This is a genomic window from endosymbiont of Ridgeia piscesae, assembly GCF_001443665.1.
GTDB classification, from domain to species: domain Bacteria; phylum Pseudomonadota; class Gammaproteobacteria; order Chromatiales; family Chromatiaceae; genus Endoriftia; species Endoriftia persephonae.
Window position 1 is genome coordinate 1 of record NZ_KQ557120.1, and the last position, 57,671, is coordinate 57,671.

General features: G+C 60.3%; 50 protein-coding genes, 1 tRNA gene, 2 pseudogenes and 1 CRISPR repeat array (1 of these 54 running past the window's edge). Of the genes and pseudogenes, 26 read left to right on the forward strand and 27 right to left on the reverse strand.

Annotation, left to right across the window (positions count from 1 at the left end; genetic code table 11):
- Positions 1-87: 87 nt before the first annotated feature.
- On the reverse strand, positions 88-537 hold the full coding sequence (locus tag Ga0074115_RS16445; protein WP_198295037.1) for a hypothetical protein: 450 nt from the start codon (positions 535-537) through the stop codon (positions 88-90).
- Here Ga0074115_RS16445 and Ga0074115_RS04185 point away from each other — a divergent pair.
- From Ga0074115_RS04185 to Ga0074115_RS04200, 4 genes are all read left to right on the forward strand, one after another.
- Positions 515-2,734 (forward strand): putative bifunctional diguanylate cyclase/phosphodiesterase, encoded by a 2,220-nt coding sequence (locus Ga0074115_RS04185; protein ID WP_057956711.1) that lies wholly within the window; start codon positions 515-517, stop codon positions 2,732-2,734. The two genes, Ga0074115_RS16445 and Ga0074115_RS04185, sit on opposite strands and share 23 nt — an antisense overlap.
- A gap of 304 nt (positions 2,735-3,038) precedes the next feature.
- Positions 3,039-3,125: transfer RNA gene (locus Ga0074115_RS04190), tRNA-Leu, on the forward strand.
- A gap of 567 nt (positions 3,126-3,692) precedes the next feature.
- Positions 3,693-5,417 (forward strand): autotransporter assembly complex protein TamA, encoded by a 1,725-nt coding sequence (locus tag Ga0074115_RS04195; RefSeq protein ID WP_057956710.1) that lies wholly within the window; start codon positions 3,693-3,695, stop codon positions 5,415-5,417.
- Positions 5,414-9,175 (forward strand): translocation/assembly module TamB domain-containing protein, encoded by a 3,762-nt coding sequence (locus Ga0074115_RS04200; protein ID WP_060528244.1) that lies wholly within the window; start codon positions 5,414-5,416, stop codon positions 9,173-9,175. Before Ga0074115_RS04195 ends, Ga0074115_RS04200 begins: the two co-directional genes overlap by 4 nt.
- A gap of 230 nt (positions 9,176-9,405) precedes the next feature.
- Here the strand turns inward: Ga0074115_RS04200 and Ga0074115_RS17045 are convergent, their stop codons facing one another.
- Together Ga0074115_RS17045 and Ga0074115_RS15675 are read right to left on the reverse strand one after the other, a co-directional pair.
- Complete coding sequence (locus Ga0074115_RS17045; RefSeq protein WP_269747025.1) at positions 9,406-10,074, reverse strand: sulfur globule family protein; 669 nt, start codon at positions 10,072-10,074, stop codon at positions 9,406-9,408.
- Between the two features lie 86 nt (positions 10,075-10,160).
- Positions 10,161-10,538, reverse strand: a complete 378-nt coding sequence (locus Ga0074115_RS15675; protein ID WP_082626878.1) for a sulfur globule family protein — start codon at positions 10,536-10,538, stop codon at positions 10,161-10,163.
- Positions 10,539-10,692: 154 nt separating this feature from the next.
- On the opposite strand from Ga0074115_RS15675, the gene pyrC reads away from it, so the two are divergent.
- Complete coding sequence (pyrC, locus tag Ga0074115_RS04215) at positions 10,693-11,727, forward strand: dihydroorotase (protein ID WP_057956706.1); 1,035 nt, start codon at positions 10,693-10,695, stop codon at positions 11,725-11,727.
- Positions 11,728-11,730: 3 nt separating this feature from the next.
- On the opposite strand, the gene Ga0074115_RS04220 is transcribed toward pyrC, so the two are convergent.
- A complete protein-coding gene (locus Ga0074115_RS04220; RefSeq protein ID WP_232432900.1) occupies positions 11,731-12,492 on the reverse strand; it encodes an MlaA family lipoprotein in 762 nt (253 codons plus the stop codon).
- A 118-nt stretch (positions 12,493-12,610) separates the two neighbouring features.
- Between Ga0074115_RS04220 and rnt the strand changes: the two genes are divergently transcribed.
- On the forward strand, positions 12,611-13,294 hold the full coding sequence (gene rnt, locus Ga0074115_RS04225; RefSeq protein ID WP_060528245.1) for a ribonuclease T: 684 nt from the start codon (positions 12,611-12,613) through the stop codon (positions 13,292-13,294).
- Positions 13,295-13,351: 57 nt separating this feature from the next.
- Here rnt and grxD read toward each other — a convergent pair whose 3' ends face one another.
- From grxD to Ga0074115_RS04240, 3 genes are all read right to left on the reverse strand, one after another.
- Positions 13,352-13,693 (reverse strand): Grx4 family monothiol glutaredoxin, encoded by a 342-nt coding sequence (gene grxD, locus Ga0074115_RS04230; RefSeq protein ID WP_005965905.1) that lies wholly within the window; start codon positions 13,691-13,693, stop codon positions 13,352-13,354.
- A gap of 304 nt (positions 13,694-13,997) precedes the next feature.
- Positions 13,998-15,773 carry an N-acetylglutaminylglutamine amidotransferase gene (locus Ga0074115_RS04235; RefSeq protein ID WP_057956619.1) on the reverse strand — a complete coding sequence of 592 codons (1,776 nt, stop codon included), beginning with the start codon at positions 15,771-15,773 and terminating at the stop codon, positions 13,998-14,000.
- An 11-nt stretch (positions 15,774-15,784) separates the two neighbouring features.
- Positions 15,785-17,332, reverse strand: a complete 1,548-nt coding sequence (locus Ga0074115_RS04240; protein ID WP_060528246.1) for a hydantoinase B/oxoprolinase family protein — start codon at positions 17,330-17,332, stop codon at positions 15,785-15,787.
- Between the two features lie 160 nt (positions 17,333-17,492).
- Here Ga0074115_RS04240 and Ga0074115_RS04245 point away from each other — a divergent pair, with 160 nt between their 5' ends.
- On the forward strand, positions 17,493-18,074 hold the full coding sequence (locus Ga0074115_RS04245; RefSeq protein WP_057956617.1) for a superoxide dismutase: 582 nt from the start codon (positions 17,493-17,495) through the stop codon (positions 18,072-18,074).
- Between the two features lie 97 nt (positions 18,075-18,171).
- On the opposite strand, the gene Ga0074115_RS04250 is transcribed toward Ga0074115_RS04245, so the two are convergent.
- From Ga0074115_RS04250 to Ga0074115_RS17310, 5 genes and pseudogenes are all read right to left on the reverse strand, one after another.
- Positions 18,172-18,975 carry a hypothetical protein gene (locus Ga0074115_RS04250; RefSeq protein WP_057956616.1) on the reverse strand — a complete coding sequence of 268 codons (804 nt, stop codon included), beginning with the start codon at positions 18,973-18,975 and terminating at the stop codon, positions 18,172-18,174.
- A 55-nt stretch (positions 18,976-19,030) separates the two neighbouring features.
- On the reverse strand, positions 19,031-20,020 hold the full coding sequence (locus Ga0074115_RS04255; protein WP_060528247.1) for a TIGR00266 family protein: 990 nt from the start codon (positions 20,018-20,020) through the stop codon (positions 19,031-19,033).
- Positions 20,021-20,040: 20 nt separating this feature from the next.
- Positions 20,041-20,709 (reverse strand): tellurite resistance TerB family protein, encoded by a 669-nt coding sequence (locus Ga0074115_RS15680; RefSeq protein WP_232432901.1) that lies wholly within the window; start codon positions 20,707-20,709, stop codon positions 20,041-20,043.
- Positions 20,710-20,755: 46 nt separating this feature from the next.
- Complete coding sequence (locus Ga0074115_RS16585; protein ID WP_456300624.1) at positions 20,756-20,944, reverse strand: hypothetical protein; 189 nt, start codon at positions 20,942-20,944, stop codon at positions 20,756-20,758.
- Positions 20,945-20,986: 42 nt separating this feature from the next.
- Positions 20,987-21,064, reverse strand: a pseudogene (locus Ga0074115_RS17310) (DUF3592 domain-containing protein); the annotation flags it as partial.
- A gap of 404 nt (positions 21,065-21,468) precedes the next feature.
- Here Ga0074115_RS17310 and Ga0074115_RS04270 point away from each other — a divergent pair.
- Positions 21,469-23,373, forward strand: coding sequence for a thrombospondin type 3 repeat-containing protein (locus Ga0074115_RS04270; RefSeq protein WP_057956615.1), 1,905 nt, complete (start codon positions 21,469-21,471; stop codon positions 23,371-23,373).
- Between the two features lie 49 nt (positions 23,374-23,422).
- On the opposite strand, the gene Ga0074115_RS04275 is transcribed toward Ga0074115_RS04270, so the two are convergent.
- On the reverse strand, positions 23,423-24,571 hold the full coding sequence (locus Ga0074115_RS04275; RefSeq protein WP_232432902.1) for a methyl-accepting chemotaxis protein: 1,149 nt from the start codon (positions 24,569-24,571) through the stop codon (positions 23,423-23,425).
- A 69-nt stretch (positions 24,572-24,640) separates the two neighbouring features.
- Positions 24,641-25,096 carry a hypothetical protein gene (locus Ga0074115_RS04280; RefSeq protein WP_057956613.1) on the reverse strand — a complete coding sequence of 152 codons (456 nt, stop codon included), beginning with the start codon at positions 25,094-25,096 and terminating at the stop codon, positions 24,641-24,643.
- A gap of 202 nt (positions 25,097-25,298) precedes the next feature.
- On the opposite strand from Ga0074115_RS04280, the gene Ga0074115_RS04285 reads away from it, so the two are divergent.
- The 3 genes from Ga0074115_RS04285 to Ga0074115_RS04295 all read left to right on the forward strand — a co-directional run bounded on the left by Ga0074115_RS04285 (position 25,299) and on the right by Ga0074115_RS04295 (position 28,203).
- Positions 25,299-26,468 carry an aspartate aminotransferase family protein gene (locus tag Ga0074115_RS04285; RefSeq protein WP_057956612.1) on the forward strand — a complete coding sequence of 390 codons (1,170 nt, stop codon included), beginning with the start codon at positions 25,299-25,301 and terminating at the stop codon, positions 26,466-26,468.
- Between the two features lie 22 nt (positions 26,469-26,490).
- Positions 26,491-27,414 carry an ornithine carbamoyltransferase gene (argF, locus tag Ga0074115_RS04290; protein ID WP_057956611.1) on the forward strand — a complete coding sequence of 308 codons (924 nt, stop codon included), beginning with the start codon at positions 26,491-26,493 and terminating at the stop codon, positions 27,412-27,414.
- 111 nt (positions 27,415-27,525) lie between these two features.
- Positions 27,526-28,203, forward strand: a complete 678-nt coding sequence (locus Ga0074115_RS04295; RefSeq protein ID WP_057956610.1) for a TIGR04211 family SH3 domain-containing protein — start codon at positions 27,526-27,528, stop codon at positions 28,201-28,203.
- Between the two features lie 69 nt (positions 28,204-28,272).
- Here the strand turns inward: Ga0074115_RS04295 and imuA are convergent, their stop codons facing one another.
- Together imuA and lexA are read right to left on the reverse strand one after the other, a co-directional pair.
- Positions 28,273-28,878 carry a translesion DNA synthesis-associated protein ImuA gene (imuA, locus tag Ga0074115_RS04300; protein ID WP_057956609.1) on the reverse strand — a complete coding sequence of 202 codons (606 nt, stop codon included), beginning with the start codon at positions 28,876-28,878 and terminating at the stop codon, positions 28,273-28,275.
- An 8-nt stretch (positions 28,879-28,886) separates the two neighbouring features.
- Complete coding sequence (lexA, locus tag Ga0074115_RS04305; protein ID WP_057956608.1) at positions 28,887-29,522, reverse strand: transcriptional repressor LexA; 636 nt, start codon at positions 29,520-29,522, stop codon at positions 28,887-28,889.
- Positions 29,523-29,769: 247 nt separating this feature from the next.
- Between lexA and Ga0074115_RS04310 the strand changes: the two genes are divergently transcribed.
- Complete coding sequence (locus Ga0074115_RS04310) at positions 29,770-31,089, forward strand: MltF family protein (RefSeq protein ID WP_232432903.1); 1,320 nt, start codon at positions 29,770-29,772, stop codon at positions 31,087-31,089.
- Positions 31,090-31,113: 24 nt separating this feature from the next.
- Here Ga0074115_RS04310 and Ga0074115_RS04315 read toward each other — a convergent pair whose 3' ends face one another.
- A complete protein-coding gene (locus Ga0074115_RS04315) occupies positions 31,114-31,776 on the reverse strand; it encodes a fumarylacetoacetate hydrolase family protein (RefSeq protein ID WP_060528248.1) in 663 nt (220 codons plus the stop codon).
- A 250-nt stretch (positions 31,777-32,026) separates the two neighbouring features.
- Here Ga0074115_RS04315 and Ga0074115_RS04320 point away from each other — a divergent pair, with 250 nt between their 5' ends.
- Complete coding sequence (locus tag Ga0074115_RS04320) at positions 32,027-33,823, forward strand: Na/Pi cotransporter family protein (protein WP_057956479.1); 1,797 nt, start codon at positions 32,027-32,029, stop codon at positions 33,821-33,823.
- Between the two features lie 7 nt (positions 33,824-33,830).
- Here Ga0074115_RS04320 and ptsP read toward each other — a convergent pair whose 3' ends face one another.
- A complete protein-coding gene (gene ptsP, locus Ga0074115_RS04325; RefSeq protein ID WP_057956480.1) occupies positions 33,831-36,092 on the reverse strand; it encodes a phosphoenolpyruvate--protein phosphotransferase in 2,262 nt (753 codons plus the stop codon).
- A gap of 58 nt (positions 36,093-36,150) precedes the next feature.
- A complete protein-coding gene (locus tag Ga0074115_RS04330; RefSeq protein ID WP_006475737.1) occupies positions 36,151-36,675 on the reverse strand; it encodes an RNA pyrophosphohydrolase in 525 nt (174 codons plus the stop codon).
- A 143-nt stretch (positions 36,676-36,818) separates the two neighbouring features.
- On the opposite strand from Ga0074115_RS04330, the gene Ga0074115_RS04335 reads away from it, so the two are divergent.
- Positions 36,819-37,475: a histidinol-phosphatase gene (locus Ga0074115_RS04335; protein WP_057956481.1), complete on the forward strand. Its 657-nt coding sequence runs from the start codon at positions 36,819-36,821 to the stop codon at positions 37,473-37,475.
- Between the two features lie 87 nt (positions 37,476-37,562).
- Positions 37,563-37,832 (forward strand): hypothetical protein, encoded by a 270-nt coding sequence (locus Ga0074115_RS04340; protein ID WP_057956482.1) that lies wholly within the window; start codon positions 37,563-37,565, stop codon positions 37,830-37,832.
- Here the strand turns inward: Ga0074115_RS04340 and Ga0074115_RS04345 are convergent.
- Positions 37,823-38,224 carry a hypothetical protein gene (locus Ga0074115_RS04345; protein WP_005965094.1) on the reverse strand — a complete coding sequence of 134 codons (402 nt, stop codon included), beginning with the start codon at positions 38,222-38,224 and terminating at the stop codon, positions 37,823-37,825. The two genes, Ga0074115_RS04340 and Ga0074115_RS04345, sit on opposite strands and share 10 nt — an antisense overlap.
- A gap of 67 nt (positions 38,225-38,291) precedes the next feature.
- Between Ga0074115_RS04345 and Ga0074115_RS04350 the strand changes: the two genes are divergently transcribed.
- The 11 genes and pseudogenes from Ga0074115_RS04350 (at position 38,292) to cas2e (ending at position 48,103) form a co-directional block, all read left to right on the forward strand.
- Positions 38,292-38,921: a YbhB/YbcL family Raf kinase inhibitor-like protein gene (locus tag Ga0074115_RS04350; RefSeq protein ID WP_057956483.1), complete on the forward strand. Its 630-nt coding sequence runs from the start codon at positions 38,292-38,294 to the stop codon at positions 38,919-38,921.
- A 20-nt stretch (positions 38,922-38,941) separates the two neighbouring features.
- Entirely contained in the window at positions 38,942-41,665 is a 2,724-nt protein-coding gene (locus Ga0074115_RS04355) for a CRISPR-associated helicase/endonuclease Cas3 (protein WP_057956484.1), read from the forward strand.
- Positions 41,662-43,250: pseudogene (casA, locus tag Ga0074115_RS04360) on the forward strand (type I-E CRISPR-associated protein Cse1/CasA). Before Ga0074115_RS04355 ends, casA begins: the two are co-directional and overlap by 4 nt.
- Entirely contained in the window at positions 43,247-43,723 is a 477-nt protein-coding gene (gene casB / locus Ga0074115_RS04365) for a type I-E CRISPR-associated protein Cse2/CasB (RefSeq protein ID WP_057956485.1), read from the forward strand. The pseudogene casA and the gene casB overlap by 4 nt, the downstream one beginning before the upstream one ends.
- 107 nt (positions 43,724-43,830) lie before the next feature.
- Positions 43,831-44,934 carry a type I-E CRISPR-associated protein Cas7/Cse4/CasC gene (gene cas7e, locus Ga0074115_RS04370; protein ID WP_057956486.1) on the forward strand — a complete coding sequence of 368 codons (1,104 nt, stop codon included), beginning with the start codon at positions 43,831-43,833 and terminating at the stop codon, positions 44,932-44,934.
- A 3-nt stretch (positions 44,935-44,937) separates the two neighbouring features.
- A complete protein-coding gene (gene cas5e, locus Ga0074115_RS04375) occupies positions 44,938-45,699 on the forward strand; it encodes a type I-E CRISPR-associated protein Cas5/CasD (protein WP_057956487.1) in 762 nt (253 codons plus the stop codon).
- Positions 45,699-46,376, forward strand: coding sequence for a type I-E CRISPR-associated protein Cas6/Cse3/CasE (cas6e, locus tag Ga0074115_RS04380; protein ID WP_057956488.1), 678 nt, complete (start codon positions 45,699-45,701; stop codon positions 46,374-46,376). The genes cas5e and cas6e overlap by 1 nt, the downstream gene beginning before the upstream one ends.
- Positions 46,377-46,399: 23 nt before the next feature.
- Positions 46,400-46,624 carry an addiction module protein gene (locus Ga0074115_RS04385; protein WP_005966013.1) on the forward strand — a complete coding sequence of 75 codons (225 nt, stop codon included), beginning with the start codon at positions 46,400-46,402 and terminating at the stop codon, positions 46,622-46,624.
- A gap of 68 nt (positions 46,625-46,692) precedes the next feature.
- Positions 46,693-46,908, forward strand: coding sequence for a type II toxin-antitoxin system RelE/ParE family toxin (locus Ga0074115_RS17225; protein ID WP_157292658.1), 216 nt, complete (start codon positions 46,693-46,695; stop codon positions 46,906-46,908).
- A gap of 3 nt (positions 46,909-46,911) precedes the next feature.
- Positions 46,912-47,823, forward strand: coding sequence for a type I-E CRISPR-associated endonuclease Cas1e (gene cas1e, locus Ga0074115_RS04390; protein WP_057956489.1), 912 nt, complete (start codon positions 46,912-46,914; stop codon positions 47,821-47,823).
- Complete coding sequence (gene cas2e / locus Ga0074115_RS04395; protein ID WP_057956490.1) at positions 47,804-48,103, forward strand: type I-E CRISPR-associated endoribonuclease Cas2e; 300 nt, start codon at positions 47,804-47,806, stop codon at positions 48,101-48,103. The genes cas1e and cas2e overlap by 20 nt, the downstream gene beginning before the upstream one ends.
- Positions 48,104-48,217: 114 nt before the next feature.
- A CRISPR array of direct repeats spans positions 48,218-48,917; the repeat unit is 29 nt; unit sequence GTGTTCCCCGCACCCGCGGGGATGAACCG.
- A gap of 423 nt (positions 48,918-49,340) precedes the next feature.
- On the opposite strand, the gene purT is transcribed toward cas2e, so the two are convergent.
- From purT to Ga0074115_RS04430, 7 genes are all read right to left on the reverse strand, one after another.
- A complete protein-coding gene (gene purT / locus Ga0074115_RS04400; RefSeq protein WP_060528249.1) occupies positions 49,341-50,543 on the reverse strand; it encodes a formate-dependent phosphoribosylglycinamide formyltransferase in 1,203 nt (400 codons plus the stop codon).
- A gap of 326 nt (positions 50,544-50,869) precedes the next feature.
- Entirely contained in the window at positions 50,870-53,248 is a 2,379-nt protein-coding gene (locus tag Ga0074115_RS04405) for a serine/threonine protein kinase (protein ID WP_057955366.1), read from the reverse strand.
- A 175-nt stretch (positions 53,249-53,423) separates the two neighbouring features.
- A complete protein-coding gene (locus Ga0074115_RS04410) occupies positions 53,424-53,840 on the reverse strand; it encodes a hydrogenase maturation protease (RefSeq protein ID WP_232432904.1) in 417 nt (138 codons plus the stop codon).
- A complete protein-coding gene (locus Ga0074115_RS04415) occupies positions 53,840-55,138 on the reverse strand; it encodes a Ni/Fe hydrogenase subunit alpha (protein ID WP_057955365.1) in 1,299 nt (432 codons plus the stop codon). Before Ga0074115_RS04415 ends, Ga0074115_RS04410 begins: the two co-directional genes overlap by 1 nt.
- Positions 55,139-55,143: 5 nt before the next feature.
- A complete protein-coding gene (locus Ga0074115_RS04420; protein ID WP_087959728.1) occupies positions 55,144-55,941 on the reverse strand; it encodes an NADH-quinone oxidoreductase subunit B family protein in 798 nt (265 codons plus the stop codon).
- Positions 55,941-56,774 carry an FAD/NAD(P)-binding protein gene (locus tag Ga0074115_RS04425; protein WP_060528250.1) on the reverse strand — a complete coding sequence of 278 codons (834 nt, stop codon included), beginning with the start codon at positions 56,772-56,774 and terminating at the stop codon, positions 55,941-55,943. Before Ga0074115_RS04425 ends, Ga0074115_RS04420 begins: the two co-directional genes overlap by 1 nt.
- On the reverse strand, positions 56,767-57,671 hold the 3' portion of the coding sequence (locus Ga0074115_RS04430; RefSeq protein WP_057955363.1) for a 4Fe-4S dicluster domain-containing protein. It continues 235 nt past the right edge of the window; 905 of the gene's 1,140 nt are visible here — the last part of the coding sequence; its start codon lies beyond the right edge, outside the window; its stop codon occupies positions 56,767-56,769. Before Ga0074115_RS04430 ends, Ga0074115_RS04425 begins: the two co-directional genes overlap by 8 nt.

Consider the following 57,671-nt stretch of genomic DNA (forward strand, 5'->3'; position numbering starts at 1 on the left):
TTCGCTGATTAAGAGTTTCTTCCGCATGTCAGATACAAAGTATATTTTGGCAAGTTCAAAAATAGACTGCCAATACTTTCGGAACGATTAATATCTGCCGCGATTCTGATCAGTCTCACCCATTTCGGCCAGGGTCCAGCTGCCAATGAAACGCTGGCAGACATCCAACGCGCCAAACACGCGCTCAAGGCTGGCCAGGGGCAGAGGCTCGACAACTTTGGCCTGGCATTTTGTAAGCTTTACCCGACCACCCCCTCCGCCTATCTCTCCTATGTCAGTTGGTCCAGACAGAAAATCCTGTCGAAGATGGCAACCATCCAGACCACGACCACGGTTATCATCGGTGGCTCCGATCAGCGCATCACTCCGCAATGGAGCCGACAACTGCAAGATAGGCGGGTTAAACTGATCAAAGTGGAGGGAGCCAACCATTTCTTCGATCACGAACACGAATTCGATCTGGTAGAAGCCGTGGAAGCGGCCCTGGAAAACAACAACAGGAAATAGGCCAAAAATGGCGAAAAAAGCCCCATCCATCAAGGCCTATCTCGCCCTTTTCATCTTTGCCGCCCTGGCTATGCTGGGGCTCCTCAGCATCATTACCCTGCAACAGATAGACCATCTGAGACAGGAGTTCCAGACCACCTCGCTCACTCAAGCAGATGTCGAACTAAGCAGGGCCATCAATGCCGCCTATCGAGAAATTCTTGACCGCACCAAAGCATATGCCCGCTGGCAGGAAGTGCGGCAGCAGATCCAAAATCCAAACTTCTACGCTTACTGGCATAAACACCGAGCACTCAGCTCAGAAGTATTGCCGGACTACACCCAGGATGCTGCCATCTATAACGCCAAAGGCAAGGTACTGGGCAAACTCGACACCTCACTGCTGCCAGCACGGGTGCCAGAGAAGTCCGACACGGCAACACTGATCTTTGACGGCAACAAACCCTCGCTACTGCTGTACACCCCAGTCACCAACAAGGAGGGCTCAACACTGGGTTATGTCGCCACCCTGATTCGGTTCTTGCCGGAGCTTTTCAGAACCGGCGGCTTCAGCCAGATCGACGCAGAATCGATCCATATTGAACGGCCAGCCGCGGCCCCGATTCCACTGCATGAATTGCAGGGCCTGATCGAGTTTGATCTGCGCACAGACCCTTTTTCCGATGCCTTGTTGAAGATCATGACATCAGCCTTCGTCCATTTTGGATTACTCATGGGGCTGGTCACCCTGCTCTTCTACCCTTTCGTAATCTGGCTGCTCAGCCAACCGATCCAGCGAGTCTCCCGACACATCGATCTGTTGCGCGAAAACCCTGGTGAATCTGTCCCGAATTCGCTCAGTAAACCATTCCAGATCGCAGAACTGGAGAAGATCCGGCAATCACTCAACGCCTACCACATGCGGCTCAACGACGTTAACCGGAGCCTTGACCAGAAAAATCGTGAACTGTGGAAAATGGCCCACCACGACCCACTCACCGGCGCACACAATCGGCGAGCATTCGAGAAATACTGGCAGGAACTCAATGACATCTTTGCCGACAGCCGAACCCCGATCTGCCTAGCGCTATTCGACATCAACCATTTCAAGGCGATAAACGACAGCTACGGCCACCAGGCTGGCGATCAGGTACTGAAAGTGATCGCCAAAACTATCCAAGGAGTGCTGCGCAAGAATGAACGCCTGTTTCGTCTCGGCGGTGATGAATTTGCCACCTTCCTCATCAACTGCACACCCCAAACCGCACTGAGCATTGCCGAACGCTGTGAACAGGCAACCGCCCAAAGCAATTTCCAAAAGTTTGGGGTACGCGAACCGGTGCGCATCAGTATTGGACTGACCCACACCGACCGGCTCGAAAACGATCCACTGCAATCCCTGCAGTGGAAGGCGGATGTGGCGATGTACTCCGCCAAGCGGCCCAGCTCATCCTCCATCGCCCTGTTCACCCCGGCGATGGAGAAAAGCACCCAGGGGCTCTTCTCCAGCTGGACCCGCCTCGCCGTCTACGAGGCGGTGACCAGTGGAAAAGATTTGCGCATCTACTACCAACCGATCGTCGATCTGGAGAGCGGACAGACCCACTACTATGAAGCCTTGGTGCGTATTCAGCATGGTGATGAGCTGATCATGCCCTCCCATATCTTCCCGCTGGTGGAAGCACGCCGACTCGAACCCGATCTTGACCGCTCGATCATCGAGGCAATCTTTCGCGATTTGGAGAGCAATCGCATCCCACCCGGCAGCGGGGTTTCGATCAACCTCTCTCCCCCCTCGGTGGTGGACGAAGGCATCATCGACTGGCTGGAGGATTTCCAGCCCTACGTAAGGAGCCACAAACTGGTGCTGGAAGTCACAGAGACGGCGCTGATCACCCAGCTTCACTTGGCGACCAAGAACCTCAAGCGATTGCGAAACATCGGCTTCGAGATCGCTCTCGACGACTTTGGCAGCGGCTACTCCTCCTTTAAATATCTCGCCACCATGCCAGTGGACATCGTCAAATTCGACATCACCCTGGTCCAGCTGCTCAACGACAAGGAGCAACAGCGGATCCTGATCTATCTCGCCAAAATGATTATTGACGCTGGCCATCGCCTGGTGGCTGAAGGTATCGAGGATAAGCTGACGGCAAAACGTCTCAGGCGCATCGGTTTCAAATATGGCCAGGGGTACCTATTCGGCAAACCCGCCCCCGAACTCAACAAACCAGCTAAAACCGGCTAAGGAGTCTCTGATTAAGTCTGGACGAAGTGGATTGTGAATCTGAACATTCAGACTCAAGGCGCAGATCGCACGTAAAGCTCCCGCTTCCTGCTCACGCGCCTCCCCGACAGGGATATCGGGGATAGCTGACTCTTGCGAACGACTGCATGGATGCAGAAGGTAAAGTCACACATGGAGCCGGTGCCGAGATTTGCAACGCAGAAGCTGGATACTCTAGGCGCAAGATACGCGTTCATGACGTGATCAGAGGCTCCCTAACCCCTTTCAGCCGCTCCACAACACGTTTATAATCATCACCTACCACGCCGGGGTGGTGGAATTGGTAGACACAGGGGATTCAAAATCCCCCGGCTTCACGGCCTTGACGGTTCGAGTCCGTCCCTCGGTACCAGCTTAGGCCTGACTGTAGTCAGGCGACATTAAAGGCCTGCAAATGCAGGCCTTTGTTATTCTTGGGCAACACAGCTGGACATATCAGATCACCTATACTCAATTCTCCGCACGCAGCCCCGACACCCGCTTGGGTTCTTTCATGTTGTTGGTCACAAGGAGTGCGGCCTTCTCTTTACCCCGTCGCTCCATCATCATCCGATAAAGCCCCATCGACGCCAGGAATTTTTGCTTGGAAGCCTCTGATTAAGTCTGGACGAAGTCGATTGTGATTCAGAATATTCAGATTCAAGGCGCAAATCGCACGTAAGGCTATCGCTCCCTGCTCACGCTCCTCCCCGACATCCCTGTCGGGGATAACTGGCTATTGCGAACGACTGCATGGATGCAGGAGGTAGGGCAACACATGGAGTCGTTGCCGAGATTTGCCACGCAGAAGCTGGATATTCTGGGCACAAGATACGCGTTCATGACTTGACCAGAGGCCTCCTTGTATATGAATTCGCTTCCGTACCGGGCGGAACTGGTAAAATTCCTACATCTTTATTTCCGAATTGTATGGAGGCCAATGCAGCAATTTTTTGTTGCCACCTGGCTGCTGCTGGCCGCCGCAGCCGCGCATGCCCTAGAGATTGAGGTGCAGATCGAAGGCCTGGACAGGGAGCAGGAGGCGAATGTACGCGCTTTCCTCTCTCTCGAGCGGGAGAAGGAGCGAGAAGCTCTGACCAAGGGTCGCATGCGCCTGCTGCACCGACAGGCACCGGCGGAGATCCGTCGGGCACTGCAACCCTTTGGCCACTTCAAGCCGGCAATCGGCTCCCGCCTGGAGCAAACCAACACCGGCTACCATGCCCGCTACCAGATCGAGCCAGGCCCCCGGGTCCAACTGGCGAAGGTCGAGTTCAACACCACCGGCCCGGGCAGAAATGACACCCTATTTGCATTCGGCCTCGACCTGCAGCCAGGCACCTTCCTGAACCAGGCTCGCTATGAGAAGCTCAAGCAGCAGCTACTGAGCGATGCCATCGAGGCCGGCTACCTGGACGCCCGCTACACTATCCACCAGGTTCGGGTAGATCTGGACAGCTACCAGGCCTCCATTCGCCTGCAACTGGAGACCGGCCCGCACTACCACTTCGGCGAGGTACGCTTCATACAAGACAAGCTGGACCCCGGATTCCTGGCCCGCTACCTGCGCTTCCAACCGGGCGACCCGTTCAGCCACGAGCAGCTGTTGACGCTGCAATCCAACCTGATCGACAGCGAATACTTCAACCATGTAGAAGTGCGCACCCTGCGCGATCAGGCAGTGGCAGATCAGGTACCCATCGAGCTGCTGCTATCGCCCAACAAACCGAACCGCTACCGCGCCGGCATCGGCTTCTCCACCGACACCGGACCGCGCATCACCCTGGACTGGAAACGCCGACTGATCAACAGTGAAGGCCACCGCATGCTCAGCGAGCTGCGTCTGTCGGCGCCACGCAGCTCACTGAAGACGGAATACACCATCCCTCTGGAGCGACCATCACAAGACTCCCTATCGTTCTCGGCTCAGGGTGACCACTACGATACCGACAGCCGTCTTGGCGTGCGCCTGCTGCTCAACAGCGCCCACTCAATCGGCCTGGACAACGACTGGCGACGCACCATCGGCATCGACTACTCCTACGAGAATTTCGAAGTGGGCGCGCAGGACGACAACGCCTTCCTGCTGGTGCCCTACCTCAGCTGGTCGCAGTTGCACAGCGACAGCCTGGACTACATCCAGCGCGGCCATCGGATCGACTTCCGCCTCGAGGGCGCCACCCAGCAACTGCTATCCAGCACCAGCTACATCCAGGCCCACACCAACAACAAGCTCATCCGCGGTCTGGGCGACGGCCACTGGCGCATCCTCGCCCGGGCGGAGCTAGGCGCCACCTTGGCGGAGGGGCTGACCGATCTGCCCGCCTCCAAGCGCTTCTTCGCCGGTGGTGACAACAGCGTACGCGGCTTCGGCCTGGATGAGATTGGCCCGCGGGATGCATCCGGCGAGGTGATCGGCGGTCGCTTTCTCGCCGTGGGCAGCATCGAGCTGGAACGTCTGCTGACTGGCAAGTGGAGCGCTGCCATGTTCATCGATGCCGGCAACGCCTTCGACCCCGACTACGATGCCGAGATCCACTACAGCGCCGGCATCGGTCTGCGCTGGCACTCTCCAGTGGGGCCGGTCCGCATCGATCTGGCCAGGACTCTGAGCACGGATGAAGCCGCGCTGCGCTTGCACATCGTAGTCGGCCCCGAGCTATGAGCTGGCGCAGAAAAGCGCTGCATGTTTTGGTGACCCTGCTCAACACCGCCCTGCTGGCCCTGATCGGCCTCCTCCTGGGACTAGGCCTTGTAGTGCATAGTGAAAACGGCACCCGCTGGCTGTTCGACCTGGCCCGGGATCTGGCCCCCGGCGAGCTGTCCGCGGAGAGCCTCAAGGGCCGCCTCACCGGCCCGCTGGACCTCACCGGGCTCAGCTATCACGATGGCGATCTGCTACTGGAGCTGGACCGGCTACACCTGGACTGGCGGCCCACCGCCTTGTTGCAGCGGCGCCTGCAGATCATCTCCCTGGAACTGGATCGGGGCCGCCTGGCATTGCCGCCAACCGAGTCGGACGCCGCCCCGACCAAACCCTTCCCCGGCCTCAGCCTGCCCCTGGAGCTGGTGCTGGAATCGCTCCAGCTGACCGACATCCACATCATCCCACCCACGACAGCCGAACCCATCGTCATCGAACAAGTCGGCCTGGCTGCCCGGGCCGTCGACGATGTGGTGCAGATCGAACATCTGGAGGCTGCTGGCTTTGGCGCCCGGGTGGAGCTGGCCGGCGAGCTGCAATTGGCTCCGTTATTGCCACTGAACCTGGAGTTGGGCTGGCACTACCAGTTACCCGAAGGCCCAGAGCTCTCCGGCCAGGGCCAGATTACCGGCGATCTGGCCGAACTCAAACTCGAACAGACCCTATCTGCCCCCCTCGCCGCCGTTTTGAACGCCAGCCTGTACGAACTGCAGCAGGCACCCCGGTGGGATGCGAAGCTGACCCTGAACGACACCGATCTCGGCGCCTTTGCCGCCGACTTTCCTATCCGGGTCAGCGGACGACTGCACAGCAGCGGCACTCCGGAGGTAGTCAAGGTCGACGGCAGACTGAGGCTGACCGAGCCCACCCTGGGCGAGCTGAATATGGACCTGGCCGGGACCTATGAAGACGGCACGGTGACCGCCGAACGGCTGCTCATCACCACTCCCGCTGGCTCTAAACTCGAAGGCTCCGGTCGATACACTGCCGACGACGCCTTGGGCGTATTCGGTGCCGAGCTCGCCTGGAGCGCTCTGCGCTGGCCCCTGATCGGGGAGAGAGTCCAGGTACGCAGCAACCAGGGCCGGTTGAAAATCAAGGGCCAACCGGCAGACTACCGCTACCAACTGACCCTGGACGCGATCCTGCCGGATCAGCCGGCGCTCACGCTGGAGGCATCCGGCAGCGGCAATACCGATGGCGTGGACTTCGAGGCCCTGCGCATCCGCCTGCCAGAGGGGCAGATCGACGGCTCCGGCCGCGCCGACTGGGCGCCGCAGCCGGCCTGGCAGCTGAGCCTGACCGGCACCAGCATTAACCCCGGTCTGTTCCACCCCGACTTTCCCGGCAAACTGGCGCTGCAGCTGGCCACCCGAGGCCGGGTGGCGGAAGGCACGCCGCAAGCCGAGGTAGAGCTGACCCAGCTTGAGGGCGTGCTGCGCGATTATCCGCTCAAGGCCGAGGGCGAACTGAAACTGACCGGCGAGACGCTGCACATCAAGCAACTGGCGCTGACCTCCGGCAGCAGTGTGATTCGCATCGGGGGCAGCGCCGGCAACATCCTCGACCTGGGCTGGAAGCTACAGGCAGATAATCTGGCCAGCCTGTGGCCAGGCCTGTCCGGCTCCTTGCACAGCGAGGGCCGGCTGGCTGGCAGCCGTGAAGCACCACAGCTCAAGGCCAACATCGATGGCAAGGCCATCGGTTTCGAGGAGCACGCGGTTGCAGATCTCCAGGTACAGGCGGAGCTGGAGCTGGGCGGTAAGCAGAATATCGACCTGGAGCTGGCAGCCCGAGGGCTGAAATCCGGCGCCATGCAGTGGCACCAACTGACGCTGGACGCCAAGGGCACGCGCAATGCGCACCAGATCGAGTTGAAACTAGAGAGCGAGCAGGCACCGGCCGCGCAACTGCTCATCGACGCCGGCCTGGATGAGAAAAACAGCTGGAGCGGAACCTTGCAGGCTCTGGCTCTCACTCTGCCTGAGATCGGCCGCTGGGATCTGGAGCACCCCACCCTCTTCACCCTGGCGACCGAGACCCAGCGGGTGCGGGAACTCTGTCTGGCCGCCGACGGCGGGCGTCTGTGCGCGGCATTCGACGGCAGCGACGCCAAGGGCTGGAAAGCGAAGCTGAGCGCCCCCGCCTTTCCCCTGGCCTTCTTCCAGCACTGGCTGCCCCCGGAATTGAAGCTCACTGGTCGCAGTGACCTGGCGGCGGACTTTTATGCCGACCCAGATGGGGATATCCGTGGCCGAGCCGAGCTGGAGCTGCCCGAGGGCCAGCTAGCCTTCGTGCTGCAGGGCGAACCACACCAACTGGACTTCTCCGGTGGCAGCCTGCAGGCGAAGCTGGATGCCACGGGTGCCCATGCCGAAATCGGCATACCCCTGGCCGACCTGGGGGAGATCGACGGAGAAATACGCCTGCCCGGGCTGAAACTGTCGGCGCTTGCCCCGGACAAGCAACCCCTGTCCGGCCAGCTTAAAGCACGCATCAACGACCTGAGCCTGGCCTCGGCGATGGCACCACAGTTGCAGAATGTAGCGGGCTACATCGATCTGGATTTCACCTTGGCCGGGCGCCTGACCAGACCCGAACTCAAGGGAAAAGCAGAGCTGAAGGAGGGAGCCCTGGATATCCCGGAACTCGGGCTGGAGCTGCGCGAACTGGGCCTGAGCCTGAAGGCACCGACTCTGGAACGGCTGGAGATAAAGGGCAGGGTACGCTCCGGCGGAGGAACCCTGGCCCTGGAGGGTGAGACCCGCATCGAACCGGCCGAGGGTTATCCCACCCAACTCAAGCTGCAGGGTAAAAACTGGATGGCGCTGAACATCCCCGAGGCGGAGGTGCATGTATCGCCGGATCTGCTGATCCGGCACACCAAGGAAAAAACCGAGCTGGACGGCGAGATCCGCATCCCCTACGGCCGCATCCGGCCACGGGAACTGCCAGAAACCGTTGTCACCGACACCCCGGATCTGGTGGTGGTGGGCCGCGATGCACCACAACAGGAACAGGCCGATCCGAACTTCCATTCCAGGCTGCGCATCGTCTTCGGCGACAGAGTCAGCTTCGAGGGCTTCGGCCTGCGCGCCAACCTCACCGGCAACCTGCTGGTGATCGACGAACCGGGTCGGCCGGTCATCGGTCGCGGTCGGTTGGGTGTGACGGACGGCAGCTACCGCGCCTACGGCCAGGACCTCAAAATAGAACGCGGCTACGCCCTGTTCGCCGACAGCCCGGTGGACAATCCGGGGCTAGACGTGCAGGCGGTACGCGAGGTTGGCGAGGTGACCGCCGGGCTGCGCGTGAGCGGTACCCTGAAGGCGCCCAAGCTGACACTCTACTCCACCCCGTCCATGACCCAGAGTGAGGTCGTCTCCTATCTGCTCACCGGGCATCCGCCGGGTGAATCCGGCGCCAATGTGGGCGTGGCCACGGCGCTACAGGCCACCGGTGTGGGTAGCCTCACCACCGAGGTGGGTCGTCAGTTAGGTTTGGAGGAACTGCGGGTGGAGACCGGTAACAGCCTGGCCGAGGCATCGGTGGTGGCCGGCACCTATCTGTCACCGCGCCTCTACGTGCAATACGTCAACGAACTGGCCTCGCGCGAAACCAAGCTGCGGCTGCGCTACGACCTCACCGACAGGCTGCAAATCCAGACCGAGACCGGTCGCTCCCAGGGGGTGGACCTGTTCTACACCATCGAGCGTTGAGCCGGGAGCGGTTAAGCCTCCCAAGCAGAACCATCAGGGAATCAAAGGAGAAACACTTGGGACGAGTTACCGCATCATCGCAAGCGTCAGGGATGCGTACTACAGATGGGGTTGGAGTTCAGCAAACCCCATAAAAAACAAAGCCCCCGCCAGACAGCGAGGGCTTTGTCAGCAGTGCGACGCGTCCGATTACTCGAACGCGCCTTTTTCGGCATCAAACCCGCAAGAGTTTAGATGTCCTTGTGCGGTGCGAAGGCCGGGCGCTCAAAAGGCTTGCGCTCCATAGCAACCTTGCGACGCTCTTCCATCTGCTTGCGAGCTTCGGCGCGGCGCGCCTCCATCTCTTTCATAGATGCTTCACGGCGAGCCTTGGGCTCTTCCATGCGCTTGGCAACGTCAGCAGGCATGGCGCGGTTAGCGGGAGCAAAGTTGGCGAAGCGCTGTTCCATCTGCTTGCGCTCTGCAGCCATACGCTCCTGCATGGCCTTCCTCTCCTGCTCCATGGACGCAAAAGGATCAACGTTCTGGAAGTTCTTGGCGTACTCGCGCTGGGCGGCAATCGCCTGCTCGAAGGCCTTGCGCTGTTGCTCAGCGAAGGTCTTCTGCTGTTCGGTCAGGGCAGCCTGCTGCTCAGCGGTCGGAGCAACCGGCGCTGCATAGGGGGCACCATAGTAGGGGTAACCGTAAGGGCCGTAGTAATCATTGTAACGGTTGTAGCCGTAGCCATTGCCGCGACCCTGGCCACGCATGCTGAAGTTCATGTCGAAAGCACCATCAGCAAAACCGTCACCAAGGAAATCATTCGCCCAGTTGTTGCCGTTGTTGCCCCACCAGGCACTTGCGGAAGCAGAAGCAGCAGCCAGTGCAACGGCAGCAGCGATAGTAGAAACCTTTTTCATGTCACTCACCCGGAAAATCTTTTGAAAACCACGCTTTGTCTTTTCAGCACGTCCCTGTGCTCTCAATCATCCTGATTCGTTCCTACTTATTTAGCAGGAGCAGCCGGAGCCTGAGGGGCAACCGGGGCACCGTAAGGAGCGCCATAGGGAGCACCGTAAGGAGCGCCATAGGGAGCACCGTAAGGAGCGCCATAGGGAGCACCGTAAGGAGCGCCATAAGGAGCACCGTAGCCGTAAGGACCGTAACCGTAGTAGTCGTTGTAACGGTTGTAGCCGCTACCGTAACCGTTGCCACGACCACGAGCGCTCATGTTGAAATCGAAAGCGCCGTCGCCGAAACCATCGCCCATCCAGTTGTTGTCATTCCAACCACGATTGCCCCAAGGACCGCCCCACCAAGCAGAAGCAGAAGCAGAAGCAACAACCAGAGCTGCAGCAGCAGCGGCTTTAACGATTTTGTTCATTGTTAACTCTCCAATAGATACAATGTGTCTTTAGCAGCGTTGTCGAAAGCAGATACAGCGTAGCCTTCGAGCGAAAGAATATTAGTATTTACTTAATCTAACAAATTTATTCTATTTATTATTAGATAATATTATTTTATAAGAATTACATTCTATGAAAATAACCATCCACCGTCCCGACGACTGGCACCTCCATCTGCGTGATGACGCGGCGATGACCTCTGTCCTGGCCCATTCGGCCAAACAGTTTGCCCGTGCCATCATCATGCCTAACCTCAAACTGCCAGTGGCCAATACCGATACCGCTCAGGCCTACCGACAACGAATCCTCTCCGCCCTGCCAGAGGGGAGCTGTTTCGAGCCGCTGATGACACTCTATATGACCGATAACCTCGGTCCCGATGAGGTCGCCCGCGCCAAGGCCTCCGATTTTGTGCATGCGATAAAGCTCTATCCGGCCGGCGCCACTACCAATTCGGACGCCGGTGTCACCAATATCGAACGTATCTATCCCACTCTAGAGGCGATGCAGCAGCACGATCTGCCGCTGCTGATTCATGGCGAGGCAACCCACCCGGAGGTCGACACCTTCGACCGTGAAGCCGTCTTTCTCGATCAACAGTTGGCGCCACTTGTGGAGAGGTTCCCTGAGCTACGTCTAGTGCTGGAGCACATCACAACCCAGGAGGGCGTGGAGTTTGTTAAACAGGCTTCCGGACGGGTTGCGGGCACCATCACCGCCCACCACCTGCTCTACAATCGCACAGCGATCTTCACTGGCGGCATCCGTCCTCACCTCTACTGCCTGCCGATCCTTAAAAGGGAGCGACACCGACAGGCACTGGTCGATGCTGCCACCAGCGGCGATCCTCGCTTCTTTCTGGGTACCGACAGCGCCCCCCATCCGGTTCACGCCAAAGAGTGCGCCTGCGGCTGCGCCGGTTGCTACACCGCCCACGCCGCCATCGAACTCTATGCAGAGGCCTTCGACCGCGCCGGCGCGCTGGACAAGCTAGAGGGATTTGCCAACCACTTCGGGCCGGACTTTTACGGACTGCCAAGGAACAGTGACAGCATCACGCTGGAGAAAAGCGCCTGGGATGTACCGACCAGTTACGCCTTTGGCAGTGACCGGGTAATCCCGCTACGTGCCGGGGAGAAGATTGAATGGCGAATCGTCAATGATTAACCGCTATGGAGTCTGATTAAGATCTTCATCGAAGAACTCATCGAACAGGTCGTCCTCCAACGGAGGATCGCCATCGAAGATATCGTAGCGGCGTTTCTGCAGATAGGACTCTCGCACAAAGACATAGCGGTCCAGCGCCGCCTCATCCACGGCTTCGACCGTTTCCAGCAGGTCTGCCCTGATGTCGATCAGCTTGACCACCAACAAGCTCCAACGCAGCCCTTCCTGCGTGAAGTAGAGCGGATTGATAAACAGATCCACCACTCGCCCTGCAGCATCCCGCACCGTACTCGGCCCAAGGATCGGAATGACAAAATAAGCGGACTCCTCGTAACCCCAATGACCAAGCGTCTGGCCGAAATCCTCCCGATAGCGCTGCAGCCCCATATCACTGGCTACATCGAAGAAACCGAGCAGACCGATGGTGGTGTTGACGCAGAACCGCCCCACATCAGAGGCCGCCTGTTTGGGTTTCGCCTGCAGCAGATTGTTGGCAGCTGAGTTGACGTCGGTCAGGTTCTCGAAGAAGTTGGTGAAACCCCGATCAAACGGATCGGGCAACACCCGACGGTACCCTTTGGCCACCGGCTTGCCGATAGCCTCATCAAAGTCCCTGTTGAAACGATCGCTGCCACGATTGAACGATTCAAGTGGATCGGACGGATGAGCCTGTTCAGCAGGCACACTGGCACAACCGGAGATCATCCCCAAGCAAACCAGCACCAACACACTCACAGCGCCACTCTGCAAAAAAAAACGACTCATCATAACGGCACCCTATCTCCCTCAGCATACCCGGCATCCTGCAGAACATTCATAAGAACTGCCCTGACCAACCCCAATGTAGGTCGTAAATCCACCACAGTTTCATTATCCTTGGCAGATGAACGAACCGATATACAACCCCATCATCGCCGACCGCTTCCGCGGCTACCTGCCGATTGTGGTCGACGTGGAGACCGGCGGTTTTGACGCCAAGCAGGATGCCCTGCTGGAGATCGCTGCAACCACCCTCCTGCTCGACGAGGCCGGCCTGTTACAACTGGGTGAGACCCATGCCTGCCATGTCGAACCCTTTCCCAATTCCAATATCGACCCCAAGGCGCTCGCCTTTAACGGCATCGATCCGTACCACCCGTTTCGCGATGCACTACCGGAGCGGGAGGCACTAAAAAAGATCTTTGAGCCAATTCGCAAGGCAGTGAAGGCGAGCGGCTGCAAGCGTGCCATTCTGGTCGGGCACAATGCCTCTTTTGACTTAGGTTTTATCAACGCCGCAGTGGAACGCAGCAACTACAAACGCAATCCATTCCACCCTTTCAGTACCTTTGACACAGTCAGCCTGGCCGGTCTCGCCTACGGACAGACGGTGCTGGCGCGGGCCGCCCAGTGCGCCGGGCTGGAGTGGGACAGCAACGAGGCCCACTCCGCGATCTACGATACTGAACAGACCGCGCGCCTATTCTGCACCATCGTCAACCGCTGGCAGGAGCTGAGCCCCGCCAATCCCTGGGATCAGCCAATGCAAAAAAGTGAGACCCCATTGCAGACCGACAACAGGGCCTGACAGGAAGAGAGACAGAGAAGCGGCAGGCAGAGGTGAGCGCCTGCCGCAGAGAATCGACTATTCGGACTTGCCGGCAGCCTCCGACTTCGCCACAGCCTTCTCCATCATGGTTTTCAGCTCGCCGCTGGCTTGCAGTTCCAGGGTGATATCGCAGCCGCCCACCAGTTCACCATCCACATAGATCTGGGGGAAGGTCGGCCAATCTGCGTAGCGTGGCAGGTTCTCAAAGATCTCCTGATCGGCCAGCACATTGACGTAGGAGAAAGGCGCGCCGCATGCCTTCAGCGCCTCCGCCGCACGGGAGGAGAAGCCGCACATGGGGAACTGGGGGGTGCCTTTCATGTAGATGACAACCGGATTGCCTTCCACCTGTTCACGAATTCGATCCAACACGTCCATCGGAATACCTCGGTAATGGGTTCAGTGACCGGCACTAGATGGTGGCAGACTGCCGCTTTTCAAGCGCCGCAATGATGCGCGGCAGTTTACCCCGCCAGACAGGGGAAGAACATCGTGTCTTTGTAGGGACTTGGCGAGGCTATTACTAGGTCCATTTGATTGCCGACATTTAAACATGACACATGTATAGGTCAGTCTGCGCCCAACATCATCCGTGATTTCAATATATGACAGACGGCGGCCACAGGCCGCCCTATATCTATGATTAACCGCCGATAGATCCTGCTTCGGCCAGATTAATAACCTACACGCCCTGCCGCTGCAGCCACAGCTCAAACACCGCCAGCTGCCAGATTTTGCTGCCCCAGAGGCGAGTGTGGTGCATCTGCGGCGCCGCCAGCAGCATCTCAACATATTTTCGCTGGAACAGACCGCGCTCGCACGCCACCGATGAATCAAGGATATCGCGCACAAACGTCAGAAACTCTCCCCGCACATACTTCAGCGCCGGCAGCGGGAAATAGCCCTTGGGACGATCGATGACAGAGTCGGGCAACCGCCCCCGGGCAACCGCCTTGAGCGGATACTTGCCAGCCTCACGCAGCTTCAGCTCCGCCGGGCAGGCCGCCACCAGCTCCAGCAGTTGCTGATCAAGAAACGGCACCCGCGCCTCCAGCCCCCAGGCCATGGTCATGTTGTCGACCCGCTTCAGTGGATCATCGACCAGCAGCATAGTCTGATCCATGCGCAGCACCGCCTGCATAAAGTCCTCATCAGCGACGTCTTGTAGATAGTCGCCAATCAGCGCCCGGCTGTGGTCGGCCCCGGCCAGCCACGGAGTGATCAGGCGCAAGTACTCCCCATGATCCCGATCGAAATAGTGGCGGGCAAAACGCGCCACTGGATCACCATGACTATCCGCCACCATCCGCGGATACCATGCATAGCCGCCGAATACCTCGTCTGCCCCCTGCCCCGACTGCACCACCTTGAACTGTTTGGCAACCTGCTCCGCCAGCAGATAGAAGGCCACAGCATCCTGGCCGAACATCGGCTCCGCCATCTGCTCCACTGCCTCCGGCAGACGCCGCAGCACCTCGGCATCAGAGACCAGAAATCGCTGATGGCGGGTGGCGTAGTGCTCCGCCACCGCATCGGAATACTCGAACTCGTTACCCTGCTCCTCCGGCTGATCCTCAAAGCCGATAGTAAAGGTATGCAGATCGCTGGCCCCCGCCTCCCCCAGCAACGCCACCAACAGACTCGAATCGAGGCCACCGGAGAGCAACACTGCCACCGGCACATCAGCCACCTGGCTGCGCCGGCGCACCGCCTGGCGCAGCGCCACCTCGATCACCTCCAGCCACTCGCCCTCACTGCGTGGCACGGCCGGACGATCCACAGGATAGGACCAATAGGCGTGCTGCGGACCGGCGCCCGCCTCACTCACCCGCATCACGTGGCCCGGCGCCAGCTTGCGGATGCCGTTGAAGATGGTGTGGGGCGCCGGCACCACCCCATGCAGGGTGAACTGATAGTGCAACGCCAGTGGATCGATGGAGGTGTCGACGCCACCTGCCACCAGCAGTGCCTGGGTATTGGAGGCGAAACGCAGACCGCGTTGATCGAGCGTATAATAGAACGGCTTGATACCGAGCCGGTCGCGCACCAGAGTCAGCCGGCGCTGCTGCTGATCCCAGATGGCGAAGGCGAACATCCCCTCCAGCCGCTCGATGCAGCCCTCGCCCCAGGCGTGCCACGCCTTTAGGATCACCTCCGTATCGCCAGTAGAGAAAAAGCGGTAGCCCTTGGCGATCAGCATCTCGCGCAGAGCCCGATAGTTGTAGATGGCGCCGTTGAAGACCAGCACCAGCCCGAGCTGCGGATCGAACATCGGCTGGTTGGCCTGCTCGGAGAGGTCGATAATGGCGAGGCGGCGATGGCCAAAGGCGAGCGGACCGTCGCTGAAACGACCGGCGTGGTCAGGACCGCGGCGCGCCAGTCGGACGCTCATGCGCTGGATCACGGCCAGCTCCGCCGGCTCACCATCAAAGCGCAATTCGCCGCAGATACCACACATCGCCGGTCGGCCTACTCGTCGGAACTGGGAGTGCCCCAGCCCCCACCGCCGGGGGTCTCGATGATGAGACGCTGCCCCGCCTCCAGTTTTAGACTGACCTTGCCCGGCAGCTCCTCCCCATCCAGCAGATTGCGCCCTGCCGCCCCAGCACCACCGCCATCGACACCCCAAGGCCCACGTCGGCGTCGCTCAGTGAGCAGTGAGACCTGGGCCGGGGCGAGGAATTCGAACTCCCGCCGCAGTCCGTCACCGCCGCCATGCCGTCCTGCACCACCGGAGCCACGGCGCAGCTCATAACGTCGGATGCGCAGTGGAAAGCGGCCCTCCACCACCTCGATGGGGGTGTTGAGAGTGTTGGTCATATGCGTCTGCATCCCACTCTGACCGGGGCTCCGGCAACCCGCTCCCATGCCACCGCCGATGGTCTCGTAGTAGTCCCAACGGCGGCCCGGCGCATCGCTGCCCATCGCCAGGTTGTTCATGCTGCCGTGGCTGGCGGCCGGGATCAGCTCCGGCACCACCTGGGCCAACGCCCCCAGCACCACATCCACCACCCGGGTGCTGGTCTCCACATTACCCGCCGCCACCGCCGCCGGGCGCTGCGCATTGAGCAGACAACCCATTGGGGCGTTGAGACTGATCGGCCGGAAGGCGCCGGCGCAGGCGGGGATCTGAGGCGGCATCAAGCAGCGGAAGGCGTAGAAGACCGCCGCCGCGGCCACCGAGAGCGGCGCGTTGATGTTACCGGCCACCTGCCCGGCGGTACCGTCGAAACCAACCATCACCCGCCCGCCACGCACCGTCAGACAGACCCGGATCGGGATATCGAGGCTACCCTGACCATCATCGTCCATCAGATCTTCAAAGCGGTAGGCGCCGTCGGGCAGCGCGGCGATGGCATTCAGCGCCAACTTCTCGGCGTAATCGTTGAGCGCCTGCAGGCCGCTCAGGAAGCCCGCTCGCCCCCACTCGCCGATCATCAGACTTAGTCGTTCCACACCACTGCGGTTGGCGCTGATCTGGGCGGCAAAATCACCGGCCGACTCCTGCGGGTTACGGTTCTCCTCGACCAGGCTGCGGTAGAGTCGCTGATTCAGCTCACCGCCGCGCAGCAGATAATCGGGGGGGATCACTCGCCCCTCCTGTTCCAGAGAGCTGGAGAGCGGCATCGAACCGGGGGAGTCGGCGCCGATATCCGCATGATGGGCGCGGTTCACCACAAAGGCAGTCAGCTCACCGTCGACAAAGAGCGGTGCGATCAGGGTCACATCCGGCAGATGGGTGCCGCCAAGATAGGGGTCGTTGAGGACCACCATATCGTCAGCCTGCCACTCCAGACTCGAGACGATTCCGGCCATCGCAAAGGCCATGCTACCGAGGTGGACCGGGATGTGGGCCGCCTGGGCGCAGAGCTCCCCCTGAGCGTCGAACACCGCACAGGAGTAGTCGAGACGGTCGCGGATGTTGGGCGAAAAGGCGGCATTGCGCAGCACCGCCCCCATCTCGTCACAGACCGCCTCCAGACGCGAGGCGAAAATATTCAGTTCAACCGGGTCCATCGACGTTCCCATATTTCCATTTAGAATCAGTATAAAAATAACCTTGCCAGACTCAACCCCTCTGGCTAGAATGGCCAAGTATTTTACTAGGTTTTACCAGTGGTGGGGTCGATCTGTGCCGCACCACGACTCTCAATAAGATCCAAGGAGTACCTGACTGATGGCACACGAACTGCCCGCGCTTCCCTTTGCAATCGACGCCCTTGAGCCTGTGATCTCCCAAGAGACCCTGGAGTTCCACCACGGCAAGCACCACAACACCTACGTCATCAACCTCAACAATCTGATCCCGGGCACCGAGTTCGAAAACGCCTCCCTGGAAGAGATCATCATGAAGTCCGAGGGCGGCGTGTTCAACAATGCCGCTCAGGTCTGGAACCACACCTTCTACTGGAACTGCCTGCGTTCGCCCGGCGATGAGAACGCCCCGACCGGCGCCCTGGCCGATGCAATCAACAGCACCTTCGGCTCCTTCGACGAATTCAAACAGAAGTTCGCCACCTCCGGCGCCACCAACTTCGGCTCCGGCTGGACCTGGCTGGTGCAGAACGAAGACGGCAGCCTGGAGATCTACAACACCTCCAACGCTGGCACCCCGATGACCGCCGGCAAGAAGGCTCTGCTCACCGCCGACGTCTGGGAGCACGCCTACTACATCGACTACCGCAACGCCCGCCCCGCCTACCTGGATGCGTTCTGGAAACTGGTCAACTGGGACTTCGTCGCCAGCAACATGGGCTGATCGACAGCGATCTGAGCCGTGAAGAAGGCCTCCTCACCTCGGTGGGGAGGCCTTTTTTATGGGTGATGATGACGGGCTGCGCTTCACAAAATCCACCCTATTGGGCTAAGGCAGCAACAGCATCCCCATCGATATTTTGCAACCGCGCAAGCTGCTCTCCTCGTCCTGCCAGATCCTTGAGCGCCTGTTTGTAGACCGGGCGCAGTGATTTTTTCAGGTGGCGGCTGACATCTTTGGCCGGGATCTCTTTCAGCACAGCAAAGATTGCCAGGGCGTAGGTTGTCTCTTCCTCTGAAAGAAAGGCGCTGCGCCCCGGGGCGCCACCGCCGCAGCTGCCACAACTGCTGCCTTTGAAGGCGTAGACACTGTTGGCAAACATCAACCCAAATCCCATGAACACCGCCAACAGTTCCGTGAGATGGGGCCACTGCTCTGGCCCGCCCGGCGGGGGCTCTTCAGCGGTGGTGCCAAGATAGTGGGCCAGGGTGTGGGCGAAGCTGGCGATCAGCGCCTCCGGATTGCTAACCTGGTTCGGCTGGTAGAGGACGATGAGTTTTTGATCCTCCGCCACCGCCTTGAGCGGAATACCCCGGGAGCCTCTGATCGCGCCGGCCAGACGCAGGCTGGGCGTTTCCAGTGTCATACAGGCCTGCTGATCCAGCAGTCGACAGGGCCAGTGGGCCATGCCAGCATAGACCTTGACCTGCTCGAAGATCAGCTCTGCCATGCCGTGCAGGCTGTTTTCGCGACCCGGAAAATGTTCATTGGAGGGCACCACCAGGATGCTCTCCTGATGGAAGACCCGCGCATCGAAGTTTCTCAGCGCCCAGGCGTAGGCATCAAACAGCCACTCCGCTGAGGGCTCATCGATAGGCGGGGTCGATTTCAACAGGCCAAACATCACATCGGTTTCCTAATGTTTTGCGACAGGGCAGAACCGACCGGCAAGCACCGGATCAATTATCCCCCATCAGCAGGTCACCCAATCCACCCAGCGCGGAACCTTCGCCTTGGTCTCGCCCACCACCTTGGGGCGCGGCCTCCAGCATCCGGCCAGCCAAGCGCGAGAATGGCAGCGACTGCAGCCAAACCTTGCCAGGCCCCTGCAGGTTGGCGAAGAAGAGGCCTTCGCCGCCAAACAGGGCGGTCTTCACGCCGCCCGCCTGCTGCAGATCGAACTGCACCGAGTCCTGCATCCCCACCAGGCAGCCGGTGTCCACATGCAGCTGTTCACCGGGGGCCAGCTCACGCTCCATTAGGGTGCCGCCGGCCTGGACGAAGACCAGCCCGTCGCCCTCCAGTTTCTGCATGATGAAACCCTCGCCACCGAACAGGCCAGTGAGGATCTTCTTCTGGAAGTGGATGCCGATGGAGACTCCCTTCGCAGCACACAGGAAGCTGTCCTTCTGGCAGATCAGCCGCCCCCCCATGTCGGCCAGGGAGATCGGGATGATAGTGCCGGGAAAGGGTGCGGCGAAGGCGACCTTTGCCTTGCCCGAACCATTGTGGGTGAAGACCGTGGTGAACAGACTCTCGCCGGTGAGCAGACGCTTGCCCGCCCCCAATAGCTTGTCCATGAAGCCACCGCCATCGCTGCCGGAACCGTCGCCAAACAGGGTGGTCATGCCGATGCTAGCGTCCTTGTACATCATCGCCCCCGCCTCGGCCACCGCGCTCTCGCCGGGATCGAGCTCGATCTCGACAAACTGGCTCTCGTGGCCGTGGATCTGATAGTCAATCTCGTCCGCCTTACCCGGCACCAGCGCGGAACCTGCCGGCGGCTGGCCGCTCATCAGCTCTGGGACCTGGTTGATCGGCAGCCACTCCGCCATGCCCTGACGCCAGGCGTGGCCGTTGGGATCGGCCTGGGCGCGGGCGGCGGCCTGCGCGAAATCCATCGGCCCTGTCTGCTGGCCGTTATAGCTGAGATACCACTCTTGAGACATCCTGATACTCCTTCTGTCGTTTAGATTGCAGGCGCCAACGGCGGCACACCCAGTGCCGCATGCACCGCGTTGATCGCATCATCTGTCAGCCCCAGCCGACCAGCCAGGGCGCGCAGATAGGCGGCCTCCTGCGGGGTATCGAGCTGAATCGCCAGCAGCGATGCCGAGTAGATCTGCTGGGCACTGTCAGCGGAGTCGCTCCAGCCAGCCAGCTGTGCGGCGCTCACCGGGTTGTCGATCTCGTGCTCCATGAAGGCCCGTTCTTCCGGATCGAGACCGCTCTGCTCAAGCCTGCCGAAGATGCGTTGGCGTTCATCGGCATCTACCTCACCATCGGCATGGGCGGCGGCGATCATGGCGCGGATCAACACCACCGCCAAGCTTGGCTGGCTCCCATCGGCAGCGGCCGGCGGAGCAGCGGGCGGGGGCGGCGGGGCAGCTGTGGTGGGGGCCACACCAGGCGGAGGGGGTGGCGGCGCAGCGGCCTGCCCAGGCGGGGGCGGCGGGGCTTGGGTCGTGCCGGGTTGGGCCGACGCCTGCCCGGCACCACTCTGGCTGGTAAAATGTTCATAGGCGGCCATCGCGACCCCCAGCACCCCCATCCCCACCGAAGGGATGGCGGACTTTCCGCTGTCACCACCGAGCACACCGCCCAGCAGTCCGCCCAACATCTTCTCTGCATCAAACATGGTTTGCTCTCCTTCCTTTCTGTTCAGACCAGGCAGGTCAGTCGTTTCAGCCTTTGGGTGGCGGTGGCGGCGTTGCTCTCTGCTTCCACCGCTGCAGCAGCGCACCGACGATGACTCCTCCCACCAGCAGCAGTTTGAGCAGCATGCCAACGCTGATCAACACCCCAATGGTAAAAAATGTCAGACCGATAAAGTAGGGCAGATAGCTATCCAGGGTGGTGCCGGGCTCGAGCACCGACTCTTCCGGTGCTTGCGGATTGTAGTGGACCTCAACCAGCTGCTGCGGCTGGTAACGATTGAGTACCCGCTTCGCCTCAGCGGCGCTGCTGGAGCTGGGGCCACCATCAAAGCGGATGCGCGAACCCCGGTAGTGCGCCCCGCCACTTGGTAGCTGTAGTCGATCTGGGCTCGGTAGAGGCGATTGCCGTCACTGTCACGCGCCTGCTCCAGTTCCGCGATCTCGATCCGCCCTGCAACCTGCGGCCAATTGACGCTTGCCTCAGCTTTGTCGAGGATCGGCTTGCCCCACTCAAAGGCGGCGAAATAGCCCGCCAAGGCGCAAATGACGCTGAACACCAGGGTGCCGATCACTCCAGCACGTTGTGTAGCCATAACTTCTCCATCGTTTGGCATAGAAATCGTCAACAATTGTGACGTTTCCTGCCATCACCAGGCATCCACCACCTCCACCTTGCAGGGCGGGCGCCCCTTACTGCAGAATCCGCCACACCGTCATCTGCCAAACGCTGGGATAGTATCATGGCTTCCATTCGCACCTTTATCTCCCTCTTCGGCCTGCTGGCAAGCGGCCTGCTCGCCTCCAGCGCCTATGCCGAGGTTACTTCCGAGAACATTATCTACCTGCAGACCGATGGCAGAAGCTCGCTGTTTCATCGCGCCCTGCGGGGGGATGCCTCAAAGCTCCTCTTTCACGTCACCAAATCGCTGGAGCTGAATGACTTCTACTACATCTACCCTAACAAGCGCGACTGGGACGGCACCTCAGACCCGGCAGTCAACACCCTGGTCTTCAACCAGGGGGAGTATGTGGTGGTCTATCCTGAGCAGTTGAGCGACCAGCTCAGCCTTTCTGACGATGGCATCTACACCTTCACCACCCGCGAGGAGAAACGTGCCGACGGCCACTTCGGCATGTGGTACAAGCCCGGTGATTTCGACAACTTCGTCTACGCCTGGGTGCTGCCCAAAGGCATCGAGCTGATCTCCTATGAAAGCAATCGCGACGGCGAGTGGGTGAAGCGGGAGAACACCATCACCTACTACGGCCACCAGGTGAATGATCTGGTCTTCACCATCCGCTACCGGCTCAGCGACAGCGACCAGGACGGCATTGTCGACAACCTGGACCACTGCCCCAAAACCGCCCCGGGCATCCTGGTCAACAATCTCGGTTGCGCCCTCGACACCGATGGCGACGGCATTGACGACAGCCACGACAAGTGCCGCAATACACCTCAGGGCGCGGTGGTGGACACCGACGGCTGCCGCCTCGACAACGATGGCGATCTGATCCCAGACACACTCGACCGCTGCCCGGCCACCCCCCAGGGCGCGCAAGTGAAGCCGAACGGTTGTGAGGTGGACAGCGACAACGACGGCGTGGTCAACAGCCAGGACGACTGCCCAGCCACCCCGAGCGAACTCAGCGTCGATCTCAGAGGTTGCGAGACCGATCGGGATCAGGATCAGGTGGTGGATCATCTCGATCAGTGCCCCAACACCCCTGCCAGCGCCCGGGTCGACAGCCACGGCTGCGAAACAGACCAGGATGGGGACAGCGTGATCGACCGCCTCGATCAATGCCCGAACACGGCCGCCGGCAGAGAGGTCACCCCCGACGGCTGTGAACGCATATTGCCGCCCCAGGTGCCGATCATGATTGACACCGACAAGGATGGCGTGGCCGACGAGCCTGACCAGTGTCCGGGCACCGGCGCCGGTTTTATGGTCGACAATAGAGGTTGCGAGCTGGATCAGGATAGTGACGCAGTTATCGACCGACTTGATCAGTGTCCGGGTACTCCCGCCGAGGCCAGGGTCGATAACAAAGGCTGCGAGACTGATCTGGATGGTGATCAGGTGGTCGACCGGCTCGATCAATGCCCCAACACACCGGCCGACAAAGAGGTCAGCCGCGACGGCTGTGAGATCGTTGTAGCGGACTGCCCCGAAATTGCAGAGCCGATCACTCCCATCCCAGCATCGACTCTCGACAGTGATCAGGATGGCATCTTCGATGACGCCGATCTCTGCCCCAACACGGCGGCAGGCAAGGAGGTGGACACCACCGGCTGCAGTCCAGCCGAGGTCATCACCCTGCACGGCGTCAACTTCAAGACCGATTCAGACCAGCTCACCCAGGGTTCGGTCTCCATCCTGGACAAGGTGGCCAGAACCCTGATTCACCATCAGGGGCTTCGATTGATGGTGGCGGGACACACCGACAGCCGCGGCGATGCGGCATACAACAAAGACCTCTCCCATCGTCGCGCTATCACTGTGATGCACTATCTCAGCGACAATGGGGTCGCCGCTGAGCGCCTCTCGGCGGAAGGGTTTGGTGAAGAACAGCCGATCTCCGACAACGAATCCCTCGAGGGACAAACCATGAACCGCCGCGTGGAACTGATCCGCATGAACTGAGACGACGCGACGCCGGCACAAATCGGCGTCGCCCGTTCACATCAACCACTCATCCTTGATGGTGACACAACAGCTCGGGCATGTTTTCACCGGACTTTGCCAAGTGCTCCAGGCTATCCAACACATCAAGGCTGGCCTGTTCCATCTGCTGCATCGCCTCGACGCATCGATCAAAATCCTGTGCATGGAAAGTGTTGACCGCCATCTTGCCTGCCTCATGCACCCGAATGTGAGGTTTCTCAATCTCCTTGTAACCATCCAGCTTGGAGAAGCAGCTGACCCCCTCGCCCTGGTAGTACCAGTGTCCCAGACGGCAATCCGTATGGCTGGAGAACGCCTCTGCCGGCTTCTCTAGCTGCCCCATCAGCACCATGTAGACCTGAACCTTGAAAACCAGATGGTCGATCTTCGCCACCTCAACAAAGCTGCGCAGCGATCCGGAAGAGACCGCCTGCTCCATCTGCCGCGAGAGGCCGATAATGCTATTCATACCATCGACCAAGGTGCCGCCGATCTGCGCCAGTTTCTGTGACTCATTGGCGATCTGGCGCATGCGCTTCTCCGCATCCGATGAGCTGCTCTGAATCTGACTCACCTCACTGGCGATCTCTTTGGTGGCCTCACCGGTCTTGTGCGACAGACTGCGCACCTCATCGGCAACCACCGCAAAACCACGCCCTTGATCCCCCGCCCGCGCCGCCTCGATCGCCGCATTCAACGCCAACAGATTGGTCTGCTCGGAGATTCCATTGATCAGGCCGACGATATTGCCGATGGCATCGGTGCGGCTATTGAGCTGCTCCATGTAGGAGACTGCATCACTCAACTCGCTGGAGATTGAACTGAGGTTATCAGCCATCTTCGAGGATTTATGCCGCGCCACCTCCGATTCAGTGGAAGAGACCACCGCCGTCTCCTTCTCACTGCTGAGCAGCTTGGCCATATCCCCCATTGTCTCCTGCATCAAGTCGAGGCTCTTGCCGAAGTGCTCAAAGCTGGCAAAGATGCTGGTCGCCAGCATCTGCTGCTGTTTAAGGCGCTGCACCTCTGCCTGGTAGTGGTCACGCTCCTGCTGCAGGGTATGCTGTTGTTCCGACAACTCGGCAAGCTGCTGTTCTAGCACTTCAATCCGCTGTTCAGCATCGCCCAATGCACGTTTTGTTTTGCCACATAGGAACATCGCAACCCCCTTAGACATCAAAAACAGATCCCCAAGCAAGCAATCGACAGTCGGGGGAAAAACATGAGGTTTCTGCCGTGTGGCCGATTAAAAACCGCTGTATTTGCCCATCACCGCCAACACGGTGACCAGCAGACCCAATATCAGATTGATACCGATCAGACGGCGGATCAGCGCCATCGCCCCCCCCGCTTTGGGTAACTCCCCCGCCGAAAGCGCCTGCCCCATCAGCTGGTAGGGCCGCGCATAGATAAAGATGAAGATCACCGCCATCAAGGTGCCGATCAGCGTCATCGCCCAAACAGAGGCCTTCGCCTCACCATTAAAAGGCACAAACAGCAGCCAGAAACCGCTGGCGAGAATCGATAACACAGCGCCCCACACCCAGGGGAAAAAACCGTCAAAGACCTGCTTCATCAACGGCAACCGCTGGGGTGGTTCAAGCAGCGCATTGGCCGCCGGACGCAGCGCCATATGGGCAAAAAACATACCGCCTACCCAGACAATCGCAGCAAGCAGATGGAGCGTCAGCGCAAGGGACATGGGTATCTCCTGATCAAATGATGAAAAAGCTGAACCTGCGGTGCATTCTGCCCAATGCGGCAGATAAATCTACACTGCCCGATGTGAGTTTGCGCCAAACGACATACATAGGTAAACTAATCGATTTTCCGGCCAAACAGCGGCGGATGTTGGTGAGAATGGCGTCCATCAGGATGCCTTTTTTATTTTACAGGATGGATTCATGGCTGACTCATTGATGGCAACCTACGCACGGCTACCGGTAACCTTCGAGCGGGGCGAAGGCGCCTGGCTGTGGGATACTGATGGCCGGCGCTATCTGGACGCGGTGAGCGGCATCGCCGTCTGCAATCTTGGCCACGCCCACCCGGCGGTGCGTCAGGCCCTGTGCGAACAGGCGGGCGAACTGATCCACACCTCGAACCTCTACGGCATCCAGCAGCAGCAGCGGCTGGGTGACCTGCTCACCCAGCTCTCTGGCATGCAGCGGGTATTCTTCGCCAACTCCGGCGCCGAAGCCAACGAGGCCGCGATCAAGATCGCCCGGCTTCACGGCCATAACAAAGACATCACCACACCACAGATCATCGTCGCCGAAGGCAGCTTCCACGGCCGCACCCTGGCAACTCTCTCCGCCACCGGCAACCGCAAGGTGCAGGCGGGTTTTGAGCCGCTGGTGCAGGGCTTCATCCGGGTCCCGTTTGGCGACGCCGCGGCAATCGCCCAGGTCGCCGCCAACAACCAGGACGTAGTGGCAGTTCTGTTGGAACCGGTACAGGGTGAAGGCGGCGTGAATATCCCCGCCCCCGACTACCTCAACCAAGTGCGCGAGATCTGCGACCAGCAGGGCTGGCTGATGATGCTCGACGAGATCCAGACCGGCATGGGCCGCACCGGCAAGCTGTTCGCACATCAACACAACGGCATCCTGCCCGACGTAATGACTCTTGCCAAAGGCCTCGGCAACGGCGTACCGATCGGCGCCTGCCTGGCACAGGGGATGGCTGCCGAGGTTCTCGGGCCGGGCACCCACGGCTCCACCTTCGGCGGCAACCCGCTCGCCTGCCGAGTAGCATGCTGCGTGGTAGAGACAATGCGGGCGGAAGCGATCCCGGAACGCGCCGCAGCTCTCAGCGAGCGCATGCTCGCCGCCTTCAAACAACAGCTGGACGACCTCGATGGCGTAATGGATATCCGCGCTGCCGGCCTGCTGCTGGGCATCGAGCTCGATCGGCCCTGTGGCGAACTGGTCAGCAAGGCCCTGCAACAGGGACTGCTGATCAACGTCGCGGCCGAGCGCGTGATCCGGCTGATCCCACCGCTGATCATCAGCGATGCGGAGGCGGACCAGATCATCTCAGGCGTTAGTGCACTGATTCACGATTTTCTCTGAGCATTCCCTTGAGGAAGCAGACATGAACGACACTCAACCCAGGCACTTCCTCTCCCTGCTTGATCTCAGCAGTCAGGAGCTGATCGACCTGATCGACCGCGCCATCGAGCTCAAACGCATGACTCATGCCAGCGAGATCTATGCCCCGTTAATACAAAAAAACCTGGGCATGGTGTTTGAGAAATCCTCCACCCGCACCCGCATCTCGTTTGAGGTCGGCATGGCCCAGCTCGGTGGACACGCACTGTTCCTCTCGCCCCGCGATACTCAACTGGGGCGCGGCGAACCAATCGAGGACAGCGCGCGGGTGATGTCTCGTATGGTCGATATCATCATGATCCGCACCTTCGAGCAGGAGAAAATTGAGCGTTTTGCCGAATACTCTCAGGTGCCGGTAATCAATGCGCTCACTGATCTCTATCACCCCTGCCAGCTGCTCGCGGATATGCAGACCTATGTGGAGCATCGCGGCTCGATCCAAGGCAAAACCGTGGCCTGGATCGGCGACGGCAATAATATGTGCCACTCCTACATCAACGCGGCGCGCCAGTTCGATTTTCAGCTCAGCATCGCCTGCCCGGAAGGCTATGACCCTGACAATCAGATCCTTACCGCAGCGGGCGATCGTTGCCAAGTGACTCGCGATCCGATGGCTGCAGCCAAGGCCGCCGACCTGGTCGTCACCGACGTCTGGGCCAGCATGGGTCAGGAGGAGGAACAGCAGCAGCGGGAGAAGGCCTTCTCCGATTTCAAGGTTGATGAGGCGATGATGGCCATCGCAAATCCGGACGCACTATTCATGCACTGCCTGCCAGCTCATCGCGGCGAAGAGGTTAGCGCTGCAGTCATCGATGCTCCCGACAGCGTCGTCTGGGATGAAGCAGAGAACCGCCTTCACTCGCAAAAGGCTTTACTCGAATTCCTGCTGCTTAGCAAACAAAAATAGCCACCTTTTTAGCGACTCGAAACAGAAAAACGTGGGAATGATCAGAAATTCTTCTGAGAAAAACTGCGACAATACATCTCTTTCAGGACCACCACTTAACGGAATACTGTGATGCGGCTCCCCTTCCAATTAAGCATTGCTCTGCTTCTGCTGGCCCTCCCCCTGCTGGCCCAGGCAAAGCCCGCCTATATCACCGACACTTTTAAGGTGACCATGCGTTCCGGCGAAAGCTCAACCCATCGCATTCTGCGCATGTTGAATAGTGGTGATCAGATCGATCTGCTCTCTACCAACTCAGAGAGCGGTTACTCCAAGATCCGCACCGCCAGCGGCTTGGAGGGATATGTACTGAGTCGCCAGCTGATGAGCCAGCCGAGCGCCCGCAACCAGCTCAAGACCTTGCAGCAACGCGTTCATGAGCTCGAATCTGCCCCCGCTGAATTGAGCGGCAAACTCGCCCGGTTGCAGCGACAACACGACAGCCTGCTGCAGGAACACAAGGCCCTGCAACAGACCAGAAATCAGCTCAATCAGGAGCTGCAGAGCATCCAGCGCACTGCCTCAAACGCCATCCGCATCTCCAACGAACGCAACGACCTGCGCAAGCAGGTTGCTGACCTGACCCGCAACGTCGCCGACCTGAGGCAGCAGAACCGGGATCTCAGCAACGAGTCGAACCGCGACTGGTTTCTTATCGGCGCAGCCGTCGTGATTGCTGGAATTCTGATCGGCCTGCTGCTGCCCCACCTCCGCTTCCAGCGCCGTCGCAACAACTGGGGCGCGCTTTAAACAGAGGCCGGTCGCCAGCAAATGCACAGCCATTGCTATAGTTTCCGGACGATCGATCAGATTGTGATACTAGAGTGTGATGTGGAGTGAGGCCGCCCCCCCGCCATCTGGCAGATTGAGAAGCTCCAGACGCATCCCGTCGGCACGCGGATGGACCTGCAGACGAAGTGCTGCGGCAGAAGAGTGGACAGCCCTTTGCTGTGACTGAAACAGTAGACCCACCGCATCACCTTGCTGTGCAGCCCGCCGCAGTTGCTGGCCCTGCAAAAGGCTCAGCGTCTCCGGCCAGGCAAGTACCGCGCTGCAGGTGCCCGATGCCAGCGCCTGCTCCAGCGCCCAAAGTTTCCCAGCAGAATCCGGTGGATGCACCAGCAAGACCCGTGACAGGTCTACGCCCCAGGCCTGCAACGCCAACGCATCGGGAATCGACGGCGGCGCGATCCAGGCGATCCAGCGCGACTCCACACTGAGGCGGGCTAGCAGCGGTATCACTAGGTTAAGACAAGCTAGCCCCTCCGCATCGCAGTGGATCTCGCTCAGATCACCTCGCGGCCAGCCTCCCACCAGTTCATCCAGCGCATCAAAGCCAGTGGCCAGCACCGCTGCCGAATCGTCTTTGCTCTGCCCTCCATGCCAGAAATCTTGTTGTTCGTATAACAGCTGCTCCAGTTCCATCCCCACCTCTAGCGAAACTTGAATGGAGCACCTAATCCCTGGCGCAAAACACCGACCCCAAGCCCCTCAATTGTCAGGGACTGCTCGCGCAGGTCGACCCGAATTGGTTCAAAATCATCATTCTCCGGCAGCAGTACCACCAAGTGACTACTGCGCTCATCGCGGAAGAAGCGTTTCACCGTCACCTCATCCTCAATCCTTGCCACCACGATCTGACCATTGCGTACATCCTGGGAGCAGTGCACTGCCAGCAGGTCACCATCCATGATGCCGATATCTTTCATACTCATGCCCTGCACCCGCAGCAGATAGTCCGCACGTGGCTGGAACAGATCAGGAGAAAAGTCATAGCGCTCTTCGATATGCTCCTGCGCCAGAATCGGTTGACCCGCAGCAACTTGCCCCACCACTGGCAGGCCCGCTTCAGGCTTTTCGCTCTCCAGCAGACGGATGCCGCGGGAGGTGCCCTTCAACAGCTCGATAGCACCCTTTTTCGCCAGCGCGCGCAGGTGTTCCTCTGCCGAATTTACCGAACGAAACCCCAGAGCTTCGGCAATCTCGGCACGAGTCGGGGGAAAGCCTGTGTCGGCCAGATGGCTGCGAATCAGTTCCAGAATCTGCGTTTGGCGAGGAGTCAGTTTCATCGGCTCGGTCCGGTCACATCACGAATACTGTAATTATATACAGTATCCATTGCTCTGCAAGCCGACTACCTCTGTGCCAGAATGATTCAAATCCCAGCGGATCTGTCCTGTGTCGATATTCAGCAAAACAGCGTCTCTTTTTCTGCCGCTTTTTTTACTCTGCGTTCCCCACCTGTCGGCCAGGGAGGCAAACGGACTTTCTGCCCTGCAGCCGGCCAACCAGCCTTTCACTGATGATCTGCCGGCGATGCAGCAACGCACCGCCATCCGCGTCCTAGTCAACCACAACCGCACTAATTTTTTCCTGCACGACGGACGCCACCAAGGCTTTGAATTCGAACTGATGGAGCAGTACCGCAAACACCTCAATCAGGAGAAGAAAAACAACCAGATCGCGACCAGCTTTATCTACATCCCACTCCCTTTCGAGCAGCTGCTGCCAGCGCTGATCGAGGGACGCGGTGATGTCGTTGCCGCCGGTATGACGATCACACCACAGCGCCGTCAACTGGTCGATTTCACCGCGCCCTACCTGCCCAATGTGCAGGAGATTCTGGTCGCTTCAGACAAGGCGAAACCGGTTGATAAGTTAGAGGATCTGGCCGGGCAGCGGGTTCACCTACTGCGAGGCAGCAGCTATGTCGATCATCTGCGAGCGCTAAACCAACATTTCAAACAGGCTCATATCGAACCGATCAAACTGGTTGAGGTTGACTCGCATCTGCAGACGGAAGACCTGCTCGAGATGCTCAGTGCCAAGGTGATCGACTACACGTTTGCCGACGACCACATCGCCACCATCTGGGCAAAACTGCTGCCCAACCTGGTGCTGCACCGCACGCTGCAGATCCACAGTGGCGGGAAGATCGCCTGGGCTGTACGCAAAGAAAACCCGAAACTGCGCGCCAGCCTGAACGATTTTATCGGCAAGATCAAAAAGGGCACCCTGCTCGGCAACATGCTGTTTCAACGGTACTATCGCAACACTCGCTGGATCAAAAACCCGCTGCAACCGGGCGAGCAGGACAAGCTGATGCGGGTGCGCGGTCTGATGGAGAAGTACGCCACACAGTACCACTTCGACTGGCTCACCATCGCCGCCCAGGCCTATCAGGAGTCAGGGCTCGAGCAGAGCAAACGCAACCCCTCGGGGGCGTTGGGCATCATGCAGATCCGACCGACCACCGCTGCCGACACGATGGTCGCAATCACAAGCATCGACCAGCTGGAGAACAATATCCATGCCGGCGTGAAGTACCTGGCCTGGATCCGGGATCGCTACTTCAGCGATGCCGAGATCCTGCCGCAGGATCGACTCTTCTTCAGTCTCGCCGCCTACAACGCCGGCCCAGCCAAGGTGCGACGCATGCGCGACAAAGCCAAGGCGATGGGTCTCGACCCGAACCGCTGGTTCGGCAACGTGGAGCAAGCAGCGTTGCACCTGGTCGGACAGGAAACGGTGCGATATGTGCGCAACATCCTCAAATACTACACCGCCTACCGGCTTGCATTTGCCCTGCAGGATGCCTCACAGGCAGCCATAAAAGAACAGACTTCTGTCAAATAACATTTGGCAACGCCAGCAGTGCTCCTACACCACCACCGAGTCAACCTGCAACAGCTCACCAATCGAGCAGGAGAAGCGATCCCCGGCCTTGAGCGGCCCTACCCCAGCCGGGGTGCCGGTGAGCACCAGATCCCCCGGGCGGAGGGTAAAAAACTCACTGATGTGGGCGATTAGGGTCTGAGTATCAAAGATCATGTCGGCGCTGTTTGCACTCTGCCGCTGTTCACCGTTGACCACCAGACTGAACTCGATGGAGCTCAGCGACGTCAGCTGCTCCATCGGCAGAAAACCGGAGAGCGGGCAGCTACCGTCAAACGCCTTCGACTTCTCCCAGGGATGGCCAGCACTTTTCAGCCGCGCCTGAATATCCCGCAGGGTCAGGTCGAGTGCCAGTCCAACTCCAACAATGGCGGATTTTACCCGCTCCTTTGAGACGTGAGTGAGCGTTTCACCAATCAGCATCGCCAGTTCCACCTCATGATGCACCGCACCCTTGTCAGTGGGGATCACAACAGGCTGCTGCATATCAACCAGGGTGGTGTCGGGTTTGACAAACAACAGCGGCTCGGTGGGGAGCGAGCTGTCGAACTCCTTGACGTGACCCACATAGTTGCGCCCCACACAGACCACCTTGCCGTTCGGCAGATCCAGCGCCTCACCATCTGTCCATCGATGCCTGTAGCCCATCCACTCCTCCCCTTTCTCGCTTCCACATATTGACAACACATTGCAAAATCAACTGGTTTGCATTGCCACTTTCAAGCCATACTGCTAATTATTTCATATGCCTCCAACACACCGCAGACGAGTCACTATATTTGCGCTCTCCCTCCATATTTCAAACAAGTGAATAATGCGAAGAGTCATCAATTGATAAACACCAAGCAAGCCCCGCAGCGCTTAAACAAACAACCGGGTCAACCCAGATAACCCGCCTATGGACTACGGCTTCAGCAACATCCTGACACTGCTCGGCTCACTCGGCCTGTTTCTCTATGGCATGACGGTGATGAGCGATGCCCTGCTGCATCTGGCTGGTAACCGGATGCGTTCGATACTGGCCACCACCACCTCCAACCGTATCTTTGCCGTGCTCACCGGCTTCTTCATCACCGCCGTGATCCAGTCATCCTCCGCCACTACCCTGATGGTGGTCAGCTTCGTCAATGCCAGCCTACTGACCCTGACCGAGGCGGTCGGCGTGATCATGGGAGCCAACATTGGCACCACCGTCACCGCCTGGCTGATCTCCATCCTCGGCTTCAAGGTAGAGATAAGCGCCATCGCTATCCCATTGATCGGCGCCGGCTTTCTGCTCAGCCTGTCACAACGTAAAACCAACAAAAACTGGGGCCGATTCATCATCGGCTTTGCCCTGCTGTTCATCGGCCTGCAGTTTCTTAAAGACTCGGTGCCCGACATCCGCAACCACCCCGAGGTCCTCGCCTTTCTCGTAGAGTACACCACGCTGGGCTACTTCTCGGTGCTGTTCTTCATGGTGGCTGGCACTCTGCTGACTCTGATCGTGCAATCATCCAGTGCCGCCATGGCCCTGACCTTGGTGATGTGTCATGAAGGCTGGCTCCCCTTCGACAGCGCCGCTGCGATGGTGTTGGGACAAAACCTCGGCACCACCATCACCGCCAATCTGGCAGCGCTGGTGGCCAACTATCATGCCAAGCGTGCAGCCCGGGCACACCTGCTGTTCAACCTCATTGGGGTCATCGGCATCCTGTTGCTGTTTTATCCATTCATCGATTGGGTCGGCGGGATAGCAGAAGAACTGGCGGGAGAGTCCCCTTTCCTAAACGCAACCGCCATCCCGGTAGCGCTCTCTCTGTTCCACACCAGCTTCAACATCCTCAACACTCTGTTCCTGCTCGGCTTTGTCCCCAGCATCGTCAAGATCGCCGAGGCCTGGGTGCCACCAGTGATTGAAAAAGAACGCGAGATCGACGAACCCAAATTCCTCACTGAAGCCTCCCTGAGGTTTCCCCAGACCGGCATCAAGGCACTCAAGGACGAATCACTACGACTGTTAGAAAACAGTGCCTACAAGATCCTTGCCCACGGTCTCAGCGTGCATCGCGGAGATATTGAATCAGAGCAGAAGCTGCGACAAATCCTGGAGAAATCCAACCAGGCCATCCCGATCGACATCGACCAGGTCTACGCCACCCGCATCAAGACCATCTACGGCCGCATCCTCGAGTACGCCACACAACTGCAGAGCAAACTCCCGCTACAGCAGCCGGAAATCGAGAGCATCCGCAATATTCTGATCGCCAACCGCATGCTGGTGCAGGTGGTGAAACAGATGAAACCGCTCAACCGCAACATCGAACGCTTCATCGGCTCAGACAACCAGGAGATTCGACGCGAGTACAACGTATTGCGCCGGCGCATCCTCAAGGTAGTGCGTGAAATTCACCGCATCGGCTCTTCTGAACACCTGGAGGAACATCTGCAGAAGATAAAACTTCAGCGCGCCAAGGCTGAAGAGCTGGACGTGCTGGAGAGCGGGCGGATCCAGAAACTGATCATGAAGGGTGAGATCAGCGATCGCATGGCCAGCTCCCTGATCAACGACAGCGCCAACGCCAGGCGCATCACCCAGATGCTGGTAGACATCTCCACGGTGCTCTATTCACCGACCGATACCCAGATCGCTGAGATCGACGCTCAGCAAACACCGGAGGAAAAAACGCTGGAGGAGGCCAGCACCAAGAACTGAAGAAGGATTATTTGCCAGCCCGCACCAGGCCGCCGAGCCCGATCTGTTCCAAGGCGTTATTCAACAGCTCACTGACCTCAGCCGGCCGCTCACAACGCAACGCTGCCTGCAACAACTCTCTGGCCCGAGCCCGGCTCACCGAGCGCACCACCCGCTTCACCCGCAACAGGGAGCCGGCGCTCATGCTGAGGGTGTGTACCCCCATCCCCAGCAGCAGTAGCACCGCCGCCGGATTACCGGCCATCTCACCGCAGACGCTTACCTCCCGGTTAAACCTCGCCGCCCCCTCCAGCACCTGGATCAGCGCCTGAATCACCGCAGGATGGAGATCATCATAGAGCGCCGCTACATGAGAATTATTGCGATCCACCGCCAACAGGTACTGGGTCAGATCGTTGGTGCCGACGGAGAGAAAGTCGACCCGCCGCGCCAGCGCCTCCACCTGATAGACCGCGGCAGGCACCTCGATCATCACCCCCACCTGGGGCATCTGCACCACAAAACCCTCATCGATCAACTCATCCCTGGCACGCTGGATTAGCAACAGCGCATCGTCCACCTCACTCACGGTGCTGATCATCGGCAGCAGGATGCGCAGATTATCCAGGCCGCTGGCGGCTCGCAGCATGGCGCGCACCTGGGTGAGGAAAATCTCCGGATGATCCAGCGAGATACGGATGCCGCGCCAGCCGAGAAATGGATTCGACTCGTTGACCGGAAAATAGGGCAACGGCTTGTCGCCACCAATATCCAGGGTACGGATGGTAACCGGGCGAGGTGCGAAGGTCTCCAGCACACTTCGGTAGTTGGCGGTCTGCACCGACTCACCGGGGAAGCTGTCACGCACCATGAACGGCACCTCGGTGCGGTAGAGGCCGATCCCGGCCGCCTCAGCCAGCCCCAGGCTGCTCATCTCCGACACCAGCCCGGCATTCATGTGCAGCGGCACCTCAACCCCGTCGGTGGTCTCGGAGGGGAGCGCCCGGATCGACTCCAGCTCCTGGCTCAGCGCCCGATCCTCATCGGCGAGGCGCTGATACTCCTTCTGTACCGAGGAGGCGGGGGAGATATAGACCCGCCCACGATAACCATCCACGATCAGACGGCGCCCATCGACCCGCCCCACCGGCAGATCTCTGGCACCCATCACCGCTGGCACCCCCATGGCACGGGCCAGGATCGCCACATGGGAGAAGCTGGCACCTTTCGCCGAAACGATACCCGCCAATCGCCCCTCGGGCACCTCAGCCAACTGCATGGCGCTGACCTCCTCCCCCACCAGAATGGTACCGGGCTGATACTCTATCGGTTCAGAACGCGCCTGTTGCAGATGCATCAGGATACGCCGCCCCAGATCGCGTACATCCGAGGCGCGTTCACGCAAATAGACATCGTCCATCGCATCGAACACCTTGGCGTGCTCTTCGATGGTCTGACGCAACGCCCCGGCAGCCCAGTTGCCAGCGTGGATGCGCTCCACCGTCTTGCCAATCAAGGAGTCGCTACCGAGCATCATCAACCAAGCATCGAACAGCGCCCGGTCCTCCGCCGGCAGGCTCTCATCGACCCGGTCCGCCAGCGCCATCATGTCTTCGACCACCGCCGCCACTGCGCTGCGAAACTCATCCTCATCCACGTCGGAATCGACACAGGGGCGGTCGGGAATCGCTCTCAGATCGGCTGGCGGGTAGACCACCACAGCATGCCCCAGGGCGACACCTGGCGCACCAGAGCGACCTTTGAGAAAGCGGGTGAGCGGCGCCTCATCTTCGATGATAACCAGGTCGCCACTAGTCTGCGCATGGATGATCGCCCCCGCCAGCTGCGCCGCTAGAGTGAAGAGGAAGGTCACCTCATTATCGTCAAAACTGCGCTGTTCGAACTGACGCACCACCAGCACCCCGAGCACGCGCCGGTTCTGAATGATCGGCACACCAAGAAAGCCGCTGAAGTGGGTCTCGCCGGTCTCGCTGACAAACAGGTAACGATTGTGGTTCGGCGCATCCGCCAGATTGACCGGCTCGGCCCGTTCGCAGACCAGCCCGATCAGGCCGCGATGCAACGGCAGACGTACCTTGCCCACCGACTCAGTCGCCAGGCCATCAGTAGCGCGCAACACATGTTCGCGGCGCTCAAAATCGGTTAGATAGACAGAGCAGACATCCGCCGTGATCGCGGACTTCACACGCGAGACGATGATATCCAGTGCCGAACCCAGATCGGCAGCACCGTTTACCTCATTGACAATCCGATGGAGGGTCCCGAGCATCAACTCCCTATCTGGTTAAGGCCCGCCAGTCCATTGAGACGAGGCCTGGTGTAAGAACTCAGCGCCGGTTCTGGCGCAGATAGTTGGAGTGGCTGCGCACCGGCACCCCATCGGGATAGAGCAGCGGCGCCAACTCCTCAAGGGCCCGGGTATAGACGTTGCGTTTGAAGTAGATCACTTCCCGGATTGGCTGCCAGTATTTTACCCAGCGCCAGTTGTCAAACTCAGGGGTTCCGGTCGTGTCGAAGCAGAAGGCTTCTTCACCACAGTCGATCTTGAGTAGAAACCAGACCTGCTTCTGCCCGATGCAGCGCGGCTGGCAGTTCTTTCGAATGTAACGCTTCGGCAGTCGGTAGCGCAACCAGCCGCGGGTGGCGCCGAGCAACTCGACCTGGTCCTCCGTAAGGCCGATCTCCTCCTCCAACTCGCGGTACATCGCCTGCTCTGGTGTCTCATCAGAATCAATACCGCCCTGGGGGAACTGCCAGGAATTCTGCCCAATACGGCGCCCCCAGAACAGCTGGCGATTGCCGTTACAGAGGATAATGCCAACGTTGGGTCGGAAACCGTCGGTGTCGATCACAATAGCGCCGCTAGTCTTTGATGTTGCCCGGATTTTTCCACAATCAACCTGAACCGGCAAGCCGCCACAGGATCAGTCTTTGCTTATAAACAACTTTCCTGTAGTGTTTTCCGCCTTCCTCCGCACAAGATCAGGACTGACCTATGGCGCTCGCCCTCTTCGACCTCGACAACACCCTGCTGTTGGGTGATTCCGACTATCTCTGGGGCCGTTTCCTGGTAGAACAGGGCATAGTCGACGGCGACTACTACGAACAGGAAAACGAGCGCTTTTATAAGGAGTACAAGGAGGGTCGACTCGACATCTTCGAGTTCCTGCGCTTCTCCCTGCGCCCTCTGCGCGAGCATGCACCAGAACAGCTGCAGGCTTGGCGGGAGGAGTTTCTCACGCAGAAAATCGATCCGATCATCAGCGATGCGGCACAAGCACTGCTGCAGAGACATCGCAAGGCCGGTGATGAGCTGCTGATTATCACCGCCACCAACTCGTTCGTCACCCGCCCGATCGCTGAACGTTTCGGCGTGCAGCAGCTGATCGCCACCGAACCGGAGCAGATCGACGGCCACTACACCGGCGAAGTAGCGGGGGAACCCTGCTTCCAGGCGGGCAAGGTCCGGCGGCTGCAGCAGTGGATGGCAGACCACCAGCTCGACCTGCGTGACAGCTGGTTCTACAGCGACTCACACAACGACCTGCCGCTGCTGGAACAGGTCGACCACCCGGTGGCGGTGGACCCGGACCCAAGCCTGGCCGAGACCGCCCGGCAGCGCGGTTGGCCGGTAATCAGCCTCAGAGAGTGAAGCCCCCTCTGCCGATCAGACCAGCGCAGGTCGGATAATCGTCCATAATCAGAGGGACAAGCACCACACACGAGGCAAGGCAAAAGCATGGGGATGTTCGACCGTCACGTTAAACAGCAGCAGACCAACCGCAACGTCTTCTTCATCGTCCTGATCGTGCTGATCGGGGCCGTGATCTGGGCACTGCAAAACGCCGAACAGCCACCGGAAAAAGGAATCACCCTCACCCCCAAAGAGTACATCGAACTGGTAGAGCGCAAAAAAGCGGCGCGCATTGAAGCGCAACAGCTCGAACAGGCAGCCCAGGAACGGGCCCGGCGCGCCGAGCAGACCATCAGGCAGATACCTCAGCGCTGACAGAGCGAGCGTTCGTCCGGATGCTCCACCGCATCCACAATGGCATTGACAAACACCCCCAGCTCCTCCGGCGTCACCGCCTCCAGCAGCCGGTTCATCAGCAGCGGATCGATCGCCGCCTGCACCTGCCGACCATCTTTCAGGGTCACATTAATGCCGGTGGTATGCACCTGCTGCGCCCCCTCCTCCTCCGTCACCAGCGCCTCATTGTAGGCAAGCATCTCATCGTAGAAGGCCTCGATACGCGCATCCAGCTCGTCGTCCAGGTCCTCCGGCAGCCCCACCACCCACTCCTCAGGGCCGTGAGAGATAATCGGAGCCAGCTTCTGTTCATCAAGAAACTCAATAAAACGCCGCCAGGGGCGCTCGTCGAAAAAGATATACTCAAGCATGTCGAGGATCAGCCTTGTTCACACGCAGACACCTTAATAGAAAACCTTAGCCGGAGATAGATAGCCGATGAAACTGACCAGCCAGAGCCTCACCGATAGCGCACCAATCGCCCGCCGTTTTGCCTTCTGCCAAGCCGACCCCACCAGCCATGTCAGCCTGGCCGACAACATCAGCCCCCATCTCGCATGGGACGAGATACCGCAGGGAACTCGCTCATTCGCCCTGATCTGCCACGACCCGGACGTGCCCAGCCGCGCCGACGACGTCAATCAGGAGGGGCGCCAAGTACCCGCTGACCTGCCGCGAGTCGACTTCTTCCACTGGGTGCTGGTCGACATCCCCGCTGACTGTCGGGAGCTGGCCGAAGGCGCCGACTCCAGCGAGATCACCCCCCGCGGCAAATCCCCGCGGGGAGGACCAGCCGGCTCCCGCCGCGGCCTCAACAACTACACCGACTGGTTCAGTAGCGATGCCGAAATGGAAGGCCAATACTTCGGCTACGATGGCCCCTGCCCGCCCTGGAACGACAGCATCCCGCATCACTATCACTTCACCCTCTACGCGCTGGACATCGAACACTGCCCTGTCGAAGGTAACTTCGGCGGGCCTGAGGTGCGTGAGGCGATTAAGGGGCACATCCTGGCCGAGGCAAGGCTCACCTGTACCTACAGCATGAACCCAGAGGTGCCGGCCTGAAACCCAACCAGGAGATTCACATGGAAGCGAATACGAGTTACCACCACTACTGGGGCAAGGCGGGAGAGAAGGAGAGCCGGGCCTGCCACCTGTTGCCCTACCATTGCCTGGATGTGGCGGCAGTGGGCCAGCGGTTACTGGAGCAGCATCAGCCAATCCGACGATCACTCTGCCGCCTCACCGGACTCGGCGAAGATGAACTAATCCGCTGGACGGTATTTTTTCTCGCCCTGCACGACATCGGCAAGTTCGCCACCAGCTTCCAGCAACTACGGCCCGACCTCGCCCCCAACCACCAGCCCACCAAGGGCTACAGCCGGCATCACGACACCCTCGGCTACGACATCTGGAAATCACGCCTGAAACCCAGGCTTCAGGAACAGGGCGTGCTGCCCCACCGACGGCGCGGCCAGATCCCCGCCGACTACTGGATGCTGGCGGTCACCGGCCACCACGGCCAGCCGCCGGAACTAACCGAATGGCTGCGGATCGACCACTTCACCCCTGCCGATGAGCAGGCGCTGCTGGCCTTCGCCGATGATGCCCGTCAACTGCTGCTACCCGACGCCCTCCGCTTTCCCGACCTCACCACCGACCGCATGAAGGCCGCCTCCTGGTGGCTAGCGGGGTTCGCCGTACTCTGTGACTGGATCGGCTCCAATGCCGACTATTTTGGCTACTGCTCCAAGGCGATCAGCCTGGCCGACTACTGGGACAAAGCCCTGCAACAGGCAGACCAGGCCCTCGCCAGCTGCGAACTCTTCCCCGCTCACCCCAGCGCAGAACTGTCACTGCAACAGCTCATCCCCGGCGCAGACGACCCACAGGCCACACCGCTCCAGCAACAGGTAACGCAACTGCCCCTGGGGGACGGCCCCCAACTCTTCATCCTCGAAGACGTTACCGGCGCCGGCAAGACCGAAGCCGCGCTGCTGCTGGCCCACCGCCTGATGAGCAGAGGCAGTGCCAATGGCCTCTACTTCGGCCTGCCGACCATGGCCACCGCCAACGCCATGTATGACCGCCTCGGTGACAGCTACCGCCAACTCTACGGCGAGGCTAGCACCCCCTCCCTGGTGCTGGCCCACAGCGCCCGTAATCTCTCAGCGCGGTTCCACCAGTCGCTGATCCCCGCAACCCACCACCCCGAGAGCGGCTACCATCACGACGACCCACCCCCTGCCTCCACCCACTGCGGCCAGTGGCTCGCTGACCACCACAAGAAGGCCCTGCTGGCGGAGATCGGCGTCGGCACCATCGATCAGGCCCTGCTCGGCATCCTCCCCAGCCGCCACCAGTCCTTGCGCCTGCTGGGGCTGCTCGGCAAGGTGTTGCTGGTGGACGAGGTCCACGCCTGCGACGCCTACATGCAGCAACTGCTCTGCCGCCTGCTCACCGCCCAGGCGATGGCCGGTGGCAGCGCCATCCTGCTCTCCGCCACCCTGTCCCAGCGGCAGCGCCAGGCGCTGATCGACGCCTTCAGCGATGGATTGAGCCAACATCCTCTCGAACCGCAACAAACAGCCTACCCCCTGCTCAGCCACTACAACGGCGAACAGATCCGGGAATATCCCCTCGCCACCCGCCCCAGTGTGCGGCGGCGTGTGGTGGTCGAATTCGTCCACGAGATCGACGCCATCACCGCCATCCTGAAAGAGGTCGTCGCCAACGGTGAGTGCGCCTGCTGGATCCGCAACAGCGTGGCCGATGCACGGGAGGCCTGGCAACAGCTCAAAGCCGATCACCCCGAGTGGCAGATCGAACTCTTCCACGCCCGCTTCGCCCTAGACGACCGGCTCAACATCGAACAGCAGGTGGTGGCCCGCTTCGGCCCTAACAGTGGCGAAGAGGCGCGCCGGGGCCGCCTCCTCATCGCCACCCAGGTCGTGGAGCAGTCTCTCGACCTCGATTTCGACCGACTCATCAGCGACCTGGCCCCCATTGACCTACTGATCCAGCGGGCAGGCCGCCTCCACCGCCACAGCCGCGCCCCCCAGGGTAACCGCATCGACGGTGACGACCGGCGCGGCCAGCCCACCCTTACCCTCCACACCCCCGAGTGGACGGAGACGCCCGACAGCGACTGGTTCAAGGCGACCTTCCCTCGAGTCGCCCCCATCTACCCCGACCACGGTCAGCTCTGGCTCGGCATGAAACGGCTGTATGAACGGGGCGGCTTCGCCATGCCGGAAGATGCCCGGGGGCTGATCGAAGGGGTCTATGGCGAAGAGGCTGAACCCCCCGAGGGATTACTGGCGGTCAGCTTGGGAGCCGAGGGCGACGACAAGGCCGCCGCCAGCTTCGCCATTCAAAACGCCCTCAACCTCCCATCCGGCTACTCCCGGGAAGACGCCTGGAACTGGATCGATGACACCAAGACCCCCACCCGCCTCGGCGAGGAGAGCACCACCGTCTGGCTCGCTCGCTGGCGGGAGAGGCGGCTCGAACCCTGGTGCGACGAGGGCGACTTCCGTTGGCAACGCAGCAGTCTCAGCCTGCGCAGCGCGCTTATATCAGAATCGATACCGAACGATGAAATCACGCAGTCGGCTATCGACGCCTGTCTGGAGAGTCTGCCCGCCAAGGGCAAGTGGGGGGTTCTGCTGCCGCTAATTGAACAATCCCCTGGTCAGTGGCAGAGTATTGTGCGGGACGCAAAGGGCGACACATCCGCCCTCTACTACACCCCGGAAACCGGCCTCACCACCGCACGGGAACAACAGGCCATGGAGGACAAGGAATGAACCTGATCGACGACCCCTGGATACCCATCCGCCGCGCCAGCGGCCACGAAACACTCATCGCCCCCTGGCAGATCACCGAATCGGCCGACCCGATCATCGCCCTCGCCGCCCCCCGCCCCGACTTCAACGGTGCCCTGCTGCAATTCCTGATCGGGGTACTGCAGATTGCCTGCCCACCAGAAAGCGACGACAAGTGGGAGCAATGGCTGGAAAACCCGCCCTCACCAGCCAGCCTCAAACAACACTTCGAACCATTCGCCGATTCTTTCAATTTGATGGGGAATAGCCCTCTCTTCATGCAGGCTTTCGAGCCGTTGAATGGCGATGAGAAACCGATTGCCAACCTGCTGATCGACGCCCCGGGCGCACAAACTCTGAAACAAAACGCCGACCACTTCATCAAGCGCGGTGGCATTAAAAAACTCTGCCCCTGCTGTGCCGCCACCGCCCTCTTTACGCTACAGACCAATGCCCCCGCCGGCGGCGCAGGACACCGCACCTCCCTGCGCGGCGGCGGCCCGCTGAGCACACTAATTGCCCTTGACCCTGCCGGCAGCCAGCTCGACAACACCCTCTGGCGGGCCTGCTGGCTCAACGTACTGGAAAAAAGCGTAATTGGTGGGCTTGGAGACGGCACCCCAAAGAAACCGGAGGCCACCTTCCCCTGGCTCGCCGCCACCCGCACCAGCGAGGCAAAGACAGGCCAGGACACCACCCCGCTGGATGGGCACCCGCTGCAGATGTACTGGGGCATGCCGCGCCGAATACACCTCAACTGGCAAACCACTGAGGATGGTCGTTGCGATCTCTGTAACCGGGCATCGAACCAACTGGTCAGCGACTACATTACACAAAACTACGGCATCAACTACAACGGCGCCTGGGTCCATCCCCTCAGCCCCCACGTTGCCAACAAGGAGGGAGGACTACTGCCGCAACACGCCCAACCCGGCGGACTCAGCTACCGCCACTGGCTTGGTCTGGTCTGGTCAGCAAACAGGAAAATCGACAACCGGCACAGGTGGTCAGCACCTTTCTCTCTTACCGGAAACTGCCTGAGGAACAATTTCGCCTGCACACCTTCGGCTACGACATGGACAACATGAAGGCCCGCTGCTGGTACGAAACCACCTTCCCCCTCTACCCACTCGATGATGCCATCCGCGAAACTTTCACCCAGCGCACCAAACAGCTGATAGAGGCCGCGACCGATACTGCCGGCGTCACCCGCAGCTGCATCAAAGAGGCTTGGTTCAAGCGCCCCAGTGAAGCCAAGGGAGACACCGCCTTTCTAACCGAAGCCTTCTTCAGCCACACCGAAAGTGCCTTCTATGCCCATCTGCAACAGCTCAAACAGCAACTGCAAGCAGGGAAGGATGGCAAGGCGCTGCTGGATGTCTGGCACGGGGAGCTGAAAAAGGCCGCGCTCGACCTGTTCGACTACTGGACCAGCCGGGGCGACTTCGAGGCAGTCAACCCGCGCCGTATCGCCCAAGCCCATCGAAGACTCAACAACTGGCTGCACGGCAAGAAGCTGAGAACCCAGATTCTGGAATTGCCAAAGCACAAGGAGAAAGCCGCATGAGCCTCACCCTGAACAAGGAGTCACACGCCACCGAGATCCTCATCCAATGGTGGCAGGGACTGGAGAACAACAAAGGCACAAGGGCGGAACTGCGTCGCTGCACCAGCCCCGATAAAGTGATGTTCCAGCCCGCCTTCCAACGCCTCTGCCAGCGGCTGAAACCAGAGCCGCAGGAACAGCGCCAACTCGCCAGCGTGGTCGGTCTGCTGGCTCATGTGCGGCACACCACCGGGCAGAAGCTCGCCTATCAGATGGCGGGCAACCCCCCTGTCGTCAGCGAACTGCGCTTCCGTCGCCTGCTGCAACGGGACCGGACCGACCTCTACGGCGCCATGATCCGCATCCTACGCATGCTCGACCACAGGGCCAACCTGCCTGACCTGATCAGCTCGGTCTTCTACTGGGGCGACAAGGTCAGAAAAGACTGGGCCTTCTACTACTTTCCCAACACCCCAGAAAAAGCCGCAGGCTGATTGGCCAGGGATCGGAGTCAATTTTGGCTCCTCCCTTAACTAATGACAGCAATACTCACGAACAAAATTGACTCCGACCCCGGACACAAAGCAACAAGGAAGAAACCATGACTCAATTCGTACAGCTCCACCTGCTCACCTCTTACCCACCCGCCAACCTCAACCGGGACGACCTGGGCCGCCCCAAAACCGCCATGATGGGCGGCGCCAACCGGCTGCGGGTCTCATCTCAGAGCCTGAAGCGGGCCTGGCGCACTTCCGACAGCTTCGAGCAGGCGCTCAAGGACCACCTTGGCACTCGCACCAAGGAGATGGGGCCAAAAATCTACCAATCGCTGATCGACAAAGACGTGTCTGGAAAAAAGGCGATGGATTGGGCCAAACAGATCGCCGGTCAATTCGGCAAGCTGAAGAGCCTCTCGAAAAAGGAGCTGGAAGCCGTCAAGCAGATGGAAGAGCCAGAGAAAACCGCCAAGCTAATGGTTGAACTGGAGATCGAACAACTCGCCCACTTCAGTCCTGAGGAGCTGGCCGCCATCGACGCCCTGGTGGACGAACTGGCCGCCTCCGGCGAGGCCCCCACCCAGGAACGGCTCGCCCTGCTGCGGGAGCGTCACACCGCCGCCGACATCGCCCTGTTCGGCCGCATGCTCGCCTCCAGCCCCAAATACAACACCGAGGCCGCCGCCCAGGTGGCCCACGCCATCAGCGTCCACAAAGTGACGGTGGAAGACGACTTCTTCACCGCGGTGGACGACCTGAACAACGGCGAAGAGGACATGGGGGCCGGCCACATGGGCGAGACCGAGTTCGCCGCCGGACTCTTCTATCAATACATCTGCATCGACCGGGATTTGCTCAGAAAGAACCTCTCCGGCGATACGGAGCTGGCGGACAAGACTCTCGACGCACTGATCCGAGCCGCCGCCACCGTCGCCCCCGGCGGCAAGCAGAACAGCTTCGCCTCCCGGGCACGAGCCTCCTACATCCTCTGCGAACGGGGCGAGGCCCAGCCCCGCTCCCTCTCCGTCGCCTTCCTCAAACCGGTGGCCGGTCAGGATCTGCTCACCAACGCCATCGACGCCCTGGAACAGACCCGGGAGCGGATGGACGCGGTCTACGGCGATGGTATCGAGAACCCGGCGCGCCTCAATGCCCGGACCGGCGAGGGGAGCCTCGACGCCATCATCGCCTGCGCCACCGGAGACTAGATCATGGCCGACTATCTGCTCTTCCGTCTCTACGGCCCGATGGCCGCCTGGGGCGACACCGCAGTGGGCGAGTTCCGCCCCAGCCACGGCCACCCCACCCGCACCGGGGTGCTCGGGCTGGTCGCTGCCGCATTGGGCATCACCCGGGACAATGAGGCACAGCTGCTGGCACTCGACCGGGGCTGCCGCATCGCCGTGCGCCTCGACACCCCCGGTGAACTGCTGCGCGACTACCACACCACCCAGGTGCCGCCGCAGCAGCGCAAGGTACGTCACTACACCCGCCGGGACGAACTCAACGCCGACAAGCTGCACACCATCCTCTCCCAGCGCGACTACCGCACCGACACCGCCGCCAGCATCGCCCTGAGCCTGGCCACAGACGCCAAGATCAGTCTCGACAGGATCAAACACGCTCTGCAACGTCCAGCCCTGCCCCTCTACCTAGGCCGGAAGTCCTGTCCTCTGGCACTGCCGCTCGCCCCGGAAATCATCATCGCCGACAGCCTCAGCAGCGCTTTCGCTGCCTACCCCGACAGCCTCACCCAGCTCGATGAGATTACCCAGAAGAGCCATGCCTATGGTGATGCCCTCCCCCGCCCAGATCTGATCCGTTTTTTCTGGGAAGAAAGCGAACCCGCCCCCGGCATGCAGACAGAGATGATCTACCCACGCCGCGACTGCCTACGCAGCCGCAGGCGCTGGCAGTTCGATCCACGCAATGAATGTTATGCCGCGCAACCCCTCAAGGAGGACAACAGCTAATGTTCATCAGCCAAATCCGCCTGCGGCCAGACACCGCCCCAATGCACCTCGCCCAGCAGTTCGACAACTCATCTACCTACCGGGAACACCAGCTCATCTGGCAGCTCTTCCCCCGCGATCCAAACGCCGAGCGCGACTTTCTGTTTCGTGCCGAAAAAAGGAACGGAACCCAGCGCTACCTGCTGCTCTCGCAACGCCAGCCGGAGGCCGACCCGGCGATCTGGCAGATCGAGACAAAAACGTACCGCCCCAGACTCCACAGCGGCCAGCGGCTCGCCTTTCAGCTACGCGCCAACCCGGTTGTCACACGCAAAAACGCACAGGGACGATCAAGCCGCCACGACATCGTCATGGACGCAAAAAAACAGATCGGCTGGAGCACACTTCCTACCGCCGAGCGTCCCCACCTGCCGACGCTGATCCAGCAGGCAGGTGAGCGCTGGTTGGCCGAACGACTTGCCCGCCATGGGGCCAATCTCGAAGCGGTGCGTGTCGACGGCTACCAGCCCCAGAACAGCCACAAGAAGGGGGCAAAAAAACCGATCACCCATAGCAGCCTGGATTTCGAGGGCACCCTGCAGGTGGAAGACCCCGAGCCATTCACCCAACTGCTCTATACCGGTCTTGGCCCCGCCAAGGCCTTCGGCTGCGGCTTATTGCTCGTCCGCCGCCTCTAGATCATACTCAAGGAAGATCTCAAATGACCTCCAACACCATGAGCAAAATCACCCAAGCCGATATTGATGCCATGCCGATCGACACCAAGCTGGCGCTTGTCGAAGCCATCTGGGATTCAATTGCCACCTCACCAGAAGCAGTACCCGTACCACAATGGCACAAAGATATATTGGATAGACGTCTGGCTGACGAGAACGCTGAAACCGACTCTTGGGAAAACGTAAAAAAACGACTTGGCAAACAATGATCTTAATAATCCGCAAGGAAGCGGAGCAAGACATCTCTTCCGCAATACACTGGTACAACCAATAGCAGATTGGCGTAGGTGACTCACTCCTCACCGAGATCTATCGACTATTTGAGCAGATCATCGAAAACCCACGGATCTTTCCCGAAGTGCGCACAGACATTCATAGAGCGCTAACCCATCGTTTTCCGTATGCGGTTTATTACCAGCCAACTGCAAACAAAATCACTATCCATGCCGTACTGCACCAGAAACGTTCTCCGTTAGGCTGGAGCGACCGATAAACCATGCTGCCGCCACTCAAACCCATCGCCATGAAGGAACGGATCTCCATGCTCTTCATCGAATACGGTGAGATCGACGTACTCGACGGCGCCTTCGTCGTCATCGACAAGACCGGCGTGCGCACCCAGATCCCGGTTGGCAGCGTCGCCTGCCTGATGCTCGAACCCGGCACCCGGGTCTCCCACCGCGCCGCCGCCCTCGCCGCCCGGGTCGGCACCCTGCTGGTCTGGGTCGGCGAGGCGGGTGTTCGGCTCTACGCCTCCGGCCAGCCCGGTGGGGCACGCTCCGACCGGCTGCTCTACCAGGCCAAGCTTGCCCTGGACGAAAAGGCCCGCCTCAAGGTGGTGCGCAAGATGTACGCCCTGCGCTTCGGTGAAGAGCCACCAGCCAAACGTAGCATCGATCAACTACGCGGCATTGAGGGGGCGCGGGTGCGCAAGACCTACCAACTGCTCGCCAAGCGTCACGGCGTCAGCTGGAAGGGCCGCAGCTACGACCCCAGCCAATGGGACAAAAGCGATCTGCCCAACCTCTGCCTCAGCGCCGCCACCGCCTGCCTCTACGGCATCACCGAAGCAGCCGTGCTGGCCGCCGGCTACGCCCCAGCGGTAGGCTTCATCCACACTGGTAAGCCACTCTCCTTTGTCTACGATATCGCCGACGTCTTCAAATTCGACAGCGTGGTGCCCATCGCCTTCCAGATCGCCGCACGAGCGCCGGCACAACCCGAGCGTAAAGTCCGCCTCGCCTGCCGCGACCACTTCCGCCAAAGCAAACTGCTCGGGAAGATCATCCCGTCCATCGAAGAGATTCTGGCCGCCGGCGAACTGCCCCCCCCCAAACCACCGACGGACACTCAGCCCGTCGCCATCCCCGAAGAGAAAGGACTGGGAGATGTTGGTCATCGCAACTGAAGCCATCCCACCCCGGTTGCGCGGTCGCCTCGGCGTTTGGCTAGTAGAGGTCCGCGCCGGCATCTACGTCGGCAACCCCTCGGCCCGGCTGCGTAACTTCATCTGGGAACAGGTGGAAGAAGGACTCGAGAACGGCAACGCCATCATGGCCTGGAGCACCAACACCGAATCGGGCTACGACTTCAAAACCCTTGGTACGAACCGCAGAATCCCCGTCGACTTCGACGGCATCCGCCTGGTTGCATTTCTTCCCGAAACGGAAGAAAAAAATGCTCTTTAACAACCTGGAAATGACCTTCAAGCACCTCGATTGGAAACCATCCGATCGGCCAAAAAGATCGGTAGAACTCAACACGGTGATTTTTCTTATCTCTATCAAATAGATAGAATAAGAGTGTTCCCCGCACCCGCGGGGATGAACCGGGCTGGTGGTGCTGACGATGGCGATCATCCACGTGTTCCCCGCACCCGCGGGGATGAACCGAACATTAACTGCTTGCCTTTCGGCTTTTTTGTGTGTTCCCCGCACCCGCGGGGATGAACCGCCACCCCGGAGATAGTTACCGATTCCTGGCGGGTGTTCCCCGCACCCGCGGGGATGAACCGGCAATTGCCAAGATTGGCTTTGCCCTGGTACTGTGTTCCCCGCACCCGCGGGGATGAACCGTGGTCGTTTCGTGCTGGCTACGGGGTTGGGTCGTGTTCCCCGCACCCGCGGGGATGAACCGATTCCGGGCCGCAAATATCCGACGGCTTAGAAGTGTTCCCCGCACCCGCGGGGATGAACCGCATTCTTTCCGTTCTGGCGGATGATCCATGTGGTGTTCCCCGCACCCGCGGGGATGAACCGGTCAATATTCCGCGCCCACAAAGGCGTTATTGGTGTTCCCCGCACCCGCGGGGATGAACCGGCACTCGGCCAGTCGACGGACATAGGTGCGATGTGTTCCCCGCACCCGCGGGGATGAACCGCATCAATGAGCGCCAGTGTTCTGACGCCGTAAGTGTTCCCCGCACCCGCGGGGATGAACCTTTTGGACTGCCTCGTATCCCTTGATAATCGCCGTGTTCCCCGCACCCGCGGGGATGAACCGACTTACGATCTGATTGCCTCGCGTAATAACTGATGTTCCCCGCACTCGCGGGGATAGGCCCGGAGTGTCGATTATCTCCGCTACTGAATCTGTGGTTCCCCCGCACCCGTGGCACGTCACCAGCTGCGAAACTAGCTACACGTTTAACCGCAAGGCGGCACAGCGCCTACATTTCGCTCTGTATGATCACTAATCTGCTGACACTCTCGTTCGTCACCTTTTGGGGCATTGCGGCTTCTCTGGCTGTATGGAGGTTCTTTTTGCCCCCGCCCTGCTAATGTTGATCGGCTGGCAGTTCAGCTCTCGCTAAGGCTCATCTGCCCCCTCATCAAGAGCCGAACAACCTCAGGCAATCTCCGCGCCGGGCTTTCCTCAGCTGTGGGATCAACCAAGTCCGCCCCATATTCCCTTCTTGAAGCGAGGTCACTCTCCGGGTACAGGCCGAACCCGCCTCGCCACCTCCAGCGCCCGTTCGCGGGCCTGTTCCACACTCTCAGCGCGGGCCAGCGCCACGCCCATGCGGCGTCGGGTAAAGGATTGGGGTTTGCCGAACAGGCGCAGGTCGCTACCCGGTATCTGCAGCGCCTCAGCCACACCCTCGAAGGCGATCCCTTTCGCCTCCAGCCCGCCGTAGATCACGGCGCTGGCAGCATTCTCCCTAAGGCTGGTATCTACCGGTAAGCCGAGAATGGCGCGGGCATGCAGTTCAAATTCATTCTGGTACTGGCTGGCCATGGTGACCATGCCGGTGTCATGGGGGCGTGGGCTGACCTCCGAGAACCAAACCTGCTCAGCGCGAATGAACAGCTCCACGCCGAAGATGCCACGCCCGCCCAGGGCGCTGGTGACCTGCTGCGCGATCTGCCGCGCCTTCTCCAAGGCCTGCGCACTCATCGCCTGTGGCTGCCAGGACTCCACATAGTCCCCCTGGTCCTGACGATGGCCGATGGGTTCGCAAAAGTGGGTTGCAATGCCTCCCTCCCCATCTGCAGCACGCACCGTCAGCAGGGTGATCTCATAGTCGAACGCGATCATCGCCTCGACGATCACCCGGCCATGCTGCACCCGTCCGCCGCGCATCGCATAGTTCCAGGCCGACTCCAGATCCTCCGGTCCGTGCAATGTCGACTGCCCTTTGCCGGAGGATGACATCACGGGCTTAACGATACAGGGGTATCCCACCCCACCATCGATCGCCTGCTGCAACGCCTCCAGGCTCTCGGCGAACGAGTAACCTGAGGTGGGCAGGCCAAGTCCTTCGGCGACCAGCCGACGTATCCCCTCGCGATTCATGGTCAGCTGGGCGGCGCGTGCCGTCGGGATCACCTCCGCCAGCCCTTCGGTCTCGATGCGCGCCAGCTCATCGGTGGCAATCGCCTCGATCTCCGGCACGATCAGATGTGGGCGCTCCTGCTCCACCAGCGCCCGCAGTGCCGCCGGGTCGCTCATGTCGATGGCATACCAGCGGTGCGCCACCTGATGCCCTGGCGCATGCGGATAGCGATCCACCGCGATCACCTCTGCTCCAAGCCGCTGCAGGGAAATGATCACCTCCTTGCCCAGTTCGCCACTACCGAGCAGCATCACACGGGTTGCCGAGGCTGAGAGAGGGGTGCCGATCTGCATATTTTTCTCCGATTGGGTGAAGTCTCCCGGGAGCTTATCAACTCTTCTCGACTCACCTCCAGTTCCCCGTTTTTAAATCGCCGCCCAAACCACCCAGCTGCCTGATCTGGGCACCCCCACATATCTGGTATGAATTTCCTACACTCCGACCTGGTCGTAAAACGATCCACATTTATCACAGGTAAACACAAGGAAACCCGGGGCTTTTCCAAACGGCTATCGATATTATTTACACATTGATATTGGAGAAACCGACGCCTCCAGTGCGACCACAAGCAAGCTCGACTCTCCTGCACATTGAGCGCCTGCTCAATACCCCCATCGACTCACTGGCTGCGCAGTGCGAGCAGGATCTGGTTGCGCAACGCCTTCAGCAGGTTGAGTTTTTTCTTATCGATCTCAAGCGCATCGGGCTGCGGGTGATCCGCATAGATCAGTCCCAGCGGCCGACCGTTCAGCACCAATGGAAACAGCAGAAAAGAGCCGGCGTTGGAAATTTGTTTGTACCACTGCGGGATGTCCTGCTGCATTTTCTGCTCTGCAGTGTTGGCGATGTAGACATCTACCGCATTTTTCAGCGCCCCATGGAACACATCCACGCTGTATTTCATCGGAAAGCGGAACGCCTTGATGAACGGCTCCAAATCGTCCCCAAAGCCACTGCGCCCCATCACTTCACCACTCTGACGGTTGTACAACGCCAGTACCACACGGCGGAATCCCATCGAGCGGTACATAGTCTCCAACACCACATTGAACAGTTCGGAGATCTCACAATCCGCCACCATCAGACTGGTCACCTCCTGCAGTCCGTCCATCAGCAATGTCTCACTCTCCTGTGGCGTGATCAGGCTCTCCGCCGTCACTGCCTGCTCCACCCCCTCCTGCTCGTTACTGCCATTGAGGATACGGGTCTCTGTCAGGCCATCCGGAAGCGTCGCACCGCCACCCGGCTGAGCATCGCCCACGGGCTCGGTTGCTGGCGGTTTGCCACTGCCGGAGACAATCTTGCTGACAAAGCCCTGCGAGATATCGCTGTTCAGTACCTTGGCATAGGCCTTGAATTCATCCATCGCGTTGCGACTCAGGTGAAGAAAGGTTTTGCGATCAAAACCGAGGCCCTTTCGATAACGCTCCAGCAACCTGCTGACAGCCTGACTGTCGCCGATTCCCTGTTCTGCCATCAGTCGGGTGGCATCCCCGGCGAAGGCGGCAAGCATGCGTCGCCGCTCGGTCTCACTCGTGGGCGGCCGATCCTCCTTCCAATGCTTCATTGCATCCGTCAACAAGTCGGGAAAATTCCACTGCCGGGCAATTTCGATACCGACAGTCTCAAAGCTGACCCCCAACACCTGGTGCTGCGCCTGGATTGGCTGCAACGACTCCAGCTGCTGCAGCCGCTCCACCTCGCGGCTCTCATCCGGCAGATAGAACGCCACCAGGATCCTGCCCAGATCCCGCAGCATAGCGGCCAGAAAGAACCCCTCCGTATCGTTCTCACCCTGCTGTCGGGCCAGCTGACTGGCGAACACCGCACTGAACATCGCAGCCGAGACCTGCTCCCGCAGCCGCTCCGCCTGCTGCTTGTCCCCCAGGTGCTCAAAAAAGATCAGCGAAGCTGCCAGTGAGCGGATCGCCTGGATACCGAGCACCACCACCGCCCGGGAGACAGTACCAATCTTGCCGGAGAATCTACCGTAGTAGGCAGAATTGACCACCTTCAGGATCTTGTTGGTCAGCGCAAAGTCTTTCACGATCACGCTCGCCATCTGCCCCGCATCCTTGCCACTCACCTGCGACATGGCATTGATCCGGCGTACCGACTGAGAGAGCACGGGGAAGTCGCTCTTGCGGCGCATCCGACGCAGCAAAAATTCGACCGTGCCATGGGCGCCATCCACCTCTTCTACCGGCTCGCCCTTGAGCGCCTCGAAGGCCTTGAGCATGTCACCGGCATCCGCGTAGCGCGCATCAGGATCCTTCTCCAACGCCTTCAAAACAAACCGGTCGAGGCGCTCATCCACCGCCTCATTGAAGCACGAGGGCGGCTGCACCCGGGCCTTGAGGATGCTGTCCAATACGATCTGCTGACTGCTGCCACTGAACACCGGCATCCCGGTGAGCATCTCATCCAGGATCAGACCGAGGGCAAAGACATCCCCCGGCGCTCCCACCTCACCGCGACTGATGTACTCAGGGGCCAGGTAACGCGGCGTGCCGATGCGCGACCGATCCCGCTCACGCCCCTCCGAAAGCAGACGGGCGATGCCAAAATCCATGATCTTGGCCACCCCATCCGGATTGATGATGATGTTGCCGGGCTTCAGATCCCGATGCACGATACCGGCTCGGTGCGCCTCCGCCATACCCTGAAGGATGCCGCGGAAGATATTCAGTGTCAGGGGTAGCTCCAGCCTGGCAGAACGGATCTGATCGCTGAGCAGCTCTCCCTCCACATACTCGAACACCATAAAGGGCAGACCGCGCTGCTCGCCGGCCTCGTAGATAGAGACGATGTTGGGATGCTGCAGCCGGCTCATGGCGCGCGCCTCGCCGCGCTGCGCCGACTCCTTTACCGAGCGATCGAGCAGCTTGATCGCGACCCGGCGCTGCAGCTGGGTATCGAAGCACAGATAGACCGTGCCCTGGGCCCCAGCCCCCAGCTTCTTGCCCACCTTGAAACGCCCGATCTGGTTTAGCGTCATCCACTTTCCCCTATAGCTCTGCCGGGTTATCGGCCATACAGGGGATTTCTTACCTTATTAACCTGGCAATTAAATATGGCACATGTATTGGTCGGGCTGTGCCCGACATTATCCTTGATTTCAATCGATGACACGCGGTGGCCACGGGCCACCCTATATCTATTTAATTGCCGGATTAATAGCGCCCCCGCTGCCACGCTTCGAGCTGCGCCAACAGTGCGGCACCATCCAGCTCAGGGGGAGAGGGTGTAGCGGCATCGATCACAATGCCGAGCAGTAGCAGGCGCTGCGGCAGCTCCCCCAAGGCTTGCGCCAGCGCCAACGCCTGCGCCACACCAAAACCATGCACTGCGTTGATCTGGCCAGGATCGGCCAGCTCCGCCAGATCGAGCCGGCGGATCTGCCCCGGCCGCCCCTCCGCCCGCAGCGCATCTAGCAACACCACCGACTCCTCCAGCCAGGGGATCAAGGCGCTGCCGGGACGGTCGAGACACACCACCTCCACATCCGGTAACTCCGCACCTAGCCATTCGGCGGCATGCCAAGCGACACGATCAGCGCCGAAGGGAGATCCGACTGCAATCACTCGCATTAGCGGCGGCGGACCTTCAGCGTCAGGAAGTGGGTCGCGCAGGAGATGCAGGGGTCATAGTTGCGGATCACCTGCTCAGCACGCAGGCGCAATGCCCGGTCATCCTGGTCTAGCCCCATCAGCGTCAGCGAATTGTGGATATCCTCCTCGATGCGCGCCTGATTCTGGCTGGTGGGGGGCACGATACGGCCACTCAACACCCGCCCCTGCTCATCCACGTCGTAGCGATGCCAGAGGATGCCACGCGGCGCCTCAGTGCAGCCAAAGCCGGTACCGGCGCGGGGCGTGAAGGGCAGTGCCGGCATCTCGGGCAGTTGGTAATCCTGCAGCAGCTCGACTGCCTCAGCGATCGCCAGATAGAGCTCCACCGCCCGCGCCAAGATACTGTGAAACATGTTGTGGCTGGGGACATGAATACCGCACTCATCCAGCAGTCTGCGCAGCCCAAGCGGCAGCTGATGAAAGTTGAGATTGAGCCTCGCCAGCGGCCCCACTAGATAGGATCTGCCCTCCAGTTCGGAGTGAAAGGCGGTGGAGTGGTCCATCTGCTTTTCGCGAAAATGGCTGGCGAACTGGTTGATCGGGATGTCGAGCCCCTGCCCGGAGATCAGCCGCCCCACACCGATGGCGTACTCATCTGGCGCACTCAGGGCGACACTGACAAAAGCCTGCTCATCCTGCGGGAAGTCGAGCCCAGCGCACCAACGCAACAGCGCCTCCGCCTCCAGCAGAGCCGCCTCCAGGCGACGCACCATCATCTCCACTGCAGCCGGCTCCGGCGCACGGTAGAAGCCGCCCACCCGCACCCCCACCGGATGCACCGAGCGGGCACCAAACAGCGCAATCAGATCATTGCCCAGGCTCTGCAGGCGCAGCCCACGGCGCACCACCTCGGGGTGATCCGCGGCCATCGCGATGGCGCTCTCATAGCCGAAGAAGTCGGGCGCGGCCAGCAGGTGGATATGCAGCGCATGGCTCTGCAGCCACTCACCGCAATACATCGCCCTGCGCATGCGCTTGATCCAGGGTGTCGGCTCGATGCCGAAGATGCTCTCAAAGGCCTGCACCGCACTCATCTGGTAGGCGACCGGACAGATGCCGCAGATGCGCGCCACCATGTCGATCACCTGGTCGCACTCGTAGCCTTCGATGAACTTCTCGAACAGCCGTGGCGGCTCAAAGATACGCAGCCGCAGCTGCTCGATCTTGCCATCAACGATATCGAGCTCCAGTGCGCCCTCGCCCTCGACCCGGGTCAGCACCGGCACATTGATGTGGATCTCGCGGGAGTCGCCCATACTCGTCATTCCTCTTCCGTCGCTCTGGCGCGCAACCGCACACCCGCCTCGGCAAACGTCGGCGCGCCAGCCTGGATGAAGAGAAAGCGCCGTGCGCTGGCTGCCTGATCCAGCCCCAGCTCACTGAAGCGCTGCGCCAGACTCTCATGGTGCACCGACTCCACCGGCCCGTAACAGCCGTAACAGCCCCGCCCCTGGGAGGGGCAGAGTGCGCCGCAACCAGCCAGGGTCACCGGTCCCAAACAGGGCTGACCGCTGCTCACCAGGGTGCAGACCAACCCCTGACGTTTGCACTCCATGCAGAGCGCACGCCGTTCCCGCACCGGCTCAACCCCGTTCAGCAGATCCCGCAGGGCGCGCAGCAGCTGGTTTGAATTGACCGGGCAGCCCGGCAACTCCAGGTCCACTTTGACATGTGCAGCGATGGCACCGGACTCCGGCAGGATCTCGATCTGTTCTGGCTGGGGATAGAGTGCCGCCATCCAGGCAGCCGCATCGGCCAGATTGCGCAGCGCCTGGATCCCGCCCGCGGTGGCGCAGGCGCCGATGCTGATCAGGTAGTCGCTATTCTTCCGCACCTGGCGAATGCGCTCGACATCCTCGGGGGTGGAGATGCTGCCCTCCACCAGCGCCAGATCGGCATGGGCAGTCGGATCACTGGGCCCTGCCTCGGCAAAGTGGACGATCTTGAGATAGTTTGGCAGCTCGAGCAGTGCCTCACCCAGATTGAGCAGGGCAAGCTGACAGCCATCACAAGAGCTGAATTTGTGCACTGCAAGGGTGGGTTTTGTTTCTCTCATCATCAAAACCCCTTTACGCCGAGGAAGTCTGCCACCTCCTCATAACTGAAGATCGGTCCGTCGTGGCAGACGCGCTTCGGGCCGATCTGGCAGTGCCCGCACTGACCGATGCCGCACTGCATGTTGCGCTCCATGCTCAGCCAGATGCGCCGGTCAGGCAGCCCTAGGTCGCGCAGCTGGGCAATGGCGGCAATCATCATCATCTCCGGCCCACACAGCATGGTGAGGGTCTTTTGGGTGCGCAGCTCCAACATCCCGATCAGCTCAGTGACCATGCCCTGCTGCCAGGGCCAATCCCGGCTTGTCACATCGGCAGCCAGGTGGACATGCACATCATGCTGCTGGGTCCACTGGTCATACTGGTCACGCCAGATCAGATCGTCACAGTGTTTGACCCCCTGCAGAATATAGATGCGACCAAACTGCTCACGCCGCCGCGGCAGGTAGCCGATCACCGACATCAGCGGCGCGCAACCTAAGCCGCCAGTAATCAGCAACAGATCCTTACCCTCGGCCTCGGCCAGCGGCCAGCCACGACCGAAGGGCCCGCGAATGCCTATCCGGTCGCCCGGCTTGAGGCTATGCATTTTGCGTGTCACCCGGCCCACCACACGGATGGTGTGGTCGAAGAAGTGGCTGTCCTGCGGATCGGAGACGATAGAGATCGGGATCTCGCCGACACCGAACAGCGACACCATGTTGAACTGCCCAGGCTTAAACTCGAACGCCTGCTGCTGATCACTATCCTCAAACTCCAACCGTAGGGTGAAGATCGTCTCCGACTCCTGGGTACGGCGATCGATGATGGCGATACGGGGCAGGTGCGGGTCAAACATCAAAATCATCCTCCCCGAGCACCAAACCCACCTCCCGGGTCAGGTCGATCCCTACCGGACACCAGCTGATACAGCGACCGCAGCCGGTGCAGCCGATGCGCCCGAACTGATCCTGCCAGCCGGCCAGCTTATGGGTCAGCCACTGCCGGTAGCGCTGCGGGATGGTGGTACGCACATTGAAACGGCCCATGCTGCTGTGGGCCGGGTTGAAACAGGAGTCCCACTGGCGGATGCGCACGGCGCTTGTCCCGTCCAGCGCCGTGCGGTATTCGGTGGAGTAGCAGAAACAGGTGGGACAGACCGCGGTGCAGTTGCCGCAGGAGAGGCAGCGCTCCCCGACCTGATCCCAGTCTGGATGGGCCAGGTTGTCGTAGAGACGGCGCAGCGCCACCGGCGATGGCAAACGTCGCTGCTGGGCAGCGGCGGCCCGGTCTGTCGCCTCATTCATCTCGGCAAGCTGTGGGTCGCTGGCGAGCGGCAGGGCCAAAGATTGCAGCAGCGCCTCGCCCCGCTGCGACCCTCCCCAGGTGAGAAAACCCGCATCCAGTTCTGCCAACCCGATGTCGAACCCCCCGTTTAAATAAGGGCCATCACCGGTGGAGGTGCAGAAACAGGTCTCTGCCGACTCGGCACAGTCAACCCCTACCAGAAACAGCGCCTCGCGCCGCGCTTTATAATGAGGATCAGGGGCGGTGCTGGAGAGGAAGTGTCTGTCCTGGATCGCCAAGGCTGCCAGGTCACAGCCGCGCACGCCGATCACCGCGATCGGAGTCGCCTCAGCCAGCCCGGACTCTAGCTGCGTCTTCCCATCCGGCCCCTGGGACTCTTGCCAAAGGCACTCTTCCGGCGCGAAGCAGAGGGGTTTCAGTCCCTGCGGGCTCTGGTTCCAGGCGAACA

Coding starts and splice junctions, on each gene's coding strand:
- Ga0074115_RS04185 (WP_057956711.1), top strand. CDS start 515: ATGGCGAAAAAAGCCCCATCCATCAAGGCCTATCTCGCCCTTTTCATC.
- Ga0074115_RS16445 (WP_198295037.1), bottom strand. CDS start 537: ATGGATGGGGCTTTTTTCGCCATTTTTGGCCTATTTCCTGTTGTTGTT.
- Ga0074115_RS04195 (WP_057956710.1), top strand. CDS start 3,693: ATGCAGCAATTTTTTGTTGCCACCTGGCTGCTGCTGGCCGCCGCAGCC.
- Ga0074115_RS04200 (WP_060528244.1), top strand. CDS start 5,414: ATGAGCTGGCGCAGAAAAGCGCTGCATGTTTTGGTGACCCTGCTCAAC.
- Ga0074115_RS17045 (WP_269747025.1), bottom strand. CDS start 10,074: ATGAAAAAGGTTTCTACTATCGCTGCTGCCGTTGCACTGGCTGCTGCT.
- Ga0074115_RS15675 (WP_082626878.1), bottom strand. CDS start 10,538: ATGAACAAAATCGTTAAAGCCGCTGCTGCTGCAGCTCTGGTTGTTGCT.
- pyrC (WP_057956706.1), top strand. CDS start 10,693: ATGAAAATAACCATCCACCGTCCCGACGACTGGCACCTCCATCTGCGT.
- Ga0074115_RS04220 (WP_232432900.1), bottom strand. CDS start 12,492: ATGAGTCGTTTTTTTTTGCAGAGTGGCGCTGTGAGTGTGTTGGTGCTG.
- rnt (WP_060528245.1), top strand. CDS start 12,611: ATGAACGAACCGATATACAACCCCATCATCGCCGACCGCTTCCGCGGC.
- grxD (WP_005965905.1), bottom strand. CDS start 13,693: ATGGACGTGTTGGATCGAATTCGTGAACAGGTGGAAGGCAATCCGGTT.
- Ga0074115_RS04235 (WP_057956619.1), bottom strand. CDS start 15,773: ATGTGTGGTATCTGCGGCGAATTGCGCTTTGATGGTGAGCCGGCGGAG.
- Ga0074115_RS04240 (WP_060528246.1), bottom strand. CDS start 17,332: ATGGACCCGGTTGAACTGAATATTTTCGCCTCGCGTCTGGAGGCGGTC.
- Ga0074115_RS04245 (WP_057956617.1), top strand. CDS start 17,493: ATGGCACACGAACTGCCCGCGCTTCCCTTTGCAATCGACGCCCTTGAG.
- Ga0074115_RS04250 (WP_057956616.1), bottom strand. CDS start 18,975: ATGTTTGGCCTGTTGAAATCGACCCCGCCTATCGATGAGCCCTCAGCG.
- Ga0074115_RS04255 (WP_060528247.1), bottom strand. CDS start 20,020: ATGTCTCAAGAGTGGTATCTCAGCTATAACGGCCAGCAGACAGGGCCG.
- Ga0074115_RS15680 (WP_232432901.1), bottom strand. CDS start 20,709: ATGTTTGATGCAGAGAAGATGTTGGGCGGACTGCTGGGCGGTGTGCTC.
- Ga0074115_RS04270 (WP_057956615.1), top strand. CDS start 21,469: ATGGCTTCCATTCGCACCTTTATCTCCCTCTTCGGCCTGCTGGCAAGC.
- Ga0074115_RS04275 (WP_232432902.1), bottom strand. CDS start 24,571: ATGTCTAAGGGGGTTGCGATGTTCCTATGTGGCAAAACAAAACGTGCA.
- Ga0074115_RS04280 (WP_057956613.1), bottom strand. CDS start 25,096: ATGTCCCTTGCGCTGACGCTCCATCTGCTTGCTGCGATTGTCTGGGTA.
- Ga0074115_RS04285 (WP_057956612.1), top strand. CDS start 25,299: ATGGCTGACTCATTGATGGCAACCTACGCACGGCTACCGGTAACCTTC.
- argF (WP_057956611.1), top strand. CDS start 26,491: ATGAACGACACTCAACCCAGGCACTTCCTCTCCCTGCTTGATCTCAGC.
- Ga0074115_RS04295 (WP_057956610.1), top strand. CDS start 27,526: ATGCGGCTCCCCTTCCAATTAAGCATTGCTCTGCTTCTGCTGGCCCTC.
- imuA (WP_057956609.1), bottom strand. CDS start 28,878: ATGGAACTGGAGCAGCTGTTATACGAACAACAAGATTTCTGGCATGGA.
- lexA (WP_057956608.1), bottom strand. CDS start 29,522: ATGAAACTGACTCCTCGCCAAACGCAGATTCTGGAACTGATTCGCAGC.
- Ga0074115_RS04310 (WP_232432903.1), top strand. CDS start 29,770: ATGCAGCAACGCACCGCCATCCGCGTCCTAGTCAACCACAACCGCACT.
- Ga0074115_RS04315 (WP_060528248.1), bottom strand. CDS start 31,776: ATGGGCTACAGGCATCGATGGACAGATGGTGAGGCGCTGGATCTGCCG.
- Ga0074115_RS04320 (WP_057956479.1), top strand. CDS start 32,027: ATGGACTACGGCTTCAGCAACATCCTGACACTGCTCGGCTCACTCGGC.
- ptsP (WP_057956480.1), bottom strand. CDS start 36,092: ATGCTCGGGACCCTCCATCGGATTGTCAATGAGGTAAACGGTGCTGCC.
- Ga0074115_RS04335 (WP_057956481.1), top strand. CDS start 36,819: ATGGCGCTCGCCCTCTTCGACCTCGACAACACCCTGCTGTTGGGTGAT.
- Ga0074115_RS04340 (WP_057956482.1), top strand. CDS start 37,563: ATGGGGATGTTCGACCGTCACGTTAAACAGCAGCAGACCAACCGCAAC.
- Ga0074115_RS04345 (WP_005965094.1), bottom strand. CDS start 38,224: ATGCTTGAGTATATCTTTTTCGACGAGCGCCCCTGGCGGCGTTTTATT.
- Ga0074115_RS04350 (WP_057956483.1), top strand. CDS start 38,292: ATGAAACTGACCAGCCAGAGCCTCACCGATAGCGCACCAATCGCCCGC.
- Ga0074115_RS04355 (WP_057956484.1), top strand. CDS start 38,942: ATGGAAGCGAATACGAGTTACCACCACTACTGGGGCAAGGCGGGAGAG.
- casB (WP_057956485.1), top strand. CDS start 43,247: ATGAGCCTCACCCTGAACAAGGAGTCACACGCCACCGAGATCCTCATC.
- cas7e (WP_057956486.1), top strand. CDS start 43,831: ATGACTCAATTCGTACAGCTCCACCTGCTCACCTCTTACCCACCCGCC.
- cas5e (WP_057956487.1), top strand. CDS start 44,938: ATGGCCGACTATCTGCTCTTCCGTCTCTACGGCCCGATGGCCGCCTGG.
- cas6e (WP_057956488.1), top strand. CDS start 45,699: ATGTTCATCAGCCAAATCCGCCTGCGGCCAGACACCGCCCCAATGCAC.
- Ga0074115_RS04385 (WP_005966013.1), top strand. CDS start 46,400: ATGACCTCCAACACCATGAGCAAAATCACCCAAGCCGATATTGATGCC.
- cas1e (WP_057956489.1), top strand. CDS start 46,912: ATGCTGCCGCCACTCAAACCCATCGCCATGAAGGAACGGATCTCCATG.
- cas2e (WP_057956490.1), top strand. CDS start 47,804: ATGTTGGTCATCGCAACTGAAGCCATCCCACCCCGGTTGCGCGGTCGC.
- purT (WP_060528249.1), bottom strand. CDS start 50,543: ATGCAGATCGGCACCCCTCTCTCAGCCTCGGCAACCCGTGTGATGCTG.
- Ga0074115_RS04405 (WP_057955366.1), bottom strand. CDS start 53,248: ATGACGCTAAACCAGATCGGGCGTTTCAAGGTGGGCAAGAAGCTGGGG.
- Ga0074115_RS04410 (WP_232432904.1), bottom strand. CDS start 53,840: ATGCGAGTGATTGCAGTCGGATCTCCCTTCGGCGCTGATCGTGTCGCT.
- Ga0074115_RS04415 (WP_057955365.1), bottom strand. CDS start 55,138: ATGGGCGACTCCCGCGAGATCCACATCAATGTGCCGGTGCTGACCCGG.
- Ga0074115_RS04420 (WP_087959728.1), bottom strand. CDS start 55,941: ATGATGAGAGAAACAAAACCCACCCTTGCAGTGCACAAATTCAGCTCT.
- Ga0074115_RS04425 (WP_060528250.1), bottom strand. CDS start 56,774: ATGTTTGACCCGCACCTGCCCCGTATCGCCATCATCGATCGCCGTACC.